This window comes from Salmonella sp. SJTUF15581 (genome assembly GCF_043356775.1).
GTDB classification, from domain to species: domain Bacteria; phylum Pseudomonadota; class Gammaproteobacteria; order Enterobacterales; family Enterobacteriaceae; genus Salmonella; species Salmonella enterica.
The window spans coordinates 1-57,671 of sequence record NZ_JBEUJY010000012.1; the positions used below are offsets into that span (position 1 = coordinate 1).

Sequence of the window (57,671 nt, forward strand, 5' to 3'; positions counted from 1 at the left end):
GCTCAGATTCAGAGTCCGAAGGATTTTACGCTGAGACAAGGCGGCAAACGCAGCGACGGAAGGAGCATACAGAAGTATGTGACTGACGCTCGCAAGAGCAGCCAACGCCGTATCAGTGTAAAAGACAAAGGACAGAGCACAAAGAATTTGCCTGGCGGCACTAGCGCGGTGGTCCCACCTGACCCCATGCCGAACTCAGAAGTGAAACGCCGTAGCGCCGATGGTAGTGTGGGGTCTCCCCATGCGAGAGTAGGGAACTGCCAGGCATCAAATAGAATGAAAGGCTCAGTCGAAAGACTGGGCCTTTTGTTTTATCTGTGGTCTGTCGGTGAGCACTCTCCTGAGGAGGAGAAATCCGCCGGGAGCGGATTTGAACGTTGCGCAGCAACGGCCCGTAGGGTGGCGGGCAGGACGCCCGCCATAAACTGCCAGGCATCAGACAAGTGAAGAAGCCCGTCCGTCTGGACGGGCTTCTTTGCGTGTGTGGTAACTGTAAAAATGTAGGCCTGATAAGCGCAGCGCCATCAGGCAACCGGCACCGCCGGATGGCAGCTTCGCCTTATCCGGCCTACAAGGAACGTGCTTTCTCTAACCACCGCAAAATGAAGGCAGAAATCTGCGATACATCATTAAGATCCAAAACGGGTACCGCTACGGCAAGTGGAAGATCACTGGCAACCGCAATAACATGCTCATCAAGAATCAATTCCTCCTCGCTGTGCCCACATCCCTGACGAAAAAGTAAGATCTTCGCAACTGCCTCGTGTTTAAACCCTTCTACCAGCACCATATCCAGCTTTGATGCATCCATCCGGCTCACCAGCCATGCCAGATCCAACTCTTCTTGCCCCGGCGTTTCAGTCATTAACGCCCAGCGCTGCTGACTGGCAACCAGCGTTTGTGCCGCCCCGGCCTTACGTAATTCGTAGCTATCTTTACCCGGTTTATCAACATCCATATCATGATGGGTATGCTTAATCAGCCCTGGCCGAATACCGTGCGCACAAAGTGCTGGGATCAGTTTTTTCAGCAGTGTTGTTTTTCCCGTGCCGCTCCACGCGGCAATGGCGAGTAGCGGTATCATGGTCTCTTTTGCCATTGCGCGAGTTCCTCCGGCGTGTTGACGTTCACAAATGCCTCTTTACAATCGCTGAAATCAACGGCGTGTCCGCCTACCTGGCGCATAAAAATCATTACCCGCCGCTCGCCTGCTTGCAAATAAGCTGTCAACTGGGGCTCAACGGCACGATTAATCAACGCGATCGTTGGATGATCGCGCTCTCCATCATGAACCCAAACCACGGGTGCACTATGACGCTGCGCTGCTAAACGATCGACCAGGTTGTGGGGGATACAGGGATTGTCACAGGGACAAAACAGAAACCAGTCGCCTGCTACCTGCTGAAAAACGGAAAGCATACCCGCCAGCGGACCGGGAAAGTCAGCGATTGAATCCGGAATGACTTTCAGGCCGCTGGCCTGGTAGATATCCAGATGGCGATTAGCACTAATGACGACCGTAGCCAGTTGCGGCGCGAGCGCATCGGCAACGTGCCGCCAGAGCGGTTTCCCGTCCAGTTCAAGCAGACCTTTATCCGCACCTCCCATCCGCCTGGCTTTACCGCCTGCCAGCACCACGCCGGTTATTACTTCATCCAGATTCACCGATATCGCCTCTTTTATTGTGGGATTGACCCTGCTACCGTGTCTGTATCAAGAATAAGGAGCACAGCTATGAAATGTAAACGCCTGAATGAAGTCATTGAACTCCTCCAGCCAGCCTGGCAGAAAGAGCCTGATCTTAATCTGACGCAATTTTTGCAGAAACTGGCGAAAGAGTCAGGTTTTGACGGCAAACTGGAAGATTTAACTGATGATATCCTGATCTACCATCTGAAAATGCGCGATTCCGCCAAAGACGCCGCCATTCCAGGGATTCAAAAAGACTATGAAGAGGACTTTAAAACGGCGCTTTTACGCGCCCGCGGCGTTATTAAAGAGTAAAACCTTGTAAGCGGCGCCACCGAAATCGTCACGAAATGATATCCTGAATCATTCGTAGTATTTTCCGGATGATGGGATGAACGACAACGCTTTTACTTTCCAGACGCTACACCCGGAAACCATCATGGATGCGCTGTTTGAACAGGGGATCAGGGTGGATTCCGGGCTGACTCCACTAAACAGTTATGAAAACCGCGTCTATCAGTTTCAGGATGAAGACCGTCGACGTTTTGTCGTTAAGTTTTATCGTCCTGAACGCTGGTCTGTTGATCAAATTCGGGAAGAACACCAATTCGCGCTTGAACTGGTGAAGGATGAGGTTCCGGTTGCCGCTCCGCTCGCGTTTAATGGCCAGACGCTGTTAGCGCATCAGGGCTATCATTATGCCATTTTCCCCAGCGTAGGCGGTCGTCAGTTTGAAGCAGATAATATCGATCAGATGGAGGCGGTAGGGCGTTATCTTGGCCGATTGCATCAGACGGGGCGAAAACGTCCTTTCACTTTCCGGCCTGACATTGGGCTTGCAGAGTATCTTTTTGAACCTCGCCAGGTATTCGAAGATGCCGCACTGATTCCCTCCGGGCAAAAAGCGGCTTTCCTGAAAGCCACTGATACTCTACTGTCTGCAGTTACCGAATGCTGGCGCACCGATTTCGCCACGCTGCGATTGCACGGCGATTGTCATGCCGGCAACATTCTATGGCGTGATGGACCGCTGTTTGTCGATTTAGATGATGCCCGTAACGGTCCGGCGATACAGGATTTATGGATGCTGCTGAACGGCGACAAAGCCGAACAGCGAATGCAGCTTGAAACCATTATTGAAGCTTATGAAGAAGTTAGTGAGTTCGATACGGCTGAAATTGGTCTCATTGAACCTTTACGCGCCATGCGTTTAGTTTATTATCTTGCCTGGTTGATTCGTCGTTGGGGCGATCCTGCGTTTCCAAAAAACTTTCCCTGGTTAACAGGGGAAGATTACTGGCAGCGACAGACAACGACTTTTATTGAGCAGACTAAAATTTTGCACGAACCCCCTTTACAATTAACGCCAATGTATTAATCGGAGAGAGTTGATCATGAAAAAGATTTGGCTGGCGCTGGCTGGTATGGTTTTAGCTTTTAGCGCCTCGGCAGCACAGATCAGCGACGGTAAACAGTATATCACGCTGGATAAACCGGTCGCTGGCGAACCCCAGGTACTGGAGTTTTTCTCCTTCTACTGCCCACATTGTTATCAGTTTGAAGAAGTGCTTCATGTGTCTGACAATGTGAAGAAAAAGCTGCCGGAAGGCACCAAAATGACCAAGTACCACGTTGAGTTCCTGGGGCCGTTGGGCAAGGAGCTCACCCAGGCATGGGCGGTGGCGATGGCGTTGGGTGTAGAAGATAAAGTCACGGTCCCGCTGTTTGAAGCCGTACAGAAAACCCAGACAGTACAATCTGCCGCGGATATCCGTAAAGTGTTCGTTGATGCGGGCGTCAAAGGCGAAGATTACGATGCGGCATGGAACAGCTTCGTGGTGAAATCACTGGTTGCGCAACAGGAGAAAGCCGCGGCTGACCTGCAACTGCAGGGCGTTCCGGCGATGTTCGTCAATGGCAAATACCAGATTAACCCACAAGGCATGGATACCAGCAGCATGGATGTTTTTGTTCAGCAGTATGCTGATACTGTGAAATATTTGGTTGATAAAAAATAAAAAGAACGCCGGTCACTGACCGGCGTTTTTATAAGATGTTTTAATCTCTTCTATCTGTATATCTTTCTTATCCCACAGCGTATTAAGCCAACGTTGAAAACGGCGTTTGAATGTTTTGTCGTTCACGTAATCGCCGTGCAGTTCTTCATTTATGGGTTCCAGTTGCACCCGAACAACAATACGCGTCAGCCTACCGCTTAGCATATCGTAGAAGGGGTGACGATCGTTGTTTGGGTAACACAACGTAATATTAAGCAGCTTATCGAACTGTGAGCCTAAAACATTAATCGCCATTGCAATACCGGCTGCTTTTGGCGGCAACAGATGTTGATAAGGTGAATGCGTTTGCTGACGTTTCTCATGCGTAAATCGCGAGCCTTCAACAAAGTTAACGATAGTGGTGGGATACCGACGAAACTTTTCGCAAGAGCGACGAGTTGTTTCAACATCTTTGCCGCGTCGATCGGGGTGTCGGAGCAGGTAGCTACGGGAGTAGCGCTTCATAAACGGCATATCTAATGCCCAGCACGCCAGGCCGATGAACGGCACCCAGGCCAATTGCTGTTTAAGAAAGTACTTATTCATTGGGATATGCTTGCGGAACAGAACGCAAAGCACAACGATATCGGCCCAGCTGCGATGATTACAAATCAGTAAATACCAATTTTTCTTGCTCAGCCCTTCTAACCCTTCTACATCCCATTGCAAGTGCGGATTAAGGCGTAACAGCGCTGCAAGACCAGCACACCAGCAATACATCATGAAATTGCAGAAAATGGAGACCTTGCGCCAGATACCGGGAACAGGCAAAAGAAGCTTTACCATACCGGCAACGATGATCGGTACTGAGCAAACAATAGTGACCAGGATGGTCAATACGATACTCAATGGGAGCGTGATAGCCGCGAGTATTCTCGTCATAATAAATTATTCAAAAGTTAGCCATAAACGGTGCGCGAAAAGGGCGCAAGAGGCTGATTCTATCAGAAAACGATGCTAATGATGGCGCTGAGTGAAATAGAAACACTCGTAACAACTATCCACATTATGATAACGGCATGAATCAGATAATCAGAAAAACGTGATGTTAACAACTCATTGAAAATAATGGTTAATTATTAAGACGAGAAGACTATCGCGCTGATTTTAAAGTAATGGTAAGAATTTACACACAAAGTTATCCACAGGTTGTTTTGCGAGCGATCCTGAAGATCGACAAAACTTTTCCGCAAATGCGGCGAAAAACTCAAGTTTTCCTCCTGTATGTGGCATCCTTTAACCATAATCTGTTAAACAGGCACGGACATTATGGTTCAGATCCCAGAAAACCCACTTATTCTCGTAGATGGCTCATCCTATCTCTATCGCGCCTATCATGCGTTTCCGCCGTTAACCAACAGCGCGGGAGAACCTACGGGCGCAATGTATGGTGTCCTCAACATGTTGCGCAGCCTGATCATGCAGTATCAGCCGACACATGCTGCGGTGGTGTTTGACGCCAAAGGAAAAACCTTCCGTGATGAGCTCTTTGAACACTACAAATCGCATCGTCCTCCGATGCCGGATGATCTGCGAGCGCAAATAGAGCCGTTACATGCCATGGTTAAAGCCATGGGGTTACCTCTGTTGGCGGTCTCTGGCGTAGAAGCGGATGACGTTATCGGTACACTGGCGCGAGAAGCGGAGAAGGTGGGGCGTCCGGTATTAATCAGCACCGGCGATAAAGATATGGCACAGTTGGTGACGCCGAATATTACGCTGATCAACACCATGACTAACACCATCCTCGGCCCGGATGAAGTCGTTAATAAGTACGGCGTGCCGCCTGAGCTGATTATCGACTTTCTGGCGCTGATGGGGGACTCCTCGGATAATATTCCAGGCGTACCAGGCGTGGGTGAGAAGACGGCGCAAGCCTTGCTTCAGGGATTGGGCGGCCTGGATACGCTGTACGCCGAGCCGGAAAAAATTGCCGGTCTCACTTTCCGCGGCGCCAAAACGATGGCCGGTAAATTAGCGCAGAATAAAGACGTAGCGTACCTGTCTTATAAACTCGCCACCATTAAAACGGATGTTGAGCTGGAGCTGACCTGCGAACAGCTTGAAGTGCAGCAGCCGATTGCGGATGAACTGCTGGGCCTGTTTAAAAAATATGAGTTTAAGCGCTGGACGGCGGACGTTGAGTCAGGCAAGTGGCTACAGGCAAAGGGCGCGAAACCGGCGGCCAAACCGCAGGAAACGGTCGTTATTGATGAATCGCCCAGCGAACCGGCAGCGGCGCTCTCTTATGAAAATTATGTCACGATTCTGGACGACGTTACGCTGGAAAGCTGGATTGAAAAGCTGAAAAAAGCGCCAGTTTTTGCTTTCGACACGGAGACCGACAGTCTGGATAATATCGCCGCCAACCTGGTGGGTCTCTCGTTTGCTATCGAACCTGGCGTTGCCGCGTATGTACCTGTCGCGCATGATTATCTGCACGCTCCGGATCAAATCTCCCGCCAGCGTGCTCTGGAACTGCTGAAGCCGCTGCTGGAAGATGAAAAAGTGCGCAAAGTGGGGCAAAACCTCAAGTACGATCGCGGCGTCTTGCAAAATTACGGTATTGAGCTGCGCGGTATCGCCTTCGATACCATGCTTGAGTCTTACATTCTGAACAGCGTCGCCGGACGCCATGATATGGACAGTTTGTCCGATCGTTGGCTGAAGCACAAAACTATCACCTTTGAAGACATTGCCGGTAAAGGTAAAAACCAGCTCACCTTTAACCAGATCGCACTGGAGGAAGCGGGGCGCTATGCGGCAGAAGATGCGGATGTCACGTTACAGTTGCATCTCAAAATGTGGCCTGAGCTCCAGCAGCACAAAGGCCCGCTGAATGTTTTCGAAAACATCGAAATGCCGTTGGTGCCTGTACTGTCACGCGTTGAGCGCAATGGCGTAAAAATCGATCCTGCCGTCCTGCACAAACATTCGGAAGAAATCACGCTACGTCTGGCGGAACTGGAAAAGAAAGCGCATGACATTGCGGGCGAGGCGTTCAACCTGTCCTCAACGAAGCAGTTGCAGACTATCCTGTTTGAAAAGCAGGGTATTAAGCCGTTGAAGAAAACGCCTGGCGGCGCGCCGTCAACGTCGGAAGAGGTACTGGAAGAGCTGGCGCTGGACTATCCGCTGCCGAAAGTGATTCTGGAGTATCGTGGTCTGGCGAAGCTAAAATCCACCTATACCGATAAGCTGCCGCTGATGATTAACCCGAAAACCGGGCGCGTCCATACGTCCTATCATCAGGCGGTAACGGCGACGGGACGTTTATCGTCCACCGATCCGAACCTGCAAAATATTCCGGTGCGCAATGAAGAGGGCCGCCGCATTCGTCAGGCATTTATTGCGCCTGAGGATTATCTCATCGTATCTGCGGACTATTCACAGATTGAGCTGCGTATTATGGCGCATCTTTCCCGTGATAAAGGGCTGCTCACGGCGTTCGCCGAAGGGAAAGATATTCACCGTGCAACGGCGGCGGAAGTCTTTGGCTTGCCGCTGGATAGCGTGACCGGGGAACAGCGCCGAAGTGCGAAAGCCATTAACTTTGGCCTGATTTACGGGATGAGCGCCTTCGGTCTTTCTCGCCAGCTTAATATTCCGCGTAAAGAGGCGCAGAAGTATATGGATCTCTACTTCGAACGCTATCCTGGCGTGCTGGAATATATGGAGCGCACCCGCGCTCAGGCAAAAGAACAAGGCTATGTGGAAACGCTGGAGGGACGCCGCCTTTACCTGCCGGATATTAAATCCAGCAACGCGGCGCGGCGCGCGGGGGCGGAACGCGCGGCGATCAATGCTCCCATGCAAGGAACGGCTGCCGATATCATCAAGCGCGCCATGATTGCCGTCGATGCCTGGCTACAGGCCGAGCAGCCACGCGTGCGGATGATTATGCAGGTACACGATGAATTAGTGTTCGAGGTGCATAAAGACGACTTAGATGCGGTAGCAAAACGTATCCATCAGTTGATGGAAAACTGCACGCGTATTGATGTGCCGTTGCTGGTAGAAGTCGGTAGCGGGGAAAATTGGGATCAAGCGCACTAAGCATTTAAGGAATAACGCGCTTTTTTCGTAATTAAGCAACATAAGCACGGGGGTTTTGTGATGGGTATTAGAATTCCCTATGTAAAGAATGAAAAAAAATTACGAAAAGGTCTTTCTGTGTTGCTCAAAAAAGAGTAAAGTTATTCACGTAGGGTACAGAGGTAAGATGTTCTATCTTTCAGACCTTTTACTTCACGTAATCGGATTTGGCTGAATATTTTAGCCGCCCCAGTCAGTTTATGACTGGGGCGTTTTTTATTGTGCGCAAGAAAAGTTTCGCTCACACCGTAGGCCGGATAAGACGCGCAGCGGCGCCATCCGGCATAGCGGGTGATTATTCCCCGTCCTGAATCTCTTCGACCGGTGCCAGTTCACTAAACCAGCTATCCAGCTTCTGACGTAACTTATCCACGCCCTGCTTTTTCAGCGAGGAAAACGCTTCTACCTGCACATCGCCATTAAAAGCCAGCACGGCTTCACGTACCATATTCAACTGCGCCTTGCGCGCGCCGCTGGCCAGTTTGTCCGCTTTGGTCAGCAGAACCAGAACCTGGATATTGCTCTCTACAGCCCACTGGATCATCTGTTGGTCGAGGTCTTTCAACGGATGGCGGATATCCATTAAAACGACTAAGCCCTGTAGGCTTTGACGTTTCTCCAGATATTCCCCCAGCGCGCGTTGCCACTTGCGTTTCATCTCTTCCGGGACTTCCGCATAGCCATAGCCCGGCAGGTCGACCAACCGTTTGCCCTCTACGACTTCAAACAGGTTAATCAATTGGGTACGGCCCGGCGTTTTAGAGGTGCGCGCCAGGCTTTTTTGGTTGGTCAATGTGTTCAGGGCGCTGGATTTGCCTGCATTGGAACGGCCAGCAAAAGCCACTTCAATTCCGCGATCGGAAGGTAAATGGCGAATATCAGGCGCACTCATCACAAAATGCGTCTGTTGATAATTCAGGTTAGTCAAAGCGGTCGTCTCCGTCAGTCAAAGCATTGTGGCGATTATACCTGAACGCCAGCAAAAGACGGATTTTTCGGCGCGTCGGTGCTGTAAGCAAAAGCCATACGCTTTGTGAGACATTGTCCATTGCACTTATGCGACATGACAGAGTCGTTGTCAGGCTCAAAGCCAGTTAATATAGTTAAATCATGAATTTATAGAAAGGTAATTGTCTGAAAAAAAGGGATTTGCCGTGTCGGTATCTTGTGAGTTTACCCCAAAAGAGTAAAGTAATGCACATAGCGAGGACGCTAACAGGATCAACGACTCAGGATGAGGGTCAGGAGCGCCAGGAGGCGAAGACACAGGATTGTCAGGAAGACAAACGTCCGGAGACGTTAGTAAAAGGAAATGGAAACAACATGGAATGTTCCAGGCTAAGGGAAAAACAGGGCGTGTTGATAGCCAACAGGGATGGTGGAACCCGTTAAGGGTCGTGAGTCAAGAAAAAAGGCGGCAGATTACTCTGTCGCCTTTTTTCTTTGCTTGCTTTCTGCTAGATTCCGCCTCAATTCTATACTGAATAAAACGGCTTAAAGATCTGACATCATGAAAAAAACAACCTCTGCACCGCGCAGTAAAGCCTTTGGCAAACAGCGTCGTAAAACGCGTGAAGAGTTAAACCAGGAGGCGCGCGACCGTAAACGCCTGAAAAAACATCGCGGTCATGCGCCGGGAAGTCGCGCGGCGGGCGGCAATTCCGCTTCGGGCGGCGGCAATCAGAATCAACAAAAAGATCCACGTATTGGCAGTAAAACACCTGTTCCATTGGGCGTGACTGAAAAAGTGACCCAACAGCATAAACCGAAAAGTGAGAAACCTATGCTTTCACCGCAGGCGGAGTTGGATTTACTGGAAACGGATGAGCGCCTGGATGCGCTGTTAGAACGTCTGGAAGCGGGCGAAACCCTGAGTGCGGAAGATCAAGCCTGGGTAGATGCCAAACTGGATCGTATTGATGAACTGATGCAGAAGCTTGGTCTGTCTTACGATGACGACGAAGAAGACGACGAAGAGGACGAGAAGCAGGAAGATATGATGCGCCTGCTAAGAGGCGGCAACTAACGGGTTTACACCGTGGGCTTGCCCGTCCTGCTTATAACCCTTCCGGTTATATGTTATCTGGTGTGGTTATTCGTTAAACTACAGCGATTGTCGCGGCGACAGAAATGGCTGCGCAGCCGGCTTGCCGCCCGTCATGGCGTGAAGCCGGTACGCCGTACCCGCCAGAGACGCCATCGGAAGGAGTGAGCATGTCTGAACAGCAAATAGACTGGGATCTGGCCCTGATCCAGAAATATAACTATTCCGGGCCACGATATACCTCGTACCCAACCGCGCTGGAGTTTTCTGAAGACTTCGAGGACGCCGCATTCTTGCAGGCTGTGGCGCGTTATCCTGAACGTCCGCTCTCGCTGTATGTGCATATCCCGTTTTGTCACAAGTTGTGTTATTTCTGCGGCTGCAACAAGATTGTCACCCGCCAACAGCATAAAGCTGACCAGTATCTTGACGCGCTTGAGCAGGAAATTCGCCATCGCGCGCCGCTGTTTGCAGACCGTCATGTCAGCCAGCTTCACTGGGGCGGCGGTACGCCTACTTACCTGAATAAAGCGCAAATCAGCCGCTTAATGACGCTGTTACGTGAAAATTTCCACTTTAATACCGACGCGGAAATCTCGATCGAAGTCGATCCCCGTGAAATTGAGCTGGATGTGCTCGATCATTTACGTGCGGAAGGTTTTAACCGCCTGAGTATGGGCGTGCAGGACTTTAATAAAGAGGTGCAGCGCCTGGTTAACCGCGAGCAGGATGAAGAATTCATCTTTGCGTTGCTTAATCACGCCCGCGATATCGGCTTTACCTCGACCAATATCGACTTGATCTACGGTCTACCGAAACAGACGCCGGAAAGCTTCGCTTTCACGCTGAAGCGTGTGACGGAACTGAACCCCGATCGTTTGAGCGTCTTTAACTATGCGCATCTGCCAACGCTTTTTGCCGCCCAGCGTAAAATTAAAGATGCCGATTTACCCAGCGCGCAGCAGAAACTGGATATTTTGCAGGAGACGATCGTATCGCTTACTCAGGCCGGTTATCAGTTTATCGGGATGGACCATTTTGCCCGTCCGGACGACGAACTGGCCGTCGCGCAGCGCGAAGGCGTGCTGCACCGTAATTTTCAGGGCTATACGACCCAGGGCGATACCGATCTGCTGGGGATGGGGGTTTCTGCTATCAGCATGATTGGCGATGGCTACATGCAGAACCAGAAAGAGCTGAAGCGTTATTACCAGCAAGTGGATGAGCGGGGCAATGCGCTATGGCGTGGTATTACGCTGACCCGTGATGATTGCATTCGTCGCGATGTTATCAAGGCGCTGATTTGTAACTTCCGCCTGGATTTTAACGCTGTCGAACAGCAGTGGGGTTTGCATTTCGCTGAATATTTTGCCGAAGATTTGCAGTTACTGTCGCCGCTGGCGAAAGATGGGCTGGTGGATATTAGCGAGAAGGGAATTCAGGTGACGGCGAAAGGTCGTTTGCTGATTCGCAATATCTGCATGTGCTTTGACGCGTATCTGCGCCAGAAAGCGCGGATGCAGCAGTTCTCACGCGTCATTTAGCCGGGTTGCCCGGTGGCGCTGCGCTTACCGGGCCTACACGTTGCGACAACCTGTAGGCCGGATAAGCATTAGCGCCATCCGGCACATTGTCAGCTGAACAGTCCTACCAGCGCGGCACACAACACGGCGGCTAGCGCAGTTTGTGGCGTGTGGCTGTCGACCGCTCCACTCGATACCAGATTAATAATAGATTCTAACATAATGAATCCCCCCGTTTGCCGGGCATGATCATACTGAACTCATCGGAACAGTAAAGCGCAAAATAGCAGCGTTTTGCGCTCAATTATTAATCTTTACACTCGCGGGTAATGTTTACTCCATTCCCAGCTCTTTCAACTTCCGCGTTAGGGTGTTTCGCCCCCAACCGAGCAGCCTGGCGGCTTCCTGTTTATGACCCTGCGTATGGCGTAACGCCGTGGTCAGTAGCGTTCTTTCCAGTTCTGGCTGCGCTTCAGAAAGCAGGTTTTGATGACCGGATCGCAAGGCGCGGTCCGCCCATTGCGCCAGTAATGTCGCCCAGCTATCCGGCGGAAGGTGGGACGGGCTATCCGGCGCCGAGGCTTCAAACAGTTCGCCCGGTAAATCCTGGATCAACACCTCCTGTCCGGCGGCCATGACGGTGAGCCAGCGGCAGGTATTTTCTAACTGACGCACGTTACCAGGCCATGCCAGGCGCGTTAACGCCGTTTCGGTTTCCGGATGTAATAATTTGGCTTCCACGCCTAATTCACGGGCGGCGACCTGCAAAAAATGGCGCGCCAGGCGCGGAATATCCTCACGGCGCTCGCGCAACGGCGGAAGATGGATACGAATCACGTTCAGGCGGTGGAACAGGTCTTCGCGGAATTTCCCTTCCTGAACGCGTCGTTCGAGGTTCTGGTGGGTGGCGGCGATAATGCGCACATCCACTTTTACCGGCGCGTACCCGCCCACGCGGTAGAACTGTCCGTCAGCCAGCACGCGTAACAGACGAGTCTGGACATCCAGCGGCATATCGCCAATTTCGTCCAGAAACAGCGTGCCGCCGTCAGCCTGCTCGAAACGGCCCTGCCGGATGGTATTCGCCCCGGTAAAAGCGCCTTTCTCATGGCCAAACAGTTCGGATTCAATCAAATCTTTCGGGATGGCCGCCATATTGAGCGCGATAAACGGCGCTTTGGCGCGTGGGCTATGGCGGTGAAGCGCATGGGCGACCAGTTCTTTACCGGTCCCTGATTCGCCGTTAATCAGCACGCTAATCGAAGAACGCGACAGCCGACCAATAATGCGAAACACATCCTGCATGGCGGGCGCTTCGCCTATCATGTCTGTTGTCGGGCCGTTAACCTCGATATTACGCGGCTGCTGCTGCTCCTGATAGTGGCTAATCGCGCGCTCGACCAGAGCGACGGCTTCATCAATATCAAACGGTTTAGGCAGATAATCAAACGCACCCTGCTGATAGGCGCTCACGGCGGCATCTAAATCGGAATGCGCGGTCATAATGATGACCGGAAGCATCGGGTGACGCTGTTTAATCTGCTTTAATAGCGCCAGCCCGTCCATTCCCGGCATTCGGATATCCGACAGCAAGACGTCCGGCGTTTTACTGGCCAGCGCAGCCAGTACTTCATTACCATTCTCAAAGGTGGTACAGGTCAACCCTGCCCCGGCGAGAGCACGTTCAAGCACCCAACGGATGGAACTATCATCATCGACGACCCAGACTATTCCTCGTTGCATAAACACCTCTATTTCCGAATCGGCAGGTAAACCGAAAACTCGGTATGCCCCGGCCAACTGGTAAATTCAATTTTGCCGGCGTGTTGATCGATAAGATTGCGGGCGATAGATAACCCAAGCCCGGTGCCGCCTTCGCGACCGCTGACCATCGGGTAGAACAGCGTATCCTGTAAATGGGGAGGAATGCCCGGCCCATTGTCTTCAACGTCTATACGCGCCGCCAGGCGATAGCGTTCGCCATGCAGCGTTAACTGGAAGGCGGTACGCGTACGCAGCGTAATTTCGCCGCCTTCCGGCCCCAGCGCCTGCAAGGCATTGCGGACAATATTCAGCAGTACTTGCTCAATTTGTTCCGGGTCGTGCGGCAGCTCTGGCAGACTGGGGTCATAATCGCGGATAAGCCGGACATTATCCGGCAGTTCCATCGACACCAGCGCCACCACGCGCTCCGCGACTTTATGTATGCTCTCGGTAATGTGCATTCCCGGGTGCTGCGGCCCCAGCAAACGATCGACAAGGTTGCGTAGCCTGTCGGCCTGTTCAATGATGACTTTGGTATATTCCATTAGCGCCGGGTCGGGCAGCGCCTTGCTGAGTAGCTGCGCCGCGCCGCGCAGGCCGCCGAGCGGATTTTTGATTTCGTGCGCCAGACCGCGCACCAGATCGCGGGCGGCGATTTGCTGCGCGTGCTGCAACTGCTCCTGACTCAGACGACGCTGGTTATCCATCGGCGCCATTTCGAGCAGTATAAAATCGTCGGGCAGACGTTGGGCGGTCAAAGAGAGAATGTGCGAGCGACTATCAATCACCAGCGTCACTTCGTTATCGGTAAAGCCTTGCCCTGCCGCTAAACTTTCGCGCATCAGGTCAATGTTTAACGAAAAATAGCTCAACAGTTCAGGTAACGGCGTCCCGAACAGTTTGCGTGAGCTTTGCGCGAGCAACTGCTGCGCGGCAGGGTTGGCGTAATGGATTGCCAGCGCGTCGTCGACCACCAGCACGCTGTTGATTAACGAATTGAGGATCTGCCCAGCATCGGGCTGTATGCCGCTTGCCATTCAGCAGTCTCCTGGAAAAGGTTGCACCATTTTAGTGCATTATAGCTTTTTACTACTAAAAAGCGCGTGAGATCAGATTGTTGGTGGAGAAAAAAGCCCATCCTGGGATGGGCTGAAAGTTTCCACGGCAACTCAAAAACTCCTGACGCCTTTCACGCTGCTGCTGCGTTGGCTGCCTTCGCTTACCCCAGTCACATCGCTATCTATGCTCCTGGGGATGTGCTCAGTTGCTGCCTTGCAGCAACGCGAAATTTGTCGGATTTTTAATATACGATTAAACGCTGTAGTACAGCTCAAACTCTACCGGGTGCGGGGTCATACGCACGCGGTCATCTTCTTCGCGACGCAGCGCAATATACGCATCGATCGCTTCATCCGTGAACACGCCGCCTGCTTTCAGGAACTCGCGGTCCAGGTCCAGCGCGTTCAGCGCTTCTTCCAGAGAACCCGCTACCTGTGGGATCTCTTTCGCTTCTTCCGGCGGCAGGTCATACAGGTTTTTGTCCATGGCTTCGCCCGGGTGAATCTTATTCTTAATCCCGTCCAGACCGGCCATCAGCAGGGCGGCAAAGCACAGATACGGGTTAGCCGCCGGGTCCGGGAAGCGAACTTCGATACGGCGCGCTTTCGGAGACGCCACCACCGGAATACGGATGGAGGCGGAACGGTTACGGGCGGAGTAGGCCAGCATCACCGGCGCTTCGTAACCCGGGACCAGACGCTTGTAGGAGTTGGTGGTCGGGTTCGCCAGGGCGTTGATGGCTTTGGCGTGTTTGATGACGCCGCCGATGTAGTACAGTGCTTGTTCAGACAGGCCGGCATATTTGTCGCCAGAGAACAGGTTGGTGCCGTTCTTCGCCAGCGACATGTGGCAGTGCATACCGGAACCGTTATCGCCGAACATCGGTTTTGGCATAAAGGTCGCGGTCTTACCGAAGCGGTGAGCCACGTTATGCACGACATATTTGTAAATCTGAATTTCGTCGGCTTTTTTGGTCATGGTGTTAAAGCGGGTCGCCACTTCGTTCTGACCTGCGGTCGCTACTTCGTGGTGGTGCGCTTCAACGACCAGGCCCATCTGCTCCATGACCAGACACATTTCAGAACGGATATCCTGCGCGGAGTCAACTGGCGGAACCGGGAAATAACCGCCTTTCACGCCCGGACGATGGCCTTTGTTGCCGCCTTCATATTTGGTAGAGGAGTTCCAGGCGCCTTCAATATCGTCAATCGCCACATGTGAGCCGGAGATAGATGCGCCGAAGCGGATGTCGTCGAACAGGAAGAATTCAGGTTCCGGCCCAAACAGGACGGTATCGGCGATACCGGTCGCGCGCAGGTAGTCTTCCGCACGTTTTGCGATGGAACGTGGGTCACGGTCATAACCTTGCAGAGTGCCAGGCTCCAGGATGTCGCAACGGATAATCAGGGTAGAGTCCGCGAAGAACGGGTCAATCACTGCGGTGGATGCGTCTGGCATCAGCACCATGTCGGATTCGTTAATGCCTTTCCAGCCGCCGATAGAGGAGCCGTCAAACATTTTGCCTTCTTCAAAGAATTCGGCATTTACCTGATGAGCAGGAATCGTGACGTGCTGTTCTTTGCCTTTGGTATCGGTGAAGCGCAGATCGACAAACTTCACTTCGTGCTCGTTCAGCATCGTCAAAACGTGTTCAGCGGACATACTTGTACTCTCCCGGATTGGTCATGGTCGGTCGTCGTGGTAACGAGATCTTCAATTCTGCTGGCCGTGTCGCCGTAAAAATATAAAGCGAAATCTGTGCCAACTTTCACATTGCCCCCAAAAGGCGTTATCATGCGTACCATCGTGCAAAAGGGCTGCACCACGGTGACTATGTTGCACCAAAATAGTGCTTTAATGTGAACATTGAGCACCACATTGGTGCAATAGAACGCAAGCCACCCTTTTAACGCTCCGTGAAAGCGATCACAAAGAGACTCTGCAATACTTGTTTGCGGAGGATGTTTGTGATCCTGTTTTGTAGTGCGATTAATCCGTGTACAATAACGCGCTATTTCTAATGCCTGAGGCAAAGTTGTGATCGAAAATTTGCGTAACATCGCCATCATCGCGCACGTTGACCATGGTAAAACTACCCTGGTTGATAAGCTGCTCCAGCAATCCGGTACGTTCGACGCGCGTGCCGAAACTCAAGAGCGAGTGATGGACTCCAACGATTTGGAGAAAGAGCGTGGTATTACTATCCTCGCTAAAAACACCGCTATTAAATGGAATGATTACCGTATCAACATCGTTGATACTCCCGGGCACGCTGACTTCGGTGGTGAAGTAGAGCGCGTCATGTCCATGGTTGACTCTGTGCTGCTGGTGGTTGACGCATTTGACGGCCCGATGCCGCAAACGCGCTTCGTGACCAAAAAAGCCTTTGCTCATGGCCTGAAACCTATTGTGGTTATCAACAAGGTTGACCGTCCTGGCGCGCGCCCTGACTGGGTTGTTGACCAGGTATTCGACCTGTTTGTTAACCTCGACGCGACCGACGAACAGCTGGACTTCCCGATCATCTACGCTTCGGCGCTGAACGGTATCGCGGGTCTGGACCACGAAGATATGGCGGAAGACATGACCCCGCTGTATCAGGCGATCATTGATCATGTTCCGGCGCCGGACGTTGACCTCGATGGTCCGTTGCAGATGCAGATCTCCCAGCTGGACTACAACAACTACGTTGGCGTTATCGGCATTGGCCGTATCAAACGCGGCAAAGTGAAGCCGAACCAGCAGGTCACTATCATCGATAGTGAAGGGAAAACCCGTAACGCGAAAGTAGGTAAAGTGCTGACGCATCTGGGTCTGGAGCGTATCGACAGCGATATCGCCGAAGCGGGCGATATCATTGCGATCACCGGTCTGGGCGAGCTGAACATTTCCGACACCATCTGCGACCCGCAGAACGTTGAAGCGCTGCCGGCGCTGTCCGTTGATGAGCCGACCGTGTCTATGTTCTTCTGCGTTAACACCTCGCCGTTCTGCGGTAAAGAAGGTAAGTTTGTGACTTCTCGTCAGATTCTTGACCGTCTGAACAAAGAGCTGGTGCATAACGTGGCGCTGCGCGTTGAAGAAACCGAAGATGCGGATGCGTTCCGTGTATCCGGTCGTGGCGAACTGCACCTGTCCGTGCTGATTGAAAATATGCGTCGTGAAGGTTTCGAACTGGCGGTTTCCCGTCCGAAAGTTATCTTCCGTGAAATCGACGGTCGTAAACAAGAGCCGTACGAAAACGTGACGCTGGACGTCGAAGAGCAGCACCAGGGGTCTGTCATGCAGGCGCTGGGCGAGCGTAAAGGCGACCTGAAAAACATGAATCCGGACGGTAAAGGCCGCGTACGTCTCGACTACGTGATCCCAAGCCGTGGGCTGATTGGTTTCCGTTCAGAATTCATGACCATGACTTCCGGTACGGGTCTGCTGTACTCCACCTTCAGCCATTACGACGATATTCGTCCGGGTGAAGTGGGCCAGCGTCAGAACGGCGTACTGATCTCCAACGGTCAGGGTAAAGCGGTGGCGTTTGCGCTGTTCGGTTTGCAGGATCGCGGTAAGCTGTTCCTGGGTCACGGCGCGGAAGTTTATGAAGGCCAGATTATTGGTATTCACAGTCGCTCCAACGACCTGACGGTAAACTGCCTGACCGGTAAGAAACTGACCAACATGCGTGCGTCCGGTACGGATGAAGCGGTGATTCTGGTTCCGCCAATTAAAATGAGCCTTGAGCAAGCGCTGGAGTTCATTGATGACGACGAACTGGTAGAAGTCACCCCCACCTCTATCCGTATCCGTAAACGTCACCTGACGGAAAACGATCGCCGCCGTGCGAACCGTGGTCAGAAAGAAGAGTAATTAACGCTCTTACGGATAAAAACCCTGCCGAAATGAAAACTCGGCGGGGTTTTTTTATTCACGTTGAGAAAGGGATAAGGTTGCCAAAAAATCAGCAATCGCTGGCGTATTATGCCGACCAATGACGCTATCCGCATACATCTTTGCCCGAGCGCTGGCATTCCCCATCGCGACGCCCAATCCGGCCAAACGTAGCATTTCCGCATCGTTATCATTATCGCCAAACGCCATCACTTCGCGCATTGCGATATGCTGTTGCTGTGCATATCTGGCGAGGCTTTGCCCTTTGCTACACCCCTTCTGGAGAATATCCAGTTGATGATGCCAGGACCAGGTACAGCTTAGCTGTAATTCATGCTGTATAAACTCAGCAATATTTTGTAGTTGTTTTATGTGCCGATGAACGACGCTGATTTGCCAAATATTCTCCCTACTGCTTAGCTCATCAGCCTGAAAGATTATTTTATCATCAGCACGAATTGTCGGTTTAAGCGGATATACCCGCGCCAGTATTTTTTCCGTTTGTAAGTGCGTCAGCGGCAGCGGATCAAGGATCTGCTGTTGAGCCGGTTGATAAATATAGCTTCCGTTACAACAGATCATCGGTTCGGTGAGCGCCAGCGTTTGATAATACGCATAGGCTTCACGATGAGAGCGGCCGGTGACAAGCATTATTCGGCAGCCCATGTCCTGAATCTGACGGATAGCGGTTAGCGACTCTGGCAGAATTTGTTTATTACGGTTTAGCAGCGTTCCATCAAGATCAAAAGCGATTAAACGATATCGCATGAGCGTCCGATCCTAAAACAGCGTGAGGCATCCAGGTGATTCAGCAATGGAATATCGAGACGGTGCTGATAAGCGAGAAAACAGTGGCATTGTTTTGCCTGGCAGGCGGGAGAATTAAGCCGTTGCTGATATAAATTACCCATTTTAATTTTGCTGATATGACAAGCAAAAAGATCGCCTTCTGCATTCATAAAAATACTTTTTCTTCCTGCGGTACAGATATCCAGCTGCGCTGGCCACTGCTGCGTTTCAACCACATACAGCGGATCGAGTTCGCCGAAGGCGATGGTTTCCTCAACGGTATGCCGGGTATTGGCACACTCGTTGGCGTTAAACCAAAAATAATTCTGGTCAGGCAACCGCTGGCGTAGCCAACGAAACTGGTCGATATCTTTCATACTGGCGACAGCCCCCGCGCACCAGGTTATTCCGGCGGCAGAGAGCGCTAAACACTGCTGGAGAAAGCGCTCAGCGGTAATTTGTGAGGGATGAAAAGAACACCATAACCGAAGCTTTGAGATATCTCCGCTGCCGGCACGAAATGACTCCAGCAATGACATTAACGAAAAAGAGGCGTTAGTTTGTATGCCTAACGCCTGAACATGAGGATAGCGGCTAATTTCTGCCAGCGCCGCCATGTAATAACGCAAGCGTAGCGCCTCGCCATAAGGCGTAATCATCACATTCAACGGCGTACCTAAAAGAGGCAAATGGTCAACCATGCGCCATAACGCGGCTTCGTCGCGTTTTTTATCGTTACGGGCGTGTTTATGGAACGGGCAATAGCCGCAATGATAATTACACGATTTAAGATAGCCGCGATAAAACAGCGTGTGAATATCGCGTAGGGCGGGGGCGCTCATCTCTGCCGATTCTCCCGTAGCATCACCTCAGGCGAAACGAACACAGGAGCAAGGCAATCGGATAATGCCATACCGGTCTCCGTTAGCCGGAGGCGACTGCCATTCTGATAACAGTAGCCTTGCCGTATAAAGCGTTCCAGGTCGGGGAAATCCCTTAGCGCATCGCTGGCAAAATATTGCTGATAATCGCTAAGAGAAAGTCCCTGCCAGAAAAATAGATTTTTAATGATAAAGCGGCGTTTCATTTCATCAGGGGGGAGCAGATAACCGTGATTAATGACGGTTTTATCCGGGCTGTCGATAAACGCCTGAATGATTTTTCGTGATGTCTGCAGGTTCGACGACCACGGCGAACAGTAATGCAGATTGCCAAGATAACTTCTGCCGCCCGCGCCGAGCGCCAGTGAGTTTTCAAATCCGCAGCTTTCCGCCGCGGCGGATGGCGCTGGATTAAGGACGAAACGGCGCATGGACGTTTGGGTATAGCCCGCGTTGCGTAAAAGATCGCGGGCTAAAACGTAGTAGCCATGCATATTTTCCTGGCGAGGCATATTATAAAGCGGATAAAGAAACAGCTCTTCCGGTTGATAAACGAGCGCCTGATGTAACGATTCCGTCAGGCTTGCGTGAGTCTGGCCGGGAATGCCGTAAATAATATCAATATTGAGTGATGGAAAATGACCCGCCTTTAGCCACTCCAGCGCCTGGTGCGCGCTGGCGGCATTGTGGCGGCGATGCAGCGTATGTAACTCGCTATCATGAAAACTTTGTACGCCAATACTGACACGATTAACGGAAAAGGCGTTTAATAGCGCTACTTTTTCTGCCGTGGTATCCGTAGGGGAAGTTTCAATTGTTTTATAAATATTCCAGTCAACATTGAGCACATCAAAGACGGAAAAAAATAACTTCTCTAATTGCGCAATGTTTAATAGCAGAGGTGTGCCGCCGCCTACGGTAAAGCTTGCCCAGTGGACGGGCGCCAGCGCCATTTGTCGGCCCTGGGTAATAATCGCGTCGATATAGCTATCAATGAACGTATTATCTGCGCCTGTACAGGTAAATAAATTACAGAACCCGCAGCGACTTTGACAAAACGGCATATGAACATACAGATGTGTGTCGTGCTCGTAAATGCGCTGTTTTACTTCGCTAAAGCTGACGTTCTCCAGCTCCCGATAAGTCGTCTTATGCGGATAACTGTACATATACTGACGATAAATATCATTGTTATTCATATTAATGATTACAGCTCAGCAAGAAATGCATATAGGGAACGGTATTAACGATCGGATGATTAAAACTATGGAAATATTTCCCGTCTTCGCCATAGCAGGTACCGTGATCGGAACAGATAATAACGAACGTTTCGCCGCCGGTTTGGCGGAAAATGTTCAGTAATCCGTCGATGCGGGCGTCGATATAGCGTAGCGCGGCGGCATGGGTCTCAACGGTATCGCCAGGGGCCGCGCCCTCAACGTAAAAATGGTTAGGGTAATGAATCGTGTCGATATTGATATACATCATGACCGGTTGGCTGCCAACACGTTCGGCCATGATTTTCTGGATATAATGGATCTGGTTATCCATACTCTCTTTAACCGTACAGGCAAAGCGTGGATGCCAGTAACTCTCTTTAAACATCGACGGGAACACTTTTCCCATGCCGGAGCGGTTATTAAAGAAAGAGACGCCGCCAATACAGATGGTCTGGTAGCCTTTATTTTCCAGACTTTTTATCCATGTTGCGTCATCAAAGGCAAATGCATTTTTCGGCCCTTTACGACCAAGTCCGATATCTTTTGGGAAAAACAGCATGGTCTGATTAACGGTATCATCAATAGGTTTTGGCATAAAACCTGAAAACATGGCGTGATGCGAAGGCCAGGTAAAATTACCGGCCGCCTCGCATTTCGTCCATTGTCCATAATGATTAAGGTTTGGCGTATTTCCGGCGGTTTGTTCCTGAAGCGCAATATCGTAGCGTAACGAGTCCAGCACAATAAAAAGAATATGAGCGTTATTACTAATTAGCGTATTCATATCGAATTCGCCATCGCCTGTGTCAATCGACGCGTGTAGCGAGACGGGGACTTCATCCATTGAATTATACATTTTGCTTCCTCATGGCCCGGATTTGCGCCTGATAAATTAGATTATTCTGCTGCGCATCCTGATAAATCAAATCACCCTGGCCATTAATTTCAATAATATACGGCGTCAGGCTGGTAGTAAGTAAAACATCAATACCCGCTAAGCGAATGCCAGGAAAAAGCCGCATGGCATTTTGACAGAGCGTATCGATCTCAGTCGCTTTTGCGGCAGATAACTCCAGACTTTCGAAGCAGTAAGCCTGGTTTTGCAGATGTAAGTTAGTAATGGGCTGCGAGGAGGTTCTGACCACTCGCCAGATAATTTCGCCATCCAGGCAGACGATGCGTAAATCATAGGTTTTATGCTTTACGCTGGCTTTGGGCAGCCACTGTTCGACGAGGTTTTCCTGCTGAAGAACGCCATCAATAATGAGCTGGATATCTTCTTTCTGACGATACTGTTGGATTTTTTTGCTGTTAAATAGCTGTTGTCCTGATATGGCAATCGCGCTGTAAAGCACCTGCTTTATGCCATCAGGGTGGCGGCGCAAAGCGATAACGCCCGCCGCGCCAGAACCCAGCGAGGGCTTAATGAACACGCTGGCGACCCTTTTTTCCTCCATGATGGCGGTGAGCTGTGCAAAACTTTTTACGTCTTCCGCTACCAACGGCGGCGTGGGGATGCCGTGTTCCAGTAAGCGCCGCTTGCAGCGTTTTTTATCCAACAGGTGAATGAGGCCCGCCGGATGGTTAAGCCAGGTGACGCCAGGACGCGCCGCCATGTTCTGCAAAAAATGGATATAGTCCAGACCGATCGCGTTTATTTTGCGGATGTCAGTTTCACTGTGTACTGGCGGGTCGATTTTAACGATGCCAGAGGTCAGCGAAGCGTCCAGCGCTTGCGGATGAGTCAGCGCCGTGACGGATTCCCCAAGTACGGCGGCAGCCTGCATAAAATAATGCGTGCGCTTGCTCTGATGGGGGCCAATGAGCGTAATCACAATAAATCCCTTTATCGTTGAGTAGGGGAATGTGCACATTCCCCTACACAATCACTCGGTGTACATCGCATTCATATAAATATCGCCATCGTAATCATCAGGCTCCAGAGCTTCTGAAAGATTCAGGTTTATCGGCAGTGTGGCTTTTAGCTTTTCCTGCATCTCCGGCGTCAAATAGTGGTGGTGGAGATCGAGTGTTTCCAGATGCGCAATTCGGTCTTTATGCTCCAGCAGCGCCTCTGCGCCGTTGTCCGTTAAGGTACCGCATGAGAGTTCCAGCACGTTAAGCTGCGGCAGGATATTACTTTCCAGCACCCGGCGGGCGATATCATCCTGCTCTTCGCTGTTCATCAACCCCAGATGGGTGAGCTGAGGGAAAAGATCTTTCGATGCCAGCGCCATCACGTCATCCAGCGAACCGTCAAAACCGTATCCCTCTACGCCCAGGAAGAGCTTCAGCGTTTTTAATGCAGGGAGCTGCGCATTTTGTAGTTCGGCAAGTACGTTAGAAGGGATGCCGCCGGAAATGATTTCCAGGTGCTCCAGTTTCTCATGATGTATAGCGCCCAGTCGCAGATCCGACGCGCCTTTAATAATCAGTTCTTTCAGATTGGGTAACGCCGCATAGAGCCTGGAATAGTCACCTTGTTTAATCCAGGAGATCTCGCAGTCTTCGCTCTCCATATCACCGATAAACAGTGATTCCAGGTGAGAAAAGCGGGGGGCGTTATCCACAATCATATCAATAATAGGCTGGCAGGTTTCGTCTTCCCAACAATCACCCCAGTTACCAATGGTCAGTGAGCGAAGCTTTGGCAGATCTTCATCGGTTAAAATCAAATTAATGAGCTGTTCCTGGGTTAATTCATTGTCCCAATCAATATTAAATCGCTTATTCATTTGTTTCCCTTCTCTATAAGCATGAATATGGTAAAACGCTTTGTGAATATTATCATGGCGCTTAGAGGCGGGATATCGGGAGTCTGATTCAGGATGAATGAGCGGGCAGAACAACTACCCGCTGTGATGCAGATTCGGAAAATAGAGGCGATAATATCAGAAGAAATACTTCGCACCGATACGAATCTGGTTTTGCTCTCTATGGTAGGGGCCCACGTTACGATCTAACCAGCGTAATTCAAAATAGGGCAACCAGTGTTCATTGATACGATAACGGAAGGTATTGGTGATTTCCCAATGATGCTTCGTACCATTACTACTATTAAAATCATTAATATTATAAAAATAGTGTGGTTCAAAGGTATAAGAAAATTTATCGGTAATGATGAAATTCCAATAGTTACCGATTTCATAGCTGTCATTATTATCCAGTTCGCCATTCAAATCGGTTGAACTATAATTATTGTGATTATATCGGTTACGTACCGTAAGATTAAACCACGGGGTAAATTTATAGTTAACATCCAGATAGACGGCGCCGCCGGAACCAATGCTTTTGTCGTTTATTAACCCGCCAGGCTGGATGGTTAATTTATCTGTAGGTTTAAATAACGGATACCAGCCCTCAATCTCATTATAACCGTGCTTTAATTCATCATCACGCTGTAGCGTATAGGTATTGGTCAACATAATTCCGGCCCCCATATCGGAGTTATAGCCGACGCGCAGCATAAACTCCATTTGGTCAGACGCCAGGTTATAGGCCTCACGGTTTTCTACATAAGCGCCAGCAAAAACAGAGGTGGATATTACTGAAGTTAATATCACTAGAGTATTCAGAGATTTCATAATAAATCCATTTTTCAAATATAGGGAAGCCGCCATCCATTGGGATGGATAAAGCGGCAAGCGTCGTTTAATTATTTACAGTAGAAATACTTTGTTTATTATTAGTCGCGACAATTTGATTACCTGTTTTCTTTCGTTGGGCAATTTCCTCGATAATAAAAGCGAAACGTTGTTCATTGAGCTTATAAAAAAAGCCCATCGTTAGTGCTGCGATAATGGCAAGACCGCAAGGCCATAAAAAAATGAGCTGACGCAAACCAAGCAACGTGGTGTCACTTTGAGCTATGTTGGGGATATAACCGATTTGCGTCAGCATAATACCTGGCAAAAAGCCAGCAAGCGCAGCGGAAATTTTGCGGGAAAAGGTATAACCCGTATACACCGAGCCTTCAGCGCGAATACCCGTTTTCCATTCACCGTAGTCAACCGTATCCGGAACCAGCGCCCAGTTCAGGCTGTTGACGAAAGCGGTACCGAAGAAGGCGATACAAGAGAAAATGACAAAATAAAAGGAGTTATAACCCCAAAAATAATTTAAAACATCGCCCGCGGCCCATAAAAGCATACCTGCTAAATACACGCGTTTCTTGCCAAAGCATTTTACGGTCCAGGGAACTAACAAAACACCAATAATTACACAGCCCATACTAAAAAAACCCATCCAGGATAATAGGTTAATGTCATTTAGTACATATTGGGTATAATAAACCTGAATAGCGAGCTTGATATTAAATGCTGCTAGTGTACACAAATTTGCAATGCATAGAACTAATAGTGGTGGGTTGTGAAAAATTGCACAAAATGATTTGATGATGCTTGCCTTATGTCCCGGCGATGGGGGTTCAATGTAATGTTCTTTGGTTCCTTTATAACATAACATAATAAAAATGAAACCAAAGATAGAGAAAGTTAAGGCTGCATAACCATAACCAATGGTAGTTGTAGAGAATAAAGATTGAAGTGGAATAAAAGCAACCGTACAGATTAATAATCCTATTGTTGCCCCTCCCTGCCGGAAAGCTGCCAGTTGTGCGCGTTCATTTGGATTTTTTGTTATTGCTGGGATCATAGCGCCATATGAACAGTTCATTAGACTGTAAAACAGTCCGAATAACATAAATAGACCGGTAGCAATAGCGGTCTTTATCGGCAGACTAAATGTTGTAGCAATAAACTGAACTGTCGCAATAATTGCTGATGGTACTGCTGCATACAGAATGAAAGGTCTAAATTTCCCTCTGATTCCAATGTTTTTTTGAGAATCGAGAAGAAATCCGGTTAGCATATCTGTAAATGCAGTAAAGAATTTTGCTATGAGGAAAATAACCCCGCCATAATATGCAGGCATTCCTAGCTCATCTGTGTAAAACTTGAGCAAATATAATGTGCCAATGCTTAGCATTAGATTAGAGCCAATATCACCCGCACCGTAAGCGAGTTTTTCTCTCAAGCTTAGTTTTAGCGTTAGCGGATCATGGTCAGGCATAACCACTCCTTACAACGCCCCGAAGGGCATCAGTCATTATTATTGTTAAGCAGTACGTTTACGTACTTCTATTTCCTCAACGATACGTATGTACATTTTCTCGTTGAGGTTGTAAAAACAACCCATTGTAATCATGGCCAACACTGCGAGGGCACAAGGATATATGAAGATCAACTGACGTAATCCTTCAACAGTGCTGGTTGATTGCACCACGTTGGGTATGTAGCCAATTTGAGTAAGCATCCATCCGGGAAAAAATCCAGCCAACGCTTGGGACATTTTGCGAAAGAAGGTGAGCCCGGTATAAACGGTCCCTTCGGAACGAACACCTGTACGCCATTCACCATATTCCACTGTGTCCGAGACTAGCGCCCAGTTCAGGCTGTTGACGAATGCTGAACCAAAGAATGCCAGACAGGAGAAGGCCACGAAGCTCACCGAACTGTCGCCGAAGCTGTAGTTAAGCAAATCACCCACGGCCCAAATTAGCAGTCCGCCGATATAGACTTTTTTCTTACCAAAACGGCGTACAGCGGTAGGCATTAAAAATACGCCGATGAAGATACAACCCATACTGAAGAATCCCATATAGGACAACAGAATCGGATCGTTCAGCACGTACTGGGTGTAGTAGACCTGAATCGCCAGTTTGACATTAAATGCCGCAAGGGTGCAAAGGTTGGCGACGCACAGAATAAACAACGGGCGGTTACCGGCGATGGCGCGAAAGGATTGCAAAATTCCTGCTTTTTGTGCGGAATCAGCCTGTTTGACCTCGACATAACGCTCTTTGACACCCGCATAGCAAAGCCACATAAATAGCAGCCCGCATAACGAGAAAAGAGCAGCGGTTACGCCATATTGCAATTGTTGATTGCCTTCAATCAAATTCATTACTGGTACAAAAGCAACGGTGCCAATGAGAAGGCCTAAGGTGGATCCGCCCTGGCGCCAGGCTGCCAGCGAGGCACGTTCATTTGGATTTTTGGTTATAGCTGGCACCATCGCGCCATAAGAGCAGTTCATTAGGCTGTAGCATAATCCATACAGCATAAACAGCAGCGTTGCGACGACCGTTTTGCCCGTAATTTCTAACGGTGTTCCTATAAAGTTGGCTGTAGCCAGCAGTGCTACTGGGAATGAGCCATACAGAACGAACGGGCGAAATTTACCTTTCGGTCCTATTTTTCGCCGCGAGTCGAGCACAATACCAGTGCCCATATCGGCAAATGCGGTAAAGAATTTAGCGATTAAGAAAATAATCCCACCATAGGTTCCCGGAAGACCGAGGACATCTGTGTAGAATTTCAACAAATAGAGTGTGCCAATATCCAGCAGAATATTGGAACCCAGATCGCCTATGCCATAAGCTATTTTTTCTTTAAGCGGCAGGCGTAGCGTTGCCGGATCAGCAGAGGTCTGACTCATTATTTTTCTCCATCTGCCCGCAGGTTTCCCTGCGGGCGAGCCGTATTAGATATTCCGTAAAGAAGCAAAAAGTGAAGCCCACTCGCTCTTCGCGCGATAGAAGACCGGCGGCTTGCCAATGGGCGCATCCACGGTAATTTCACCGCCGTGGTGAGCTTCGCCGGTCCAGATATTCACCCAGTGATCTTCCGGCAGGTACAGCGTCCAGTCGCAACGCCCCTGCTCGTGAACCGGCGCGACCAGCAGATCCTGACCGAGCAGATATTGATATTTCAGGGTGTAGGTTGTGGCATCGTTCTCGTAGTGCAGGAATAGCGGACGCATGACCGGCAGACCGGTAGCCGCGTTTTGCGCCACCGCCTGCTTGAGATACGGTTTCAGGGTGGTAAAGACGGTGGTCATGCGGGCAAAGTGGGCAATAGTTTCCGCGTCGCCGTCGAACTGCCAGTTATCGCCGGGGCGGTTGCCTTCATGGGTGCGCATCATCGGCGTAAAGGCGCTGAAATCGCACCAGCGCAGCAGCAACTCTTTGCTGCGTTTCATGTCAAACAGGGTGGTGTAGCCGCCGATATCGCTGTGATGCAGACCATGGCCGGTCATCGCCAGCGACAATGCCGCAGGCACTACAGAGGCCAGACCATCATCAAGGCTCCAGTCAACGTTCTGGTCGCCTGCCCACATCATGGTGGAATATTTCTGACTGCCGGTGTAACCCGCACGCATAAAGAACAGGATCTCGCCGAGTTTGCCGGTCTCCTGTAGCGCTTCGTAGTTACATTTCGCCCACAGCGCAGGCCAGGCGTTATGCATGATCTCGGCGCTGACGCCGTTGTGCAGATACGTGTCGGTCGGCAGATATTCGCCGAAATCCGCCATCCAGCCGCTGCAGCCGAGCGCGATCATGTTCTTTTTGATGACGTCTTTGAACCAGTCGTAAGCTTCAGGATTGGTCAGATCGACCACGCCGCCATAGAATTCGCCAAACTCGACCAGATAGTCGCCGCCCGTGGCGTCTTTCGCCAGATAGCCGTGTTTCGCCGCCTCAGCGCAGAGGTCTTTATCACTGGCGACGTATGGGTTGATATAAGAGAGGAACTGTACGCCTTCTTCTTTCCACTGTTTGATCCGGCTATCCAGCTGTGGATAGTTGTCGCTATTCCACTTCCAGTTCCACATCACGCGCTTGCCAAAGGAGGTCATGCGGATACCGGACCAGTCCTGCGCCCAAATACCGTTCACTTTTACGCCTGCGTTGCGCATGGTATCCAGTTTTTGCTGGCAAACTTCCGTACCGCCCTGAATGCCTAGCGTGACGCCGTCATAAACCCAGTCCGGCAGCTCCGGCTGGCGGCCTAACAGCGCAGTCAGTTTTTCCAGCAGGGCGATGTAGGTGTCGGCACACTCAAAACGCAGCGTAGTTTTATCTTCCCACAGCGCCAGTTCGTGATACTCCGGCGCGCTGAAGTCGAAATTCATATAGCAGCTATTATCGACGTGGCAGTAATACTTCTGAGTGCTGACAAAGGTTGGCTGGGGGAAGAAGGTCCAGTAATAGTCGCCGCCGGCGTTCTCTTTACAGTCTGCCTGCCAGGTGACATAGCTGGTTTTATTACGGCCAACGCCCTGTTCGCTGGTCCACAGCGGGAACGGCTTGCCGCGCAAATCGAAATAAGAGAACTGTTCGCCGCAGCCGTAGATATGGTCGTCTGGATTAGCCGCGAGGCGTAACCAGATACGGTTATGGTGCAGGTCGTCGTTTTGCAGATCCAACGTCAGGCGTCCCGCCTCATCGGCGGAGATGCGGAGGGTGGCGCTAATTGTTGCGCCACGGCTGAATTGTACCAGCCAGCCGTCGGGTAGCTCGCTGACCGTGGCCTCTGTTAATGCAATCTTCTCGTTAAGTTTGTCTTTGATGCTGAAGTTGCCGCGGAACATATCAATGTCGGCAACGCCCGCGCCAATCCACAGACAGGGGTTTTCGGCGCTGTGGCGTAAAATCAGGCGCTGGTGGTACGTCAGCGTAAAGCCCTCAATGTTCTTTTCTATCAGGACAGAGGATAAATGCTTACTTTGCGTGCTCATAAAATATTCTCCATGAAATTGAGGAACGCGAGCATACTGATTGTTTATGATTCGTTATTATTCATTAGCCTTAAATAGTTATGCGCTACTCTTGAAGTAGCGCCTGAACAAAGCAAGCACTTATTATTTGCTGGCATCCACTTTACGAATCTCAGCAATTTTTTTGCCTAAAAGTATTTGTAATATTGCCAACAGTACAAATGGTGGTAGAAGCGCAGTAGCCGCTGAAACACCTAATGCACCTTTTATTAACATTGCACCCGAAGCAATTAATAATAAAAATACTAAAACGCGGAATACTTTTACCGAAATACGCTTATGAACATATTGCCCGACTAAGGAACCGAGTATCATGGTAGGGATACAGAAAATAACCAGTTTAAATGTTGAAATTGTTAATATTCCACTGGTTGCCAGGCCGCCGACAACTGCAATGTTGTTTGCCGTAAAGAATGCATTCAGCGTACCGCGAAAAGCGGCTGGGCCAAGGTTACGTAGCATTCCATACATCACAACTGGCGGTCCATTTGTGGAAAAGGCCGCTCCTAGCGCCCCAGCTATCGCCCCTAACGGTGCAGCAATCCAACGTCTGTCATAGATGGGTAGACGGGGAATAAACATACTGTAGAATGAGTAGAGAATAAGAAAACCACCCAATCCTATTTTCATTATGTGATCAGGTAGATAGGAAAGTGCATATAAACCTACCGGAATGCCAAGAAAAGAGAAGCCGATAAGAACGGCAGCCGATCGCCAGTCCGTTTCTTTACGAGATAACCATGTGGCATAAATGGCGGTCGCTGTTCCGACAATAACAGAAAGTGGTGTTGCCATTTTTACAGGTAGCATTAGGGTTATGAGCGGCATGGTAGTCAATCCACCACCAAAGCCAGCACATATTCCTACGAATGTATAAAGAAACATTAAGGCGATAACGGTGTATATAACACCAGGTTCCAACATCACGCCATCAGGTGTAAATAAATTAAAGAAATCCATTATAATTCCTTCATTATCAAATTCTAAAATATTACTTTGACTGTTTTAAGTCAGGGTAATAGGTATCCTGCACAAATAAATACATGAACTATATGCATTCACCACAAATATTAAAAAACAATATATGCTGTTGTTTTGGTTTAAGTAATAGTAAGTCGATCCCAGAATTAAAGGCATTCGGCGGACAACTCATCGGTTCGATAGCTAATCCCCGGCGATTCAACTTTTCGCCACTATAGACCTGAAGCCACGGTTGATCGGAACATAAACTAACAGCCAGTTCCTGTTGATGGTTAATAATTTTCGCCTCCCATCGCTCGCTGTAAGTTTTGAAAGTATGATCAATCCGTTTATCACCAATTTTTTGTTGGATGGAATAGTCCAGATTCAGCTCATCGACGCGTAGTAACGTTGATGAGTTAGACTGTGTATCGAAAGCAAAAACCTCTTTTGCAGGAAGTTGCAGCGTATAATCATCAACAGGTGCTAAGTCACAGGTTAAATAGGGGTGAACACCGACGCCATAAGGTGCTGGTTTATCGCCGATATTTTGGCTAATTATTTCAACGGACAGCCCTGTTGTTGCGTCCAGTGAGTAAATAACCTGCGAAATCAATGCGAATGGGTAGCCATAGCTTGGCGGTAAAAATATGGAGAACGAGGCTTTTGTGGCTGTTAATTCATCAACTTGCCAGTCTCTCCATGCAAGCAAGCCGTGAATAGCGGCGTTAGAGCCATGTTCATTAATCGGCAACTGATACTCATGCCCATCATGCTGATAGATACCATTGGCAATACGATTTGGCCAAGGGATTAATACCTTACCAAGATGAGCAAGAGGCATCTCTTCTGGTTTATGAGGTATAACCAGATGCTTGCCCTGCCAGGTTAATTCGGCAAGACCGGCACCCACTGAAACTATTTGCGCCCGGTAATCACCTGCAGCGAGTAATATCGTATTCCCACCACTATGCATACATATCACCTTAATATTAGATACCCTTACTAAACAACGGCATATGCAATGTTCATTTGCTGATATGCCGTCGTTACCAGGCTTATTTATTTCGCATTGATATCTAACAAACCTGCTGCTACGGCTGGTGCCAGCCCTGGAGCGAGCGGGATGCGTGGAATTACCAGACAGTGCAGAAGATGGTATATATCCTGCTTACCGTCCCAGACTTTAGTGGTCACCTTGTTGTCAGCATCCAATTCTTGCCACCAGGAACCATTTTCATAGTCCATCAGGTATTTAATGCAGTAATCCCACCATGTTTGATACCAGGTTTCGTATTGACGATCCCCTGTTACGGTATAGAGGGCATAGGCTGTCCCCATCGCTTCTACAATTGGCCAGCGTACACGTTCACGTACAACGGGTTTCCCTTCCCAATCAACGGTATACACAATGCCGTCTGCTCCATCTGGAGCCCAGGCATCACGTACCGTAGCGTGGAACAAACCTTTCGCGTCTTCCAGCAGCCATGCAGGGGGTTGTTCGCATCTGGCTTCCAGTGCTGCGTGGATATGCAGCATTAAGCGACCCCATTCGATCCAATGACCTGGAGTACCGCCAAATGCACGGAAACGGTGTGCTGGATTTTCTTTGTTATAGTCGCGGATAGGATTCCACTGTGAATCGAAATGTTCATTAACACGGTAATGATTATTTCTGGCTACATCATGAATAATGACTGATGCGATTCTGATAGCGCGATCCAGCCATTTTTTGTCATGGGTAACGTCATAAACAATCAGGAACGCTTCGACGGCGTGCATATTGGCGTTACCGCCACGGTAATCTTCGGTTTTGCTAAAGGCTTCGTCCCAGGACTCCAGGCACATCTGCTCTTCTTCACTCCAGAAGTATTTCTCAATCACTTCTATGGTGTAATCCAGCAATTTCCTGGCTTCAGGGTGCCCGGTCGTGACGGCGCTGGCCGCGCCCAGCAAGGCGAAGAAGTGTTGATAACCCTGTTTAGAGGCATCCACCACGCCCTGATCGTTAACGCAGGCATACCAGCCGCCGTATTTTTTATCGCGCAGCGCGCCGTTCATGGCTTTGATGCCGTGATCAACCAGATCATAAGCGCCCGGTCGGCCCATCGACGCCGCCACGGAATAAACGTGCAACATACGCGCCGTGATCCAAAGATGGGTGCCCATCTCTTCTTTAATTTGCCCTTTATTTCCCAGCCAGCCGAAGCCTGTCGGCACCACGGCGTTTTTACCGAAATTAAAGATGCGGTCGGTTTCCTGCTCCAGCCAGCGGTTGTGGCTCAATGTGTTAAACCATTTCATTCTTTCATCCTCGTATTAGCGGCGACAAGCCATCATTTCATCGACAATGTCACCTAAACGTTGCAATTTAGGCGCGGAAACATCACGTAGCATCAGCTCGGTATCCGGTAGACCAATCACTGATGACCAGACCGCGCGTCCCGCCAGGAACCCGGATGCGCCAGCTTCCATGGCGACCCTGACTGCGCGAGGGAACAGTTTTTCGTCCACACCGGAAGAGAGGATGACCCACGGCATATTGATATGCCCATTCAGGCGTTGTGAGGCGGTAAGAAGATCGGAACGCGCGCCTTTGCCGTAGAGCGGCATTTCAACTTTGTAAAGATCAGCGCCGCTGTCGCCCAGCTCTTTGGCCGCATCGATAATCGCCTGCTCGCGATCGAACTTGTCGCCGCAGCGCGGCGGACGTACAACCGGTTCGATAATGCTCAGCAAACCATTGGAGTGGCATAATTCATTGAATTCTTTGACCATATCCAGACGCTGCTGCGCGTCTTCGTCGCTGCGCCACAGCACCAACAGTTTTAAGGCTTTCGCGCCATCCCGTTTTACCGCCTGCGCATTAATTTTTTTATCAATGACCACGTTATCAACGGGAATACCGTTGCCCGGGATGAAATCATCCGCCGCGACGATCATGGCGCAGCTTTTAGCGACCGCGTTTTGTTCTACGGCCTGGCGATAACAGAACTGCTGATCCAGCAGAACGGCAGAGGCATACGGGGAAAGAATTTTCGCCGCATTCACTTTGAAATCCGTCAGCACGCTATCGGCAACGGGTGTTTTCGCACCAGCAGCAGCAAACATTAAACGCATCGCCTCGCGCTGATCGACAGCCAGCATGGCAAACCCGCCGGACGCTCGCGTAATGTCTTTGATGGTGTAGTTGTTCATTCAATTTTCCTTTATACAGTCGTTACTTTTTTACGTTGGCGGTCAGCCCGGCGCTGATGCGCACCTGTTCCAGGATGGCGCTCCAGTCTTCCCGACCGCGGCCTGCGGCCCGCGCCAGGTTATAAACTTCACGGGAGGCGGCGCCGAGCGGCATCGGTACGTGCAGTTGATTGGCGACATCCAACGCGATGCCAAGATCTTTGTGCGCCAGATCGATCATGAAGGCGGGAGACAGATCTCCTTTCATCACTTTATTCGGCCAGGTGGTGGTGAAATGCCCTTTGCCTGCGGCAGTGCCGCTCATCACTTTTAAAGCCACGTCGAAGGAAAGCCCCAGCGCTTCACACAGCACGGCGGCTTCGGCGGAGAGCGCATTTAGCGCAATACTCATGTAGTTGTTGATCAGTTTTACGCGAATACCCATTCCCGGGCCGCCGGTGTTGACCAGCTCATTACCCATCGCCATCAGAACAGGGGTAGCACGCTCTACTTGCTCCGCCGTACCGCCTGCCAGCAGCAACAATGTGCCGGTAATCGCGTTGTCGGATGTCCGGCCTACCGGCACATCCATCATGCTGAACCCTTTGCTCTGCATGTCGGCAATCAGCTTATCGGTTTGCAACGGATGAATAGTGGACATATCAATGACCAGCGCTTCACGGGAAAGAGTTTCACAAACGCCTTGCTCGCCAAACAAAACGGAACGAACCAGATCGCCGTTCGGGAGCATGGTGATAACAAATTCAGCGCCGATGGTTGCCTGAGCCGGGCTGCTTGCAGGTTGCGCGCCTTTGTCTACCAGACGCTGTACGGCGTCGGGATTAACATCGAAGACGCTGAGTTGATGGCCCTGCTTTAGCAGATTGCTCGCCATAGGGGAGCCCATCTGTCCCAACCCGATAAATGCTATAACTGCCATATCGTTCTCCTGAACACGGTGGTGTCATTTTTTGTCATTAATGAGCCTTTTTATGTCTGTTTGTGATCGTATTTGTAATTTATAGTCAAAAAATTGACAGCCGTCACTTTTTAAACATTTCGTGAAATTAAAATGAGCACATCGAAAATGCTTGAGGAATGACCATGGTTCGTATTGCTTGTGTAGGTATTACCGTGATGGATCGCATCTATTACGTGGAAGGATTACCGACAGAAGGGGGTAAATATGTGGCGAAGCGCTATACGGAAGTGGGCGGCGGGCCTGCGGCGACCGCTGCCGTGGCTGCGGCGAAATTGGGCGCGCAGGTGGACTTTATTGGCCGTGTGGGCGATGACGACACCGGAAACAGCCTGCTGGCGGAACTGGAATCCCTGGGGGTAAATACCCGCTATACCCGCCGCTACACGCAGGCCATGTCGTCGCAGTCAGCGATTATGGTGGATGCCAAAGGAGAGCGGATTATCGTTAATTATCCCAGCCCGGATTTATTACCTGACGCCGACTGGCTTAACGACATCGATTTTTCGCAGTGGGATGTGGTGTTGGCGGATGTGCGCTGGCATGACGGCGCAAAACAGGCGTTTACGCTGGCGCGTCAGGCTGGCGTCATGACTGTTCTTGATGGCGATATTACGCCGCAGGATATTAGCGAGCTGGTGGCATTAAGCGACCACGCCGCCTTCTCCGAGCCAGGGCTGGCACGCCTGACGGGGATGAGCGAAGCCATTGATGCGCTAAAAAAAGCACAAATGCTCACAAATGGACATGTCTATGTCACGCGAGGCAGTGAAGGCTGCAACTGGTTGGAAAAAGCGGCGGTACGCCACCAACCGGGTTTTATCGTGGAGGTGGTGGATACTACCGGCGCGGGCGATGTTTTTCATGGCGCACTGGCATTTGGCCTGGCAAGCGGATACGCCATCGAAGAGGCTGTCAGATTCGCCAGCGGCGTTGCCGCGCTGAAGTGTACGCGCCCGGGTGGCCGGGCGGGTATCCCTGATTGTGAGCAAACCCGATCTTTCTTGTCACTTTTTGTATAATATGAGCAGTAGGAAGCTTTTAGAGGAATGCTCATGAGTCTTACCGAACTGACCGGTAATCCGCGACACGATCGGCTGATAATGCTAATTGATGAGCGCGGCTATATGAATATCGATGAGTTAGCCAGTTTGTTGGAGGTCTCTACCCAGACGGTTCGCCGCGATATTCGTAAATTAAGCGAGCAGGGGCTGATTACGCGTCATCACGGCGGCGCTGGCAGAGCGTCCAGTGTGGTCAATACCGCCTTTGAGCAGCGAGAGGTCTCCTGGACGCAAGAGAAAAAAGCCATTGCGGAAGCCGTGGCTGACTATATTCCAGATGGCTCCACGATATTTATCACGATTGGAACGACGGTTGAGCAGGTGGCGCGCGCGCTGCTCAACCATAATCATCTGCGCATTATCACCAATAGCCTGCGCGTCGCGCACATTCTTTATAATAACCCTCGCTTTGAAGTGATGGTGCCTGGCGGCACGCTGCGCCCGCATAATAGCGGCATTATCGGGCCATCCGCGGCGGCGTTTGTCGCGGGGTTCCGGGCGGACTATCTCGTCACCAGCGTAGGCGCGATAGAGAGCGATGGCGCGTTACTGGAGTTTGATGTCAACGAAGCCAGCGTAGTGAAAACCATGATGGCCCACTCGCGACATATTTTGCTGGCCGCCGATCATACGAAATACCATGCTTCTGCGGCGGTTGAGATCGGCAATGTGTCACAGATTACCGCTCTGTTTACGGACGAGTATCCCGGTCCGGCATTACAGAATTTACTTCAATCCCAGCAAATCGAAGTGGTTCAGGTGAGTCCTTCGCTGGACGACGCCGTTTCAGCGTGACAAGCGTCCTTGCGCCGGATGGTCGCGTCAGTGCTTTATCCGGCCAATAAAACGGCGCTGTGATGCAGGCGATATTGGGCATCGTCTGCGTTTCTATTGTCTTTTTGTTAATTGATTTATAAAGGGATACATAGTCAAACTTCTCCTTTCCCGCTACAGTTATTCATCCCCGGTTAGCAAGGAGAATGACATGCTCTACATCTTTGATTTAGGTAATGTGATTGTCGACATCGACTTTAACCGCGTATTAGGTGTGTGGAGCGATCTGAGTCGAGTACCGCTGGCTTCGCTGAAGCAAAAATTTACGATGGGCGAGACTTTTCACCAACATGAACGCGGTGAGATAACGGACGAAGCGTTTGCTGAAGCTTTCTGTCATGAAATGGCGTTATCGCTCAGTTATGAACAATTCGCGCACGGCTGGCAGGCGGTATTTGTCGGATTACGGCCCGAAGTGATTGCTATCATGCATAAACTGCGCGAGCAGGGGCATCGCGTGGTGGTGTTATCCAATACTAACCGACTGCATACCCACTTCTGGCCGGAGGAATACCCGGAGGTGCGCGCTGCCGCCGACCATATCTATTTATCGCAGGACTTGGGAATGCGTAAGCCGGAAGCGCGTATTTATCAGCACGTCCTGCAGAAAGAAGGTTTTTCCGCTGCCGATGCGGTCTTTTTCGACGACAATGCCGATAATATAGAAGGGGCCAACCAGTTGGGGATCACCAGCATTCTGGTGAAGGATAAAGCCACCATCCCTGACTATTTCGCGAAGCTGTTATGCTAAAAACCGTTCACCAAAAAGCTGGACGCCATACGCGCCCTGTTCGGGCCTGGCTCAAGCTATTATGGCAGCGTATCGATGAGGATAATATGACGACTTTGGCGGGAAACCTCGCCTATGTCTCATTACTCTCCTTAGTACCGCTTATTGCCGTCGTTTTTGCCCTTTTCGCTGCTTTTCCGATGTTTTCTGATGTCAGCATTCAGTTACGCCATTTTATTTTTGCTAACTTTATGCCAGCCACCGGAGACGTGATTCAGCGCTATATTGAGCAGTTTGTCGCTAATTCCAACAAAATGACGGCGGTGGGCGCCTGTGGACTGATTGTGACGGCATTGCTGTTGATGTACGCCATTGATAGCGCCTTAAACACTATCTGGCGCAGCAAACGCACACGGCCAAAAGTGTACTCTTTTGCGGTGTACTGGATGATCCTCACGCTCGGCCCGCTTCTCGCCGGTGCCAGCCTGGCGATCAGCTCCTACCTGCTTTCTTTACGCTGGGCCAGCGATCTGAATACGGTCATCGACAATGTATTGCGCATCCTTCCGCTGCTGCTCTCGTGGATCTCATTCTGGTTACTTTACAGTATTGTCCCAACAACTCGCGTACCGAACCGTGACGCCCTTGTCGGCGCGTTTGTCGCAGCGTTGCTGTTCGAGGCCGGAAAGAAAGGTTTCGCGCTTTATATCACCATGTTCCCGTCATATCAGCTCATTTATGGCGTACTTGCAGTGATCCCTATCCTGTTTGTCTGGGTATACTGGACCTGGTGTATAGTCTTGCTTGGCGCAGAAATAACTGTCACTCTCGGGGAATACCGAAAACTCAAACAAGCCGCAGAACAAGAAGAAGCTGACCAACCATGATTGCATTAATTCAACGCGTAACCCGTGCCAGCGTCACCGTGGAGGACGAGGTGACGGGTGAAATCGGCCCAGGACTTTTGGTGTTATTGGGTGTCGAAAAAGAAGATGACGAACAAAAAGCGAATCGTCTGTGCGAGCGCGTGCTGGGATACCGTATCTTCAGCGATGCTGACGGCAAGATGAATCTGAATGTACAACAGGCTGGCGGCAGCGTGCTGGTGGTATCGCAGTTTACGCTGGCGGCAGATACCGAGCGCGGTATGCGACCAAGCTTTTCTGGCGGGGCTGCGCCGGATCGCGCGCAGGCGCTTTATGAATATTTTGTCGAACGCTGCCGCCAGCAGGCGATAAACACGCAAACCGGACGCTTCGCTGCCGATATGCAGGTTGAGCTGGTTAATGACGGTCCCGTGACATTCTGGCTCCAGGTATGAGTCAGCTTCCGGCGTGGCCGCGGATAACAAGAGAGAGTACGGCTATGTATCACCTTCGAGTTCCGCAAACAGAAGAAGAATTAGAACGTTACTACCAGTTTCGCTGGGAGATGCTGCGTAAACCGCTGCACCAGCCGAAAGGGTCGGAACGGGATGGCTGGGATGCGTTGGCGCACCATCAAATGGTGGTGGACGAAGAAGGAAATTTAGTTGCAGTGGGCCGCCTGTATATCAATGCAGATAACGAGGCGTCTATCCGTTTTATGGCTGTACATCCCTCGGTACAGGATAAAGGGCTGGGGACATTAATGGCGATGACCCTGGAGTCTGTCGCCCGCCAGGAAGGCGTTAAGCGCGTCACCTGCAGCGCGCGCGAAGATGCGGTTGAGTTCTTTGCCAAACTCGGATTTGTCAATCAGGGGGAGATTACTACGCCCACAACCACGCCAATCCGCCATTTTCTGATGATTAAACCGGTAGCATCGCTGGATGATATCCTGCATCGCGGCGACTGGTGCGGGCAGCTTCAGCAGGCCTGGTATGAGCACATTCCATTGAGTGAAAAGATGGGGGTGCGCATTCAGCAGTACACCGGGCAAAAATTTATCACCACGATGCCGGAAACCGGTAATCAAAATCCGCATCACACGGTGTTTGCCGGCAGCCTGTTTTCCCTGGCGACGTTGACTGGATGGGGACTTATCTGGCTGATGCTCCGTGAACGCCACCTGGGCGGGACGATTATTCTTGCTGACGCCCATATTCGCTACAGTAAACCCATTAGCGGAAAGCCAAACGCCGTGGCTGATTTGGGGTCGCTAAGCGGTGATTTGGACAGGCTGGCGCGGGGTAAAAAAGCGCGTGTCCAGTTGCAGGTTGAACTGTTGGGCGGTGAGACCGCAGGGGCAATTTTCGAAGGCATTTATATCGTACTACCTGCGAAACCGTTCGGCCCGTATGAAGAGGGCGGGAATGAGGAGGAGTAGTGTGAGCCCGCACTCCTGATGCTATTTATTCACGAGTGGCCGCGCGCCAGGCCACGTCGCGTATTGCGTCCCGCGCCGTCTTGCTCACGCCGCCCAATTGGAAAAACCCGTGGATAACACCGAGATAGCGCTGGCAAGTACACGCCACGCCCTGGTCGTTCAGACGGTGATATAGCGCTTCGCCTTCATCACGCAGTGGGTCGAACTCTGCGGTGAGGATATGCACCGGCGGTAAACCGGCAAAATCTTCACGCCATATCGGACTGGCTTCCGGGTGGCGGAGGTCGGTACCCTGGAGATACATTTCGAAACCCGATAACAGCGTATCGCGGGTGATGATGTAGTCTTGCCCGTTGCTGGCATAGCTGGGGAAACTGGCAGTAGCGTCAAGCATCGGGTAGATCAACAGCAGCTTCGCCGGAGACCAGTGGGCGGTGGATTTCAGGCGTAGCGCGCTGACCAATGCCAGGTGCCCGCCTGCGCTGTCGCCAGCAAGCGTGATACGTTCACGATCGATGCCTAACTGCTCCGCGTATTGATGGACGATATTGGCCCCGCGTTCAGCGTCGTCATGAGCCGCAGGGAAGGTGTGTTCTGGCGCAAGACGATACTGAATGGCAATCACCTTATAGCCGCTTTTCCAGGCCAGTTGCCGTAGCTGGGGGTCATGAGTCAGAAAGCCGCCGCTAACAAAACAGCCGCCGTGATAGTAGAGGATACAGGGTAGAGAACCGGATGCGTTTGGCGGCGAAACGACGCGAAATGTCATCCCTTCCAGCACGATATCTTCCGAACTCACCCGAATTTCTTTCTCACCCGCCAGCGACGTGCTGGCAATATAACCCGCTCTCCGATCATCAATATTCTGCTCTCGTGAAGAAGGGCGGCCCGCAGCGATAAACCCGGCGACCAGTTCGGCAATTCCTTTTTCCAGTGGCATATAAGGCTCCTTAAGCTGTATGTATGTACAGTTTATAACCTGGTTCGTTGGGGATGGAAAGTGGTGAAACGAGGGGATGATGATTCTGGATAGAGGTTCGCAAAAAATGGAATGCGGTTGGCGCTGGGTTTTTAATTTTTGTACTGTGAAACGATGATGCTATACGCCATTGACGTATAGATTGTTTTCACTACTATAAGCCAATGGCGTATGGAATATGCAATTCATAGAAACGGAACTCTTTACTGAAGATGTTAAAAAACTGCTCGATGAGGATGAATACCATAAGCTTCAGGTTTTTATGGCTCAGCATCCAGATTGTGGTGATGTCATTCAGGAAACGGGCGGCCTGAGAAAAATGCGCTGGGGATCGCGAGGCAAAGGAAAGCGTAGTGGCGTGCGAATTATCTATTTTCACCGTAGTCAACGGTATGAGATTCGCTTGCTTCTGATTTATCAAAAAGGCATTAAAGATGATCTCACGCCGCAGGAAAAAGCGGTGCTTCGTATGCTGAATGAGAGGTGGTAGATGGATAAAGTGTTATTTGAGCGATTAACTCAAAGTATGTCTCAAATGAATGAAATCATTGAAGGGACCCGTGAACCTTCTCGTACCTTTCATATTGATGCAATGAAGATTAAAGAAATACGGCAGGCATCTGGGTTGTCGCAATCTAAGTTTGCAGAGCTGATTTCGGTCAACGTGGATACGCTGCGCAACTGGGAGCAAGGAAGACGTTCACCGACAGGGCCAGCCAAAGCGTTACTTCGCGCCATTGCCAACGACCCGAGAAACGTTATACAAGCATTGCGTTATTGAGCAATGATCCGGCTAACGTAGATTGCTAGCCGGTATACCAGAGAACTTATTCCCCTTCCCCCGGGAACAGGAACGGGTTGATGGAACTGCGGGCGAAGCCCTCCTGTTCCATGCGCGCGTCCAGCACCAGCGAGGCGAGGTCGTCGGCCACTGCTTCCACTTTCGGGTCTTTTTCCTGATAGAGAATCTTCAGGTAAGTCCCGCAATCGCCGCAGCTTTCGGCTTTCACCGCAGCCTGCTCATTTTCCAGCGACCAGTAGTGTAAGTCGCGGCTCTGTTCGCAGTTACTGCATTTTACGCGCACGACATGCCATTCGGTTTCGCACAGGTTACAGTGCAGATAACGCAGCCCCTGCGTGGTGCCGATCTGCACCATGCTGGAGACCGGCATCGAACCGCACACCGGGCAATACTGGCGCGCTTCACCGTATTCCGCGCGGGCTTTGCCTGGAATCAAGCTGGCCATTTGCGCCCAGTAAAGGGAGAGCGCGGCCCAGATAAACGGGGCTTTATCGCTGCTGACGGAGGCAAAATCCGAGGCAAACAGCGCGCTGGCCATCTGCTCCAGCTCCTGCTCTGAGGCTTTCTCCAGGTTCTCAATCACCGCCAGCGCGGGGCCGCTCATCTCGGGTTTTAGCTCGGCAATCAACGAATGCAGCAGTTTTTGCCAGTGCTTATCACGCGGCAGCACGTGGATATCCAGCGGCGGCTTGCCCTGGTTGTTCGCTTCTTTAATGCGTGCGGTCAGATCCATCTCCAGCGGATGGTCGTACAGCACCACTTCCTGCGCGTGCGCGATAAGCGCGGCAAAGCGCAGGTAATCGCCCAGCGGGTTATTTTCAGCCAGCTCGCGTAAACGTTCGGCGCGGCGGTTGTAGACGTTTTTGAGTCGGGGGAACAATAACGGCGGAATCATATCCGCCGTACGTTTCTCGCTCGACCCCAGCTCATCTTGCGGGATTATGCGAATACTCATTCAGTTTCTTTTTCCGTTGTCTTGCGGACTTCTCGGTACCAGCGCGGGTGATGTTTCTTCGCCCACGACCGGGTTACCCAGCCTTCCACCATCGCGGTAATGGTGCCTTTCACCCAAAGGGCGGCGTAGATATGCACCATGATAACCACAATTAACGCTACTGCGGCAAAAGAATGCAACATTAACGCGAATCGGATCACCGGGATTGAGAAAGCAGGCGCAAAGTACGGACGCCAGATAATTACCCCGCTCACCAGCAGCAGCACCAGGAAGATAATCGCCGCCCAGAATACGCATTTCTGACCGAAGTTATAACGCCCGGTGTCACCCACTTCCTCGTTGACGACGATCTTACGAATATTCTTCGCCCAAAAGATATCATCCCGATTGATTAGATTGTGGTGCCAATAACGGAAAAACATGATGATGAACGAGGCAAACATAACCACGCCCACAAACGGGTGCAGAATTCGCGCCAGTTGTGGGGTGCCCAGGATATGCATCAACCAGTTGAAGGATGGGAATAAAAAGCCCAGCCCGCTCACCGCCGCCAGCACGAAGCAGAAGGCGACGATCCAGTGGTTGATGCGTTCCGGCGCCGTATAGCGCACGATGGTGTCACGTCGTTTCATTTGCGCACCTCGTCTTTCTCTTCATGCAGGTTGTCATCTTCCTCTTCCGCACGGTTCGGGCCGACGCCGACATAGTGGAAGACGCTGGCGGCAAAGGTCGCGGCAAAACCGAACGCGGCGAGCGGTTTCCAGACGCCTTTCCAGAACTTAACGGTTTCGCTGATTTCCGGGTTTTCCGGCAGACCGTGATACAGATTCGGCTTGTCGGCATGATGCAGCACGTACATGACATGCGTACCGCCTACGCCCGCCGGATCGTACAGACCCGCGTTGTCATAACCACGGGTTTTTAGTTCCGCCACACGCTCGCCCGCCAGCGTTTTCATATCCTCTTTCGAGCCAAAATGAATGGCGCCGGTTGGACAGGTCTTCACGCAGGCCGGTTCTTGCCCCACGGTCACGCGGTCAACGCACAGCGTACATTTATAGACGCGGTTGTCTTCCGGGTTGAGGCGCGGCACGTTGAACGGGCAGCCAGCGATACAGTAGCCGCAGCCGATACACTGCTCGGACTGGAAGTCGACAATACCGTTAGCGTACTGAATGATCGCCCCTTCCGCCGGACATGCCTTCAGGCAGCCGGGATCGGCGCAGTGCATACAGCCATCCTTACGGATCAGCCACTCCAGTTTGTCGTTCTGTTCCACTTCCGAGAAGCGCATCACCGTCCAGGATTTCGCGGTCAAATCAGCCGGGTTGTCATACACCCCGACGTTATTGCCCACTTCATCACGGATGTCGTTCCACTCGGAGCACGCCACCTGACACGCTTTACAGCCGATACAGGTGGTGACGTCGATGAGTTTCGCCACCTCTTCCTGGTGGTCCCGCGCCTGGGGCGCGGGGGTGAAACCGTTAGTGGCGGAACGACGAATGATGTCTTGCGATTGATAAGCCATAGGTCGTCTCCGTTACACCTTTTCCACGTTCACAAGGAAGGATTTAAACTCCGGCGTTTGCGTGTTCGCATCACCGACGAAAGGCGTTAACGTATTGGCGATAAAGCCTTTTTTCGCCACGCCTTCGTAGCCCCAGTGAATAGGAATACCGATGGTATCGATATCCTTGCCGTCCGCTTTCAGCGTGCGAATACGCTTGGTCACCACCGCTTTGGCTTTGATATAGCCGCGGTTTGAGGAGACCTTCACGGTATCGCCATGCGCGATGCCGAGCTTATTCGCCAGCTTCTCGCCAATTTCCACAAACTGTTCCGGCTGGGCGATAGCGTTAAGCAACGCGTGCTTGGTCCAGTAGTGGAAGTGCTCGGTCAGACGGTAAGTGGTTCCGACATACGGGAACTTATCCGCTTTACCCAGCGCGTCGGCATCGTCTTTAAAGATACGGGCGGCAGGGTTAGAGATAACGTTCGGGTGCAGCGGGTTAGTGCCCAGCGGCGTTTCAAACGGTTCGTAGTGTTCCGGGAACGGCCCTTCCGCCATCTTATCGATGGCAAACAGGCGACCCATCCCTTCCGGCTGCATGATAAACGGTCCGACGTCGCTGCCTGGCGCGGCGGCGCTGTAGTCCGGAATATCCCATCCGGCCCATTTTCCGCCTTCCCATTTCAGTAGCTGACGTTTCGGGTCCCAGGGGTTACCCTGCGGATCGGCGGAGGCGCGGTTATAGAGGATGCGGCGGTTAAGCGGCCATGCCCATGCCCAGCCCAGCGTGTTGCCGAGACCAGACGGGTCGGCGTTATCACGACGCGCCATCATGTTGCCTTCCGGCGTCCAGCTACCGGCGAAAATCCAGCAGCCGCTGGACGTCGTACCGTCATCGCGCAGTTGCGCGAACGAACTGAGTTGTTGGCCTTTCTTCACCACCACCGCGCCGGTTGCCGGATCGATAAGATCGGCCAGCGCTTTACCGTTACTTTCCATCGCCACTTCTTCAGAGGCGGGTTCGTATGGTTTGGTGTAGTTCCAGGTCATATTCAGCACCTGTTCCGGGTTGGCGCCACCCTGTTCAGAGTACATCTTACGCAGGCGTAAGAAGATACCGGCGAGGATTTCGCCGTCGGTCATGGCAATTCCCGGGGCGTCCGCGCCCTTCCAGTGCCACTGTAACCAACGACCGGAGTTAACGATGGAACCATTTTCCTCGGCAAAACAGGTGGAAGGCAGACGGAACACTTCGGTCTGGATTTTTGCGGGATCAACGTCGTTCGACTCACCGTGGTTTTGCCAGAAGGTGGACGTTTCGGTGTTGAGCGGATCGATAGTCACCAGGTACTTCAGTTTGGAAAGCGACGCGACCACTTTGTTTTTGTTCGGGAATGAGGCCACCGGGTTAAAGCCCTGGCAGATATAGCCGTTGACCTTGCCCTGTTTCATCATCTCGAAGTACTGCAGTACATCGTACCCTTTGTCCCACTTCGGTAGCCAGTCGAAGCCCCAGCTATTTTCCGCTGTCGCTTTATCACCAAAGAAGGCCTTCATCATCGAGACGAAGAATTTCGGATAGTTGCCCCAGTAGTTGACCTGATCCTTCAACAATGGCTTCGGCGTATTGGCAGCCAGATAGGTTTGCAAATCGGTCTGTTTTTCGCTCGGCAGCGTCAGGTAGCCCGGCAGACTTTGCGACAGTAGTCCTAAGTCGGTCAGTCCCTGAATGTTGGAGTGACCGCGCAGGGCGTTAACGCCGCCGCCCGCCATCCCCATGTTACCGAGCAGAAGCTGGATCATCGCCATAGTACGGATGTTCTGCGCGCCGATGGAATGCTGCGTCCAGCCCAGCGCGTACAGGAACGACGCGGTTTTATCTTTTGCGCTGGTTTCTGCAATGTACTCGCACACTTTCAGGAAGTCCGCTTTCGGCGTACCGCAGATATTTTCTACCACGTCCGGCGTATAGCGTGAGACATGCTGTTTCAACAGATTCCAGACACAGCGCGGGTGTTGCAGTGTCGTATCGCGTTTGGCAAAACCGTTTTCGTCCAGCTCATAGTGCCAACTGGTTTTATCGTACTGCCGCTTGTCTGCGTCATAGCCGGTGAACAGACCATCATCGAAGCCAAAATCTTCACGCACGATCAGGCTGGCATTGGTATAGGCCTCGGTGTATTCACGGTTGTATTTTTCGTTAGTCAGCAGATACAGCATCACGCCTGACAAGAAGGCAATGTCAGTACCAGAGCGTATTGGCGCATAGAAATCGGCCACCGACGCGGTACGCGTAAAGCGCGGATCGATCACAATCAGCTTCGCGCCGTTGTGAATTTTGGCTTCCATCGCCCAGCGGAACCCGACCGGGTGAGCTTCTGCGGCGTTACCGCCCATCACCACGACGAGGTTGGCGTTCTTGATGTCGACCCAGTGGTTGGTCATCGCACCGCGACCAAATGTTGGAGCAAGACTTGCTACCGTTGGTCCGTGTCAGACACGCGCCTGGTTGTCGACCGCGAGCATACCCAGCGCGCGGGAGAATTTTTGCGTTAAATAACCCGTCTCGTTACTGGATGCGGAAGCGCACAGCATCCCGGTGGTGAGCCAGCGGTTAACGGTAACGCCTTCGGCGTTCTGCGCCTGATAGTTGGCGTCGCGATCTTCCTTCATCAGTTTAGCGATGCGGTCAAACGCTTCTTCCCAACTGATCTGTTGCCACTTATCTGAACCCGGCGCGCGGTATTGCGGGAATTTCAGGCGGCTTTCAGAGTGGATAAAGTCCACCAGACCGGCCCCTTTCGGGCACAGCGCGCCACGGCTTACCGGATGATCCGGGTCCCCTTCGATATGGAAAATAGATGCTTTGGCGTTTTTCGCACCGTCGCCGAGGCTGTACATCAACAGCCCGCAGCCAACGGAACAGTAGGTGCAGGTGTTACGGGTTTCGCGGGTGCGCAGCAGTTTATATTGCCGTGTTTCCGCTAGCGCTACGCCGGGCGCGAAGCCCAGTGCCGCCGCCGTGGTGCCTGCCATACCGCCAGCGCAGATCTTAAAGAACTGCCTTCTGCTGACCTGCATGGTTTGCTCCTTGTTTCGACATTGTCACTTCTCTTTCACATTTCTCTATCTGAAACGCTCAGGGAGTGGTTGTTATTTTTCTTTGCGGACGGGCCCGCAAAGGTTCAGAATTGGATAAATTTTCCTCCATCCGGGAGGAGTTGTAACAGAATACCATAATGTTGGTGTGTGTGTTCTTATATGGTTAAAAGAAAGTGAACAATATACTGTCTGAAGAAGTCCTAAATGTGACTGATTTCACAACCTCACGCCAGTTGACTCTCTGGAAACGCGAGGATTTGCAGTCCCCCCAACTTGATGATGTTGCCGAGGAAGTGCCAGTGGCACTGGTGTATAACGGCATTTCGCATGTCGTTATGATGGCCTCTCCGAAAGATCTGACGAATTTCGCAATAGGGTTTTCTCTGTCGGAAGGGATCATTGACAGCCCGCGTGAAATCTATGGCATGGACGTTGTGCCGTCCTGTAACGGACTTGAAGTGCAGATTGATCTTTCCAGCCGTCGATTTATGGGGCTGAAAGCGCGTCGTCGCGCGCTGGCCGGACGCACCGGTTGCGGCGTGTGTGGCGTGGAACAGCTCAATGACATTGGTAAGCCGGTGCAACCGCTGCCGTTTAGCCAAACGTTTAATCTCGGTAACCTTGATCGCGCGTTAAAACATCTGAATGATTTTCAACCGACGGGTAAGCTGACGGGTTGTACGCACGCTGCGGCGTGGGTCATGCCGTCGGGTGAACTGGCGGGGGGCCATGAAGATGTCGGACGCCACGTTGCGCTGGATAAACTGCTCGGCCGCCGCGCTACGGAAGGTGAGGAATGGCGGCAAGGCGCGGCGCTGGTTTCCAGTCGTGCGAGTTACGAAATGGTGCAGAAGTCGGCGATGTGCGGTGTGGAGATTTTGTTTGCGGTTTCTGCTGCCACCACGCTCGCGGTTGACGTCGCTGAACGGTGTAATCTTACGCTGGTGGGGTTCTGTAAGCCGGGTCGGGCGACGATTTATACCCATCCGCAGCGGTTAATCGCAGACTAAAATAGTACCCTCTACATTTGCGTAAAATATATATTTTCTCAATTTTACAGCCTCTCTTGATAACGGAATCACGTATAGTGGCGAGGCCATACAGGTTTTAATCGTTTTTATGCTGGGCCGCAGCTTATTCCAGCCATTCACGAGGCGCTTGCTACCCGGTAATACTTCGAACGAAAAAAGCGCCTCTGGGGCGCTCTTTCGACAGTCGCTAACGACTTATTTGCTCAGTTTAGCGGTTATATGCACGCGATTTGCAGCGTGAAAAGCTTAGAACTCACGCTCAAGATGATAGCCATTATAGGTATCGATGAGTTCGTTATAAGCTTTAACCACAGCCTCATAAGAACCATCTACCATATCGCCGCTGCCGCTATTGAGGTAGTCCTGCTCATGCGAGGTATACGCCACGTTATCGCGCACGCGCCGAATGCGTTTTTTCACCTTGCCCTGGAATTTTTCCAGCTCAGAAATAAAGCCAGGGAAGCTACGATGTTTATCTATATCAACGTTGATCTTCTCGTTTAGCTTCTGAGTATGCTCTTCAAAATCAGCGAGCTGTTTGCTTACTGCCGCCACATCAAAAGAAGCATCAGCTACAGCGTCATTAAGCGTCTCGGCTTCCTGCATCGTCAAAAGCGTATAGTACTTAATGGATTTACCTTCTTTCTTCTCGGTCGCCTTAATTTCATTAGCCGCATGCTGCTTACTCATAATGGTAATCTCGGCGATATATTTCTTCGCAATGGGATCAAACTCATCGAACTGTTTTATAAACGTTTTATGAAACGCTTTAGCGCCAGCAAAGGCATCATCCTTGAAGTTATCTTGATCATAGTATTTATTCATACTATTGATTGTTTCAGCTAGTGGCCCAGCCGCATTAATAAATGCCAGAGCAGCACTATCCAGAGAGGCAAACGCCGGCTTTAATTCAGCCGCCGCCTTGATGTCTTTCCGGCAGTCCTGGATAAATGCAGGATACACAGGAACCAGCGGAGAGGGATCGTCTTCCTTACCGGTAGGACCGGTGCGGAAATCGTCGAATGTGTTAGCATAACGATTTACAGCACGGTAAATATCTGCCTGGAGATTATTATAACAATCAATGTAAACATTCAGCTTTTGGTTAAGAACATCGTTCGCATCTGCGCTTTCCGCTGATGTGGATTGTGTATTGCTCGCTGATGAATCCGCACTCTGAGCTACAGGTTGTTCGTCCGCTTTTTTTTCATCACAAGCGCTTAGCCCGGCAGTCATCAGCATAGCGATAATAATTGATGATAACAAATCCTTTTTCATTAGAATAACCTATAAATAATATCATTGAAATTTACAGATTCATTTTAATGAAAAAAAACAGGTATGTGATTTATTCAACACAAAAAATACTTAATCCATATTTCATTATAATTAACATTATCAATATCAATGTGTTCGTTAAAATAAGAAAACCAATCAGCTTTTGCAAAATGACGGATTTAATGTGGATGACGCGATGAAGCAAGTACAGGCGTTGAATGAGCATGTTGCGCAACTGAAAGCCAAACAAAATGACACCAAAAGTGGTTCTTTTCAGCGCGAGCAGTTTCTTGAGGCTGCAGACAAATATGTGCTGGCTGTAAAAACGCGAGTTCGTCGTGAACGAGATCACATCCCTTTGACCGACAGCGATAAAGAGAATCCGGCATGGGCTGAGGGTTCTTTTGATAAGGTAATCAGAGGTTATAATGATTTAGTGACAAGGTTTAATTTAATGAACTGAATGATTAAACTTTCAGGTAAAGTGTTTTTATTGGGAAGAATTACTTAAGCAACGTGATAAACGTCTGATGGTCCGTTAACCTCGTAAATAGAACGGAATGTACCAGCGACTAAAAAACATTAAATATTATTTGGTTATTGTGACAATATCAGCATTTCCGCACGGCTTGGTTAATGAACGATTTTATTTTTTATTGAAATTTGTTAATGATATTCATGTGATTTATATTGTTTATTTTTTTGAAAATATAATTATGTTGAATAAGTTACAATAATTTTTACATTATTAATACAATCGTTAATATCGTAACTATTCCCGATTATGTATATACTCATTGCGCCTCGTCATGATGCTTTAGCATCATGACGGTAACATTAATTATTTGTCCGATTTTTACATATACACGAAATCATTCAAGTTGCATCAAGGCAGCAAGGGAATGAATCCCCTGGAGCGTACATAAGTACGTGACTGGGGTGAATGAGCGCAGCCAACGCAGAGGCAGCTTGAAGGATGAAATGTATAGCCAAGAAACAATCATCGTATCAATAATGAATATGAGCTGGATGCGATGATTGCGTGTTAAACCGAAAATTACGCACCGACTGTAAAAATAAAACTTTTCAACAGCAGGTGATGGATTATGAGTGTTGAAAAATGAGTGCATTGCAGCTATCCGACAGTTCTTTTTCTACTGAAGTCAATTTAAATGGATTAATAGAAGTTCTCAGTAAGCATCTTTATTCAACGCCCGTTGTTGCGATAAGGGAGCTGGTGCAGAACGGGCACGATGCGATTGTCCGCAGACGAATCGAACAGCCCGATGCCCCGCAGGATAACCACATCCGCGTTGTGGCGGATGTGGCAAAATCGACTATAACGATATCTGACACCGGCGCGGGCCTGACGGAAAGCGAAATTCATGGTTTTCTGGCGACCGTCGGGGTGGGCTATACCCGGATGCTGCGCCAGCAGGATGATGACACAGGGTTAATCGGCATGTTCGGGCTGGGCTTTTTGTCGGCGTTTGTGCTGGCGAAAGATGTCACCGTGCTGACTACGTCCTGGCAAACGCCGGACCAGGGCTGGAAATATCACTCTGTTGATGGGCAGCGCTATACCGTTACGCCTTCTGACGCCGTCGCGCCGGGAACCCAGGTGATCCTGACGCTGAAAGAAGAATACAGCCATCTTGCCAGTAATAATCTGCTTAATCGCGTACTCTCAAGGTACTGCATTTTGTTGCATGAGCCAGTTTTTGTCGGCGATGCGACCGAACCGGTAAATAAACTCCAGCCGCCCTGGCGCGAATCGACGCCGGAAGGCGTGACGATGCACCGTGCGTTGGTCCAGCGTAAAAACCTCGCGTTCGCGGCGCAGTTTGAATCGTCCTTCGAACCTATCTGCACCCTGCCGGTGGTTCCGCAGGGGGGCAGCGATGCCGTGGGCATTCTGTGGATTCAGGACGGCGCGACTTACGGCACCAGCGACAACCGTAATCTATCCCTCTTTTTACGCGGAATGCTGCTTGATGACGAAGCGCGTGAACTCCTGCCGCCGTGGGCGGGGTTTATTGGCGGCGTGATTGAATCGTCGAAACTCACGCCGACGGCAAGCCGGGAAGATTTGCAGCGGGACGAAACCTGGGTTGCGGTACAGGAGGCATTGAAAGAAGCGCTGATTACCGGTTTGTCGGATCTCGCGCAAAACCAGCCGGAGATATGGCGACGCGTTTTAATGCGTCATAACGAAGCGCTGCTGGGCGCGGCGCTGTGTGACGATCGTCTTTTTGATCTGCTGAAGGATCGGTTGCAGGTGCCCACGTCGAAAGGCGCGGTGCTGGCGAAGGAACTCCGCATTAATAACAGCATCCATATTTTGTTGGGCGCTGATGGCGGCTTTGAAGAGATGCTATTCCATATTCTGCAACGGCCCGTCGCCAGAGGCGATCGCTATGCTGTGGTCCCGTTTTTACGACGCTGGGCGCTGTTATACCATTGTCGGATTATTGAAGTCGGCACGCAAAGCGGCAACGAGCAACTCTTTACGCTCGCCGATTTACCGGCGGAACAGGTCGATTATCTGGAAGCGCATTTATGCGACGGCGAGCAATTAATTATCTCCCGCTTTGACCCGGATGTTTTGCCGCTGGTGGTGACCCTCGATCGTGAAGCCGAATTAAAACAAATCCTTGAACAGGACGATGCGGACAAGCGAATGAGTACCGCCGCATTAATGCTGGCGCGCCAGTTTACTTCGCAGATTAAACAAACCAAAACCTCCAGCTTATATCTCAATTTGAATAACGCCTGCGTCAAACAATTAGTTACGGCATTGCAAAATCATCAGCAACCGGTGGCGGCGCTGCGGTTATTAAAATCCCTGAAAGTTATTTTATGTAGTAATGGGAATAAAGAACAGCAATGGGATTTGCATCAGGCACTGGAAGATTTCACGCAGATTATCCCCTCATTAATTAAGCAAGGAATGTAAGAATGGATACATGGGAGTGGTACAACAACTACAGTAAAGAGTTGCGGGATGCCGGGCAGGGATATATTCCCCAGATAATTGATGACTTTTCTGAAGGCGCGCTAAATTTACAATTGGAAAAGTGTGATGCGCTGTTGCCAGAAATGAAAGCCCTGAATCAGGTCGCCAAAAATCCGTGGCTGGAGATATTTATCGGGCACTGGGAGATGCGTCACCGCCTGACGAATTATAGCGAAGGCGAAAAGGTCCTGCCTGACGTTGTCGCCCTGTTTGAAAAAGCGCACCGGGAAGAAGCGAAAGATTGTCCGCAATCCATCTGCGTCACCCAGGATTTATCCGCCTGCTATGAAAACATAGATGGCCCTGGCTGGGCGGCAGAGCGAATGGCGGTCTGCGAAGAGACGATTGCGCGCATCGACCCCACCTGGAACTGTTTTCAGTGTTTGTCCACGGAATATGCCAGCGCCCTGATGGACACCCATCGGCACGAAGAAGCGTTAGCATATTTGGATAAACAGATTGCGGCGGTGAAGGATTCGGGAGAGGAATACGTTGAGGCATTGCTCTCGACGCGAGTCGATATCCTGATCGCGCTGCAACGCTATGAAGAGGCGCGTGAGCTGGTTGAACATTTGATCGACGAAAATGACTACTGGGGGCGCGATCGCATTGGTTATCCGCTGAAAAAGCTGTACATCATGGCGCTGAGCGGCGGGCAGGACGAGGCGGTCTGGGAAGCGTTACCCGCCTGGTCGGACCTTACGCCTTACTCCTGGGATCTGTGGCTGGATATTTTGATTGTGTTGCTTCCCCGTTATCCGGAACGTAACCACTGGCGGCTGGCGAGAATTTTCCAGCACATGTTGGAACACTATTCTAAGGTGGGGGCGCACCGTAAATTGGTGGATCTGGCGAAAATGCAGATTAACCTGGCGCTGGATCGTGAATCCGTCTGGGTCGCGAAGCAGGCGTTTAAACTTGCCCAGCGGCATATGCCAAAACTGCGCGCCCTGTTGGGCGTTGACCGGGAGTATCTGGAACTCAGCGAGAAAATTGCCGCCAAAGAAGCAGAACTGTCGGCGCGCCCCGTTATGCCACAAACTGAAAATACGGCGGAAGACGCAGAGGCCGATCCAGAAAAAGATGTTGAAGAGTTCCGCCGCGCCTTTATGCAGTCACCTGAGGATGCGGAGTTACTTGGCCGACTGGTCAATGCGCTGAACGCCTGTTACGCGCGGGACGAGTCGATCGCGCTTTTGCGTCATTATGTTGAAAACCATCTGCAAGAGGACAACGGCCTTCCTTTTGATCTGCTGGATCTGCTGTTGGCGAAAGACGAGCTGGAGGAGATTGAACGACTGGCCCGGCAGTATGACGCATCCGGGCAGGAGCATATGGCGCTGTGGTTCCGTGCGCGGGTTCTCGACTCGCAGGAAGACTGGGCGCAGCTGGAAGCGACAGGGCAAAAACTGCTGCAAACTAAAATTGGCGGCGAGTGGATTGGCGCTTACCGGATGTGCGCATGGGCGGCGCAAAAACAGGAAGCCTACGACAGGCAACTGGAATATTTACAGCAGCTACTGGCACTGCTCACACGGCGCGAAGAAGATCCCCGCAACACCCAGTGGGATATGATGGCGGCGGCCAGCATTTTGCAGAAATGGGATATCGTGCGCAGGCTTGCGGCGGAGCTGGAGATTGAACTCACCGAAGGCGAAGGTTTTATCGATGAAAACTGGGGGCTAATAAACCTGCGTTTCCGCGAAGATTACGAATACCGATACTATTTCGCCCAGCGCATTGGGCCGGTGACGGCAAGAGTGGTTGAACCCACTTATCGTACTGATTACCCGCAGCATGTCGGTGAAATCGTGGTCTTTGACGCCGAGCGACTGAATACGCCGCCGGAAGACGAAGAAGAGCGGAAGAACTTCACGCCTTTATATGCCAGCCTGAAAACGGTGATTCCAACAGAGTACGGCGAATCCTGGTTTTGCGACGGCGTCATGCCGGAGGAAGCGCAGTACAACGCTTTTCGCGATGCTATCAGGGAGCTGGGGTGGTATTACTGGAGCAGTAGCCCGGATGATTACACCTTAACCGATAGCCATCAGGGCGACGATGCGACTCCCCTCCCAGGATTTTACTTTGTTATCAGCGCGCCGCAGTCGGTAACGAAGGCGGATATCGATAAAACGCTGACGCGTTTGACCGCCGACTGGGAGCATCCGCTATGCTGGTGGCGACTGGCGCAGGCCGCAGGCGTAAATGAAGAGAAACACCGCGCCATTGCTGAACGGTACGGGATGTAACCTGCGGGGCTATATTCCCCGAATACTGTCAGAAATAGTGGAATTTGTTGAAATTAGCGTTGTTTGTAGGCCGGATAAGGCGCAAGCGCCGCCATCCGGCAAAACTCAGGCAAGGCTTGTCAATCATCTGAGACAGCGGGAAATGCTCCCGCTGTCTGTTGTGATGACAAACTCAGTACCTGATGGAGCGCAGCTTTAAGGTTTGCGAGATCGTTTTACAACATGTTGATATTGCGGACTTTGTAGACAGGGTGGCGCGAAGCGAAACCCAACATTCAACATCCGCCACCGTAGGCGCTGGGCGAGAGTTGGGTCTCGGCAAGTCTTACTGTAAATAGACCCGTTTTAGTTCTATGCATTTTTTGAGATCCGGCCAGATTGGTGATAACAAATTCTCTTTCATTAGAGTAACCTATAAATAACATTATTGAAATTTACAGATTCATTTTAATGAAGAAAATAGGTATGTGATTTATTCAACACGAAAAATACTTAATCCATATTTCATTATAATTAACATTATCAATATCAATGTGTTCGTTAAAATAAGAGAACCCCAACGTAAATATACAAAAGGCAATTAAATGAAAAGGAATTTATTATCCTCAGCGATAATCATTGCGCTAATGACCCTGGGCGCAACAGGATGTGATGACAATAATGTTAAAACCGAGGCGACGCCGGCCGCCAGCAGTCAGCCTGCGACGCCAGCGCCTTCTCAGACGCCGGAAACGCAATCTGACGAAAGTCCAGCGCAGCCCCCAGCAGCGAAGCCAGAAACGGCAACTCAGCCCCCGGCGGCGAAGCCAGAAACGCCAGCTCAGCCGGAGGTTGACGCTGAAGAAGTTTATAGTGAAAAAATGGATGTCTATATCGATTGTTTTAATAAACTTCAATTGCCCGTTCAGCGCAGTCTGGCGCGTTACGCGGATTGGGTGAAAGACTTTAAAAAAGGTCCGACAGGGAAAGAGAGCCTGGTTTATGGCATTTATGGTATTACGGAGTCTTACATAACGAATTGCCAGAAAGAGATGAAACAGGTGGCCGCCTTAACGCCATTACTTGAGCCTATTGATGGCGTTGCCGTTAGCTATATTGATAGCGCCGCCGCGCTGGGTAATACCATTAACGAAATGGAAAAATATTATACCCAGGAAAACTATAAAGATGATGCCTTTGCTAAAGGTAAGGCGCTGCATCAGACATTACTGAAGAATATCGAGGATTTTAAACCCGTCTCGGAAAAATATCATGAGGCTATTCAGGAAATAAATGACAGGCGGCAATTGACACAGTTGAAGAGAATAGAAGAAGCGGAAGGCAAAACATTTAACTATTATTCTCTGGCTGTCATGATTTCGGCAAAGCAGATCAACAAGGTTATTTCTGCCGATACCTTTGATGCCGAAGCGATGATGAAAAAAGTCGCGGAACTGGAAACAATGATTGCGCAATTGAAAGAAGTGAATACTGATGGCCGTAATTCTTCTTTCATCAGCTCTGCGGCTGATTATCAGCTACAAGCTAAAAAATATATTCGTCGCATCAGAGACAATGTTGAGTATTCTGATTTTGAAAAGAAACGGGTGCAGGACCCTGCAACAGGATGGATGGTTGCGGATTCTTATCCGGCGTCGTTGAGAAGTTATAACGAGATGGTGGATGATTATAACCGCCTGCGTTGAGTGACGGCACATTAACTGCGCACAGGCTGGCGCAAGTGCCTATAAAATTACGCTATAACGCCAATAAAAAGCGCCGATCAGGCGCTTTTTTCGTTCATGTATTCTTCATCAGGCAATATCCGTAAAAATAGCTGACGTAAACATTAACTAAAGAGAGTTATTAGAAAAACCAGTAATCTGAAGCTATCACAAGATGTTGACGTCACGCTGGAAGGTACTGGTAGTGTCATTGAGGATCGGCATTTATATGGAAAGCATTTATCCCGCTGATGCGAAAGTTCTGGGCCACTTCAGCATAGGGCGGCCCAGCCTTCATCACTTATAGGGTGTCACGTCCAACTGTTCTGTAAGACGTTAATTAATACCCGCCATTCGTAATAACGCGGTCACTACCGCGGCGGCGATAATCACCACAATAAGCGGCATTTTACGCCAGGCTAAAAATACGGCGAAGCCAACCCCAAGAACGCGCGCCATTCCGGCAAAATGTTCGCCTTCGTAAAAGGTGGTCGCCAGCGCGACGGAGAATAGCAGCACCGTTGCCGCATCCGAGAGCAGCGCCTGTGAACGCTCAGACAGCGCCAGACGGCTGCCAAGTTTCGCGCCGCCGAGGCGCATCAAATAGGTTCCCGCAGATAAAAGAGCAATACCGATAATAAATAGCGTCATATTGCCCATTATTTTTTCCTCGCCAGTAGGCCAAGCAGCGAAAGCAACACCGGCAATCCGGCAGCCACAAAGGGAACGGCGGCAAGCGACAGCGCGGCGCCGCTGCAACCACGAATCAATGTGGTGCGGTTTTTAAACGCCGGGATCACCAGCGCCAGTAAGATTGCCGGGAATACGGCATCCAGACCGATGGTTTCTGGGGCCGGGAGCAGTTTGCCGACACCTGCGCCAATCAGTGTGCCAATCGGCCAGAATAGGGCGACGCCCAGACCGCATAGCCAGTAGGCGGCTTTACGTTGTTCGGGTGTTTTTTGCGACAGGCCGAACACCACGCTCTCATCATTCATAATATGGCAGCCGAAAAAGCTGGCGGCGCGGGTGCCAACCAAATCGCGCACCGTTACGCCAAACGGCACGTGGCGCGCATTCACCAGTAGTCCTGCCGCCGCCGCCGCTAACGGATTGCCGCCGCTGGCAACAATGCCGATAAACATAAATTCGGACGCGCCCGCCAGCACAAAAATAGAGAGGACAAACGGCACCCACAGTGGGAAACCGTAGGCCATCGCCAGTGAGCCATAGGACATGCCGACGACGCCCACAGCCAGGCACACTAAAAATATCGCTTTTATCGTGTCTCCCTTGAGACAGGAAAAATAGTGTTTCATCTTCTTTAGTCATATCGAACGAATTTTCATTATAATGAACGGAACAGA

At 50.8% G+C, this 57,671-nt stretch carries 52 protein-coding genes and 1 rRNA gene; 22 read left to right on the plus strand and 31 right to left on the minus strand.

Annotated elements, in window-relative coordinates; genetic code table 11:
* Positions 1-150: 150 nt before the first annotated feature.
* Positions 151-266, plus strand: a 5S ribosomal RNA gene (gene rrf / locus ABVN36_RS18345).
* A 302-nt stretch (positions 267-568) separates the two neighbouring features.
* On the opposite strand, the gene mobB is transcribed toward rrf, so the two are convergent.
* Together mobB and mobA are read right to left on the minus strand one after the other, a co-directional pair.
* On the minus strand, positions 569-1,084 hold the full coding sequence (mobB, locus tag ABVN36_RS18350) for a molybdopterin-guanine dinucleotide biosynthesis protein MobB (protein WP_075321932.1): 516 nt from the start codon (positions 1,082-1,084) through the stop codon (positions 569-571).
* A complete protein-coding gene (gene mobA / locus ABVN36_RS18355) occupies positions 1,081-1,665 on the minus strand; it encodes a molybdenum cofactor guanylyltransferase MobA (RefSeq protein ID WP_023138862.1) in 585 nt (194 codons plus the stop codon). Before mobA ends, mobB begins: the two co-directional genes overlap by 4 nt.
* Before the next feature lie 69 nt (positions 1,666-1,734).
* Between mobA and ABVN36_RS18360 the strand changes: the two genes are divergently transcribed.
* The 3 genes from ABVN36_RS18360 (at position 1,735) to dsbA (ending at position 3,707) form a co-directional block, all read left to right on the plus strand.
* Positions 1,735-2,004, plus strand: coding sequence for a YihD family protein (locus ABVN36_RS18360; RefSeq protein WP_000649858.1), 270 nt, complete (start codon positions 1,735-1,737; stop codon positions 2,002-2,004).
* Between the two features lie 76 nt (positions 2,005-2,080).
* Positions 2,081-3,067, plus strand: a complete 987-nt coding sequence (locus ABVN36_RS18365) for a serine/threonine protein kinase (RefSeq protein ID WP_000999264.1) — start codon at positions 2,081-2,083, stop codon at positions 3,065-3,067.
* A gap of 16 nt (positions 3,068-3,083) precedes the next feature.
* Positions 3,084-3,707: a thiol:disulfide interchange protein DsbA gene (dsbA, locus tag ABVN36_RS18370; protein ID WP_000725364.1), complete on the plus strand. Its 624-nt coding sequence runs from the start codon at positions 3,084-3,086 to the stop codon at positions 3,705-3,707.
* Positions 3,708-3,719: 12 nt separating this feature from the next.
* Here the strand turns inward: dsbA and ABVN36_RS18375 are convergent, their stop codons facing one another.
* A complete protein-coding gene (locus tag ABVN36_RS18375) occupies positions 3,720-4,628 on the minus strand; it encodes an acyltransferase (RefSeq protein ID WP_000196902.1) in 909 nt (302 codons plus the stop codon).
* A 387-nt stretch (positions 4,629-5,015) separates the two neighbouring features.
* On the opposite strand from ABVN36_RS18375, the gene polA reads away from it, so the two are divergent.
* Positions 5,016-7,802 (plus strand): DNA polymerase I, encoded by a 2,787-nt coding sequence (polA, locus tag ABVN36_RS18380; protein WP_023138863.1) that lies wholly within the window; start codon positions 5,016-5,018, stop codon positions 7,800-7,802.
* A 334-nt stretch (positions 7,803-8,136) separates the two neighbouring features.
* Here the strand turns inward: polA and yihA are convergent, their stop codons facing one another.
* The gene (gene yihA / locus ABVN36_RS18385) at positions 8,137-8,769 is read right to left on the minus strand and encodes a ribosome biogenesis GTP-binding protein YihA/YsxC (protein WP_023138864.1); all 633 of its coding nucleotides are present in this window, start codon (positions 8,767-8,769) and stop codon (positions 8,137-8,139) included.
* A 239-nt stretch (positions 8,770-9,008) separates the two neighbouring features.
* Between yihA and ABVN36_RS18390 the strand changes: the two genes are divergently transcribed.
* From ABVN36_RS18390 to hemN, 3 genes are all read left to right on the plus strand, one after another.
* Positions 9,009-9,233 carry a hypothetical protein gene (locus ABVN36_RS18390; RefSeq protein WP_001541209.1) on the plus strand — a complete coding sequence of 75 codons (225 nt, stop codon included), beginning with the start codon at positions 9,009-9,011 and terminating at the stop codon, positions 9,231-9,233.
* Between the two features lie 118 nt (positions 9,234-9,351).
* Entirely contained in the window at positions 9,352-9,867 is a 516-nt protein-coding gene (gene yihI / locus ABVN36_RS18395; RefSeq protein ID WP_023138865.1) for a Der GTPase-activating protein YihI, read from the plus strand.
* Positions 9,868-10,055: 188 nt separating this feature from the next.
* The gene (hemN, locus tag ABVN36_RS18400; RefSeq protein ID WP_000003520.1) at positions 10,056-11,429 is read left to right on the plus strand and encodes an oxygen-independent coproporphyrinogen III oxidase; all 1,374 of its coding nucleotides are present in this window, start codon (positions 10,056-10,058) and stop codon (positions 11,427-11,429) included.
* A gap of 89 nt (positions 11,430-11,518) precedes the next feature.
* Here hemN and ABVN36_RS18405 read toward each other — a convergent pair whose 3' ends face one another.
* From ABVN36_RS18405 to glnA, 4 genes are all read right to left on the minus strand, one after another.
* On the minus strand, positions 11,519-11,629 hold the full coding sequence (locus ABVN36_RS18405) for a YshB family small membrane protein (protein ID WP_001578131.1): 111 nt from the start codon (positions 11,627-11,629) through the stop codon (positions 11,519-11,521).
* 112 nt (positions 11,630-11,741) lie between these two features.
* A complete protein-coding gene (gene glnG / locus ABVN36_RS18410; RefSeq protein WP_001188782.1) occupies positions 11,742-13,151 on the minus strand; it encodes a nitrogen regulation protein NR(I) in 1,410 nt (469 codons plus the stop codon).
* An 8-nt stretch (positions 13,152-13,159) separates the two neighbouring features.
* Positions 13,160-14,209: a nitrogen regulation protein NR(II) gene (glnL, locus tag ABVN36_RS18415; protein WP_000146190.1), complete on the minus strand. Its 1,050-nt coding sequence runs from the start codon at positions 14,207-14,209 to the stop codon at positions 13,160-13,162.
* A 274-nt stretch (positions 14,210-14,483) separates the two neighbouring features.
* A complete protein-coding gene (gene glnA, locus ABVN36_RS18420) occupies positions 14,484-15,893 on the minus strand; it encodes a glutamate--ammonia ligase (protein WP_001271699.1) in 1,410 nt (469 codons plus the stop codon).
* A 375-nt stretch (positions 15,894-16,268) separates the two neighbouring features.
* On the opposite strand from glnA, the gene typA reads away from it, so the two are divergent.
* Positions 16,269-18,092, plus strand: a complete 1,824-nt coding sequence (typA, locus tag ABVN36_RS18425; RefSeq protein WP_000572060.1) for a ribosome-dependent GTPase TypA — start codon at positions 16,269-16,271, stop codon at positions 18,090-18,092.
* Between the two features lie 54 nt (positions 18,093-18,146).
* On the opposite strand, the gene ABVN36_RS18430 is transcribed toward typA, so the two are convergent.
* The 15 genes from ABVN36_RS18430 to yihU form a co-directional block, all read right to left on the minus strand.
* Positions 18,147-18,881 carry a Cof-type HAD-IIB family hydrolase gene (locus ABVN36_RS18430; RefSeq protein WP_023138866.1) on the minus strand — a complete coding sequence of 245 codons (735 nt, stop codon included), beginning with the start codon at positions 18,879-18,881 and terminating at the stop codon, positions 18,147-18,149.
* Positions 18,866-19,744 (minus strand): STM4011 family radical SAM protein, encoded by an 879-nt coding sequence (locus ABVN36_RS18435; protein WP_023138867.1) that lies wholly within the window; start codon positions 19,742-19,744, stop codon positions 18,866-18,868. The genes ABVN36_RS18430 and ABVN36_RS18435 overlap by 16 nt, the downstream gene beginning before the upstream one ends.
* Complete coding sequence (locus ABVN36_RS18440) at positions 19,741-20,982, minus strand: STM4012 family radical SAM protein (protein WP_023138868.1); 1,242 nt, start codon at positions 20,980-20,982, stop codon at positions 19,741-19,743. The genes ABVN36_RS18435 and ABVN36_RS18440 overlap by 4 nt, the downstream gene beginning before the upstream one ends.
* A 1-nt stretch (position 20,983) precedes the next feature.
* Entirely contained in the window at positions 20,984-21,859 is an 876-nt protein-coding gene (locus tag ABVN36_RS18445) for an STM4013/SEN3800 family hydrolase (RefSeq protein ID WP_023138869.1), read from the minus strand.
* Positions 21,852-22,877 (minus strand): STM4014 family protein, encoded by a 1,026-nt coding sequence (locus tag ABVN36_RS18450; protein WP_023888211.1) that lies wholly within the window; start codon positions 22,875-22,877, stop codon positions 21,852-21,854. The genes ABVN36_RS18445 and ABVN36_RS18450 overlap by 8 nt, the downstream gene beginning before the upstream one ends.
* A gap of 12 nt (positions 22,878-22,889) precedes the next feature.
* A complete protein-coding gene (locus tag ABVN36_RS18455; protein ID WP_023138870.1) occupies positions 22,890-23,738 on the minus strand; it encodes an STM4015 family protein in 849 nt (282 codons plus the stop codon).
* Positions 23,739-23,894: 156 nt separating this feature from the next.
* Positions 23,895-24,587 (minus strand): porin OmpL, encoded by a 693-nt coding sequence (gene ompL, locus ABVN36_RS18460; protein ID WP_000838827.1) that lies wholly within the window; start codon positions 24,585-24,587, stop codon positions 23,895-23,897.
* Between the two features lie 67 nt (positions 24,588-24,654).
* Complete coding sequence (locus ABVN36_RS18465; protein ID WP_001112785.1) at positions 24,655-26,073, minus strand: MFS transporter; 1,419 nt, start codon at positions 26,071-26,073, stop codon at positions 24,655-24,657.
* A gap of 45 nt (positions 26,074-26,118) precedes the next feature.
* Positions 26,119-27,501 (minus strand): MFS transporter, encoded by a 1,383-nt coding sequence (locus tag ABVN36_RS18470; protein ID WP_023138871.1) that lies wholly within the window; start codon positions 27,499-27,501, stop codon positions 26,119-26,121.
* 45 nt (positions 27,502-27,546) lie between these two features.
* Entirely contained in the window at positions 27,547-29,583 is a 2,037-nt protein-coding gene (locus tag ABVN36_RS18475; RefSeq protein ID WP_023138872.1) for an alpha-glucosidase, read from the minus strand.
* A gap of 123 nt (positions 29,584-29,706) precedes the next feature.
* Positions 29,707-30,582, minus strand: a complete 876-nt coding sequence (locus ABVN36_RS18480) for a sulfite exporter TauE/SafE family protein (protein WP_000345334.1) — start codon at positions 30,580-30,582, stop codon at positions 29,707-29,709.
* An 88-nt stretch (positions 30,583-30,670) separates the two neighbouring features.
* Positions 30,671-31,573, minus strand: coding sequence for an aldose-1-epimerase (locus tag ABVN36_RS18485; RefSeq protein ID WP_024131638.1), 903 nt, complete (start codon positions 31,571-31,573; stop codon positions 30,671-30,673).
* Positions 31,574-31,644: 71 nt separating this feature from the next.
* On the minus strand, positions 31,645-32,886 hold the full coding sequence (gene yihS / locus ABVN36_RS18490) for a sulfoquinovose isomerase (protein WP_000870940.1): 1,242 nt from the start codon (positions 32,884-32,886) through the stop codon (positions 31,645-31,647).
* 15 nt (positions 32,887-32,901) lie between these two features.
* Positions 32,902-33,780: a sulfofructosephosphate aldolase gene (gene yihT, locus ABVN36_RS18495; protein ID WP_001067412.1), complete on the minus strand. Its 879-nt coding sequence runs from the start codon at positions 33,778-33,780 to the stop codon at positions 32,902-32,904.
* Positions 33,781-33,802: 22 nt separating this feature from the next.
* Positions 33,803-34,699, minus strand: a complete 897-nt coding sequence (gene yihU / locus ABVN36_RS18500) for a sulfolactaldehyde 3-reductase (protein ID WP_000268248.1) — start codon at positions 34,697-34,699, stop codon at positions 33,803-33,805.
* 164 nt (positions 34,700-34,863) lie between these two features.
* Between yihU and ABVN36_RS18505 the strand changes: the two genes are divergently transcribed.
* From ABVN36_RS18505 to fabY, 6 genes are all read left to right on the plus strand, one after another.
* Positions 34,864-35,760, plus strand: a complete 897-nt coding sequence (locus ABVN36_RS18505) for a sugar kinase (protein WP_023138873.1) — start codon at positions 34,864-34,866, stop codon at positions 35,758-35,760.
* Positions 35,761-35,793: 33 nt separating this feature from the next.
* The gene (locus ABVN36_RS18510; RefSeq protein WP_023138874.1) at positions 35,794-36,597 is read left to right on the plus strand and encodes a DeoR/GlpR family DNA-binding transcription regulator; all 804 of its coding nucleotides are present in this window, start codon (positions 35,794-35,796) and stop codon (positions 36,595-36,597) included.
* 190 nt (positions 36,598-36,787) lie between these two features.
* Positions 36,788-37,387, plus strand: coding sequence for a glucose-1-phosphatase (yihX, locus tag ABVN36_RS18515; protein ID WP_000965695.1), 600 nt, complete (start codon positions 36,788-36,790; stop codon positions 37,385-37,387).
* Positions 37,381-38,253, plus strand: a complete 873-nt coding sequence (locus ABVN36_RS18520) for a virulence factor BrkB family protein (protein ID WP_000921423.1) — start codon at positions 37,381-37,383, stop codon at positions 38,251-38,253. Before yihX ends, ABVN36_RS18520 begins: the two co-directional genes overlap by 7 nt.
* Positions 38,250-38,687 (plus strand): D-aminoacyl-tRNA deacylase, encoded by a 438-nt coding sequence (gene dtd / locus ABVN36_RS18525; protein WP_000560969.1) that lies wholly within the window; start codon positions 38,250-38,252, stop codon positions 38,685-38,687. Before ABVN36_RS18520 ends, dtd begins: the two co-directional genes overlap by 4 nt.
* Before the next feature lie 44 nt (positions 38,688-38,731).
* Positions 38,732-39,673 (plus strand): fatty acid biosynthesis protein FabY, encoded by a 942-nt coding sequence (gene fabY, locus ABVN36_RS18530; protein ID WP_001518251.1) that lies wholly within the window; start codon positions 38,732-38,734, stop codon positions 39,671-39,673.
* Between the two features lie 25 nt (positions 39,674-39,698).
* Here fabY and ABVN36_RS18535 read toward each other — a convergent pair whose 3' ends face one another.
* Positions 39,699-40,613, minus strand: a complete 915-nt coding sequence (locus ABVN36_RS18535) for an alpha/beta hydrolase (RefSeq protein ID WP_023138875.1) — start codon at positions 40,611-40,613, stop codon at positions 39,699-39,701.
* Positions 40,614-40,830: 217 nt separating this feature from the next.
* Here ABVN36_RS18535 and ABVN36_RS18540 point away from each other — a divergent pair, with 217 nt between their 5' ends.
* Together ABVN36_RS18540 and ABVN36_RS18545 are read left to right on the plus strand one after the other, a co-directional pair.
* On the plus strand, positions 40,831-41,142 hold the full coding sequence (locus ABVN36_RS18540) for a hypothetical protein (protein ID WP_023138876.1): 312 nt from the start codon (positions 40,831-40,833) through the stop codon (positions 41,140-41,142).
* On the plus strand, positions 41,143-41,433 hold the full coding sequence (locus tag ABVN36_RS18545; protein WP_000362050.1) for a DNA-binding transcriptional regulator: 291 nt from the start codon (positions 41,143-41,145) through the stop codon (positions 41,431-41,433).
* 46 nt (positions 41,434-41,479) lie between these two features.
* Here the strand turns inward: ABVN36_RS18545 and fdhE are convergent, their stop codons facing one another.
* From fdhE to fdnG, 4 genes are read right to left on the minus strand one after another with little or no spacing between them, the layout of a single operon-like run.
* Positions 41,480-42,409, minus strand: a complete 930-nt coding sequence (fdhE, locus tag ABVN36_RS18550) for a formate dehydrogenase accessory protein FdhE (RefSeq protein WP_023138877.1) — start codon at positions 42,407-42,409, stop codon at positions 41,480-41,482.
* Complete coding sequence (gene fdoI / locus ABVN36_RS18555) at positions 42,406-43,041, minus strand: formate dehydrogenase cytochrome b556 subunit (RefSeq protein WP_000829025.1); 636 nt, start codon at positions 43,039-43,041, stop codon at positions 42,406-42,408. The genes fdhE and fdoI overlap by 4 nt, the downstream gene beginning before the upstream one ends.
* On the minus strand, positions 43,038-43,940 hold the full coding sequence (fdxH, locus tag ABVN36_RS18560; RefSeq protein WP_000331361.1) for a formate dehydrogenase subunit beta: 903 nt from the start codon (positions 43,938-43,940) through the stop codon (positions 43,038-43,040). The genes fdoI and fdxH overlap by 4 nt, the downstream gene beginning before the upstream one ends.
* A gap of 12 nt (positions 43,941-43,952) precedes the next feature.
* On the minus strand, positions 43,953-47,003 hold the full coding sequence (gene fdnG / locus ABVN36_RS18565) for a formate dehydrogenase-N subunit alpha (protein WP_077248424.1): 3,051 nt from the start codon (positions 47,001-47,003) through the stop codon (positions 43,953-43,955).
* A 194-nt stretch (positions 47,004-47,197) separates the two neighbouring features.
* Between fdnG and fdhD the strand changes: the two genes are divergently transcribed.
* Positions 47,198-48,034 carry a formate dehydrogenase accessory sulfurtransferase FdhD gene (gene fdhD, locus ABVN36_RS18570; RefSeq protein ID WP_001059745.1) on the plus strand — a complete coding sequence of 279 codons (837 nt, stop codon included), beginning with the start codon at positions 47,198-47,200 and terminating at the stop codon, positions 48,032-48,034.
* A gap of 267 nt (positions 48,035-48,301) precedes the next feature.
* Here fdhD and ABVN36_RS18575 read toward each other — a convergent pair whose 3' ends face one another.
* Positions 48,302-49,333 (minus strand): YiiG family protein, encoded by a 1,032-nt coding sequence (locus ABVN36_RS18575; RefSeq protein ID WP_000710969.1) that lies wholly within the window; start codon positions 49,331-49,333, stop codon positions 48,302-48,304.
* Positions 49,334-49,529: 196 nt separating this feature from the next.
* On the opposite strand from ABVN36_RS18575, the gene ABVN36_RS18580 reads away from it, so the two are divergent.
* The 4 genes from ABVN36_RS18580 to ABVN36_RS18595 all read left to right on the plus strand — a co-directional run bounded on the left by ABVN36_RS18580 (position 49,530) and on the right by ABVN36_RS18595 (position 56,286).
* A complete protein-coding gene (locus ABVN36_RS18580) occupies positions 49,530-49,796 on the plus strand; it encodes a DUF3829 domain-containing protein (RefSeq protein WP_001747924.1) in 267 nt (88 codons plus the stop codon).
* Positions 49,797-50,453: 657 nt separating this feature from the next.
* Entirely contained in the window at positions 50,454-52,289 is a 1,836-nt protein-coding gene (locus ABVN36_RS18585) for an ATP-binding protein (RefSeq protein WP_043856157.1), read from the plus strand.
* A 2-nt stretch (positions 52,290-52,291) separates the two neighbouring features.
* Entirely contained in the window at positions 52,292-54,601 is a 2,310-nt protein-coding gene (locus ABVN36_RS18590) for a hypothetical protein (protein ID WP_023138878.1), read from the plus strand.
* Between the two features lie 584 nt (positions 54,602-55,185).
* Positions 55,186-56,286: a YiiG family protein gene (locus ABVN36_RS18595; protein WP_023138879.1), complete on the plus strand. Its 1,101-nt coding sequence runs from the start codon at positions 55,186-55,188 to the stop codon at positions 56,284-56,286.
* Between the two features lie 354 nt (positions 56,287-56,640).
* Here the strand turns inward: ABVN36_RS18595 and ABVN36_RS18600 are convergent, their stop codons facing one another.
* Both ABVN36_RS18600 and ABVN36_RS18605 read right to left on the minus strand, forming a co-directional pair.
* Positions 56,641-56,964 carry an AzlD domain-containing protein gene (locus ABVN36_RS18600; RefSeq protein ID WP_000527677.1) on the minus strand — a complete coding sequence of 108 codons (324 nt, stop codon included), beginning with the start codon at positions 56,962-56,964 and terminating at the stop codon, positions 56,641-56,643.
* Positions 56,964-57,623 carry an AzlC family ABC transporter permease gene (locus tag ABVN36_RS18605; protein WP_000683586.1) on the minus strand — a complete coding sequence of 220 codons (660 nt, stop codon included), beginning with the start codon at positions 57,621-57,623 and terminating at the stop codon, positions 56,964-56,966. Before ABVN36_RS18605 ends, ABVN36_RS18600 begins: the two co-directional genes overlap by 1 nt.
* Positions 57,624-57,671: the final 48 nt, after the last annotated feature.

Excerpts from the sequence above, each read along its gene's own strand:
- ABVN36_RS18520 (WP_000921423.1), top strand. The coding sequence starts at position 37,381 with ATGCTAAAAACCGTTCACCAAAAAGCTGGACGCCATACGCGCCCTGTT.
- fdxH (WP_000331361.1), bottom strand. The coding sequence starts at position 43,940 with ATGGCTTATCAATCGCAAGACATCATTCGTCGTTCCGCCACTAACGGT.
- ABVN36_RS18405 (WP_001578131.1), bottom strand. The coding sequence starts at position 11,629 with ATGTTAGAATCTATTATTAATCTGGTATCGAGTGGAGCGGTCGACAGC.
- ABVN36_RS18595 (WP_023138879.1), top strand. The coding sequence starts at position 55,186 with ATGAAAAGGAATTTATTATCCTCAGCGATAATCATTGCGCTAATGACC.
- glnA (WP_001271699.1), bottom strand. The coding sequence starts at position 15,893 with ATGTCCGCTGAACACGTTTTGACGATGCTGAACGAGCACGAAGTGAAG.
- dsbA (WP_000725364.1), top strand. The coding sequence starts at position 3,084 with ATGAAAAAGATTTGGCTGGCGCTGGCTGGTATGGTTTTAGCTTTTAGC.
- mobB (WP_075321932.1), bottom strand. The coding sequence starts at position 1,084 with ATGATACCGCTACTCGCCATTGCCGCGTGGAGCGGCACGGGAAAAACA.
- fdoI (WP_000829025.1), bottom strand. The coding sequence starts at position 43,041 with ATGAAACGACGTGACACCATCGTGCGCTATACGGCGCCGGAACGCATC.
- ABVN36_RS18375 (WP_000196902.1), bottom strand. The coding sequence starts at position 4,628 with ATGACGAGAATACTCGCGGCTATCACGCTCCCATTGAGTATCGTATTG.
- ABVN36_RS18605 (WP_000683586.1), bottom strand. The coding sequence starts at position 57,623 with ATGAAACACTATTTTTCCTGTCTCAAGGGAGACACGATAAAAGCGATA.
- yihI (WP_023138865.1), top strand. The coding sequence starts at position 9,352 with ATGAAAAAAACAACCTCTGCACCGCGCAGTAAAGCCTTTGGCAAACAG.
- ABVN36_RS18580 (WP_001747924.1), top strand. The coding sequence starts at position 49,530 with ATGAAGCAAGTACAGGCGTTGAATGAGCATGTTGCGCAACTGAAAGCC.
- ABVN36_RS18585 (WP_043856157.1), top strand. The coding sequence starts at position 50,454 with ATGAGTGCATTGCAGCTATCCGACAGTTCTTTTTCTACTGAAGTCAAT.
- ABVN36_RS18505 (WP_023138873.1), top strand. The coding sequence starts at position 34,864 with ATGGTTCGTATTGCTTGTGTAGGTATTACCGTGATGGATCGCATCTAT.
- yihU (WP_000268248.1), bottom strand. The coding sequence starts at position 34,699 with ATGGCAGTTATAGCATTTATCGGGTTGGGACAGATGGGCTCCCCTATG.
- yihS (WP_000870940.1), bottom strand. The coding sequence starts at position 32,886 with ATGAAATGGTTTAACACATTGAGCCACAACCGCTGGCTGGAGCAGGAA.
- yihT (WP_001067412.1), bottom strand. The coding sequence starts at position 33,780 with ATGAACAACTACACCATCAAAGACATTACGCGAGCGTCCGGCGGGTTT.
- fabY (WP_001518251.1), top strand. The coding sequence starts at position 38,732 with ATGTATCACCTTCGAGTTCCGCAAACAGAAGAAGAATTAGAACGTTAC.
- glnL (WP_000146190.1), bottom strand. The coding sequence starts at position 14,209 with ATGGCAAGCGGCATACAGCCCGATGCTGGGCAGATCCTCAATTCGTTA.
- ABVN36_RS18430 (WP_023138866.1), bottom strand. The coding sequence starts at position 18,881 with ATGCGATATCGTTTAATCGCTTTTGATCTTGATGGAACGCTGCTAAAC.
- fdhE (WP_023138877.1), bottom strand. The coding sequence starts at position 42,409 with ATGAGTATTCGCATAATCCCGCAAGATGAGCTGGGGTCGAGCGAGAAA.
- ABVN36_RS18465 (WP_001112785.1), bottom strand. The coding sequence starts at position 26,073 with ATGCCTGACCATGATCCGCTAACGCTAAAACTAAGCTTGAGAGAAAAA.
- ABVN36_RS18360 (WP_000649858.1), top strand. The coding sequence starts at position 1,735 with ATGAAATGTAAACGCCTGAATGAAGTCATTGAACTCCTCCAGCCAGCC.
- ompL (WP_000838827.1), bottom strand. The coding sequence starts at position 24,587 with ATGAAATCTCTGAATACTCTAGTGATATTAACTTCAGTAATATCCACC.
- ABVN36_RS18545 (WP_000362050.1), top strand. The coding sequence starts at position 41,143 with ATGGATAAAGTGTTATTTGAGCGATTAACTCAAAGTATGTCTCAAATG.
- ABVN36_RS18445 (WP_023138869.1), bottom strand. The coding sequence starts at position 21,859 with ATGTATAATTCAATGGATGAAGTCCCCGTCTCGCTACACGCGTCGATT.
- ABVN36_RS18600 (WP_000527677.1), bottom strand. The coding sequence starts at position 56,964 with ATGGGCAATATGACGCTATTTATTATCGGTATTGCTCTTTTATCTGCG.
- ABVN36_RS18365 (WP_000999264.1), top strand. The coding sequence starts at position 2,081 with ATGAACGACAACGCTTTTACTTTCCAGACGCTACACCCGGAAACCATC.
- ABVN36_RS18540 (WP_023138876.1), top strand. The coding sequence starts at position 40,831 with ATGCAATTCATAGAAACGGAACTCTTTACTGAAGATGTTAAAAAACTG.
- ABVN36_RS18440 (WP_023138868.1), bottom strand. The coding sequence starts at position 20,982 with ATGAATAACAATGATATTTATCGTCAGTATATGTACAGTTATCCGCAT.
- polA (WP_023138863.1), top strand. The coding sequence starts at position 5,016 with ATGGTTCAGATCCCAGAAAACCCACTTATTCTCGTAGATGGCTCATCC.
- ABVN36_RS18475 (WP_023138872.1), bottom strand. The coding sequence starts at position 29,583 with ATGAGCACGCAAAGTAAGCATTTATCCTCTGTCCTGATAGAAAAGAAC.
- dtd (WP_000560969.1), top strand. The coding sequence starts at position 38,250 with ATGATTGCATTAATTCAACGCGTAACCCGTGCCAGCGTCACCGTGGAG.
- ABVN36_RS18510 (WP_023138874.1), top strand. The coding sequence starts at position 35,794 with ATGAGTCTTACCGAACTGACCGGTAATCCGCGACACGATCGGCTGATA.
- ABVN36_RS18590 (WP_023138878.1), top strand. The coding sequence starts at position 52,292 with ATGGATACATGGGAGTGGTACAACAACTACAGTAAAGAGTTGCGGGAT.
- ABVN36_RS18435 (WP_023138867.1), bottom strand. The coding sequence starts at position 19,744 with ATGAGCGCCCCCGCCCTACGCGATATTCACACGCTGTTTTATCGCGGC.
- hemN (WP_000003520.1), top strand. The coding sequence starts at position 10,056 with ATGTCTGAACAGCAAATAGACTGGGATCTGGCCCTGATCCAGAAATAT.
- ABVN36_RS18455 (WP_023138870.1), bottom strand. The coding sequence starts at position 23,738 with ATGAATAAGCGATTTAATATTGATTGGGACAATGAATTAACCCAGGAA.
- ABVN36_RS18575 (WP_000710969.1), bottom strand. The coding sequence starts at position 49,333 with ATGAAAAAGGATTTGTTATCATCAATTATTATCGCTATGCTGATGACT.
- glnG (WP_001188782.1), bottom strand. The coding sequence starts at position 13,151 with ATGCAACGAGGAATAGTCTGGGTCGTCGATGATGATAGTTCCATCCGT.
- ABVN36_RS18480 (WP_000345334.1), bottom strand. The coding sequence starts at position 30,582 with ATGGATTTCTTTAATTTATTTACACCTGATGGCGTGATGTTGGAACCT.
- ABVN36_RS18470 (WP_023138871.1), bottom strand. The coding sequence starts at position 27,501 with ATGAGTCAGACCTCTGCTGATCCGGCAACGCTACGCCTGCCGCTTAAA.
- ABVN36_RS18535 (WP_023138875.1), bottom strand. The coding sequence starts at position 40,613 with ATGCCACTGGAAAAAGGAATTGCCGAACTGGTCGCCGGGTTTATCGCT.
- yihX (WP_000965695.1), top strand. The coding sequence starts at position 36,788 with ATGCTCTACATCTTTGATTTAGGTAATGTGATTGTCGACATCGACTTT.
- ABVN36_RS18450 (WP_023888211.1), bottom strand. The coding sequence starts at position 22,877 with ATGTGCACATTCCCCTACTCAACGATAAAGGGATTTATTGTGATTACG.